The following is a 57,671-nucleotide window of genomic DNA, read 5'->3' as shown; positions in this document are numbered from 1 at the left end:
TTCCTCGATATCACAACGCGTCAATTACCAAAAAATCCTGATGCCGTCGTGATTGTAGCGACCATTCGTGCCCTGAAAATGCACGGAGGAGTTGGTAAAAAAGAATTAACAACTGAAAATCTCCCCGCGCTTGAAGCAGGGTTTGCCAATCTCAAACGGCATATCGAAAATATGCAATCTTATGGATTGCCTGTGATTGTGGCACTCAATCAATTCGCCAGCGATACAGTAGCCGAGATAGAAAAACTGATAGCATTAACCAAAGCACTGAATGTACCTGTTTCGCTAACAAATGTTTATGAAAAAGGTGGTGCTGGTGCGCAAGATTTAGCAGAAAAATTAGCAGATTTGTTAAAAGAAAAATCAGAATTTCACTATTTGTATCCACTAGAAAGTTCAATCTCAGAAAAAATTCAAGATGTCGTAACAAAAATCTATGGTGGAAAATCAGTTACTTTTACAGTAAAAGCCAAACGACAGATGAAAGAAATTGAAGCAAATGGTTGGGCAAATCTTCCCGTTTGCATGGCAAAAACACAATATTCATTTTCTGATAATGCAACATTGCTTGCTGCGCCAAAAGATTTTGAAATCACAGTACGTGAACTCGTACCAAAAATCGGAGCTGGATTTATCGTTGCCTTAACAGGAGACGTGATGACGATGCCAGGATTACCTAAGCAACCAGCTGCATTAAAGATGGATATTGATGAAGATGGAAAGATTTCTGGACTATTTTGACATTATAAAAATCGCTGAATAAGCGATTTTTATAATAGTTAAAGACATTTCGTGATAAAGAGAATAAAGTATCGTGATTAAAAAATCTTATGATAAGTAAAAAATTTTTATGATAAAATTAAGTTATCAGTTTTTGATTAAGAGATTGATAATTATGTTTATTGATAAAGAAATAGTTAGATAAAAGAGGAGATTTTTATGAAGAAATCAATAAAATTATCGCTTGCAGTTATTTCACTTGTTACTGTTGGAGCGTTGAGCGCTTGTAGTTCAAATGCAAAAACGTCAAGTAGTAAAGGAAAAACAACTATCATCGTTGCCTCAGACGGTTCAACAAAACCTTTTGAATATGGCAATAGTCAAGGAAAATTAACAGGATACGATATTGCGGTTGCTAAAGCGGTTTTTGCGAAACTTCCTCAGTACAATGTCAAATATCAAACAGTTGATTTCTCAGGAATTACACCAGGAATTACAAGTGGACGTTATCAAATGGGCGCTAATGATTTTGGTTGGACAAAAGAACGTGCAAAATCCTTTAATTTCTCAAATCCAATCTCAAAATCAAATGATGCGATTGCAGTTAGAACAGGAAAATACACAGATTTTGCTTCTTTAGCAGGAAAATCAACGATTGGTAATCCAGCTTCTAATTACAGTAAGGAAATCGAAAGTTGGAACACAGCGCATCCAGATAAAAAAATCAAGATTGATTTTGCTTCAGACCAAACATCTATCAATACAAGATTGATGCAAATTGAATCAGGAAAAATTGACTTTATGCTCTACGATAAAATTTCATTGACGCAAGCTGTGAAAGAGCAAGGATTTAATGATTTAAAAGTAGAAGATATCAATGACCAAACAGGAGATCCTGAACATGATGGTTATGAATATTTCATCTTTGGACAAGACGAACAAGGTCAAAAATTGCAAAAAGCAGTTAATGGCGAACTCAAAAAATTGCAAGCAGATGGTACTTTATCGAAAATATCTAAAAAATATTTAGGTGGTGATTTTGTTCCTAGCGCAAATATGTTTAAATAATTGATGGAACATATTGAACACAAGCAATTTATGAAAAAATTTAGTAAACTAGTATTAGATAATATAACGGAAAGAAGAAACTGTTGGTTATCAGCAGTTTTTTTGGAATTTAACGATGAAGAAAAATAAAAAAGTGGTTCTTGGACTTCTTTTACTCCTTATTTTGATATTGCTTCCGAGTATTCCATTTTTGGTAGCAAAGGGGCATTATACATTTACCCAGTTCTGGCAGTTATTCTTTAAACAAATTTTTAGTTGGAAAGCTTTTGTCAGTGCTTTTCTACCCATTATAAAAGAAATTCCAACTTCTCTCATTATCACAGTGATTGCGATGATTTTGGGATTGGTTTTGGGCTTACTTTTAGCACTTGTTCGGATTAATAAAATTCCAATTTTGAACCAATTACGTGCGTTATTTGTTAGTTTTATTCGTGGAACACCGATTATCGTTCAACTTTATTTGACTTATACGGGGATTCCTTTGATTTTAAAAGCAATCAATATGAATTATGGGACGAGTTTTAATGTCAATTCAATTCCTGCAATGCTTTTTGTTATTATTACCTTTGGTTTGAATGAAGCAGCTTATGGTTCAGAAACCATTCGTGCGGCTATTCAGTCGGTTGATAATGGACAACTTGAAGCCGCAAAATCTCTTGGAATGACAAACTTTCAGGTTTTCACACGTGTAACGTTTAAAGAAGCTTTGACAGTTGCAACAGCTCCACTGGGAAATGCTTTGATTGGCTTACTCAAATCAACTTCACTGGCTTTTATTGCAGGTGTCGTTGAAATGACAGCACAAGCACAGATTATTGGAGGTTCTAACTTCCGTCAGTTTGAAACTTATTGTGCACTTGCTCTTGTTTATTGGCCAATTTGTATTATCTTTGAACTTTTAATTCGCTTGATTGAAAGAAATCTGGAAATTAATATGAAAGATGACAATAAAAAAATACGTACGCAGATTTCTTTAAATTCAAATCCATTTGATACAGGAGTGGCGCAATGATTAAGATAACAAATTTGAGTAAAACATTTTCAGGAGTTCAAGTTTTAGATGGATTAAATTTGGAGATTCATGAGGGCGATGTCGTTGCTTTGATTGGAGCTTCTGGAGCAGGAAAATCAACTTTCTTACGTTCCATTAACTATTTGGAACAGCCAGATAGTGGTCAACTTGAGATTGATGATTTCAAAATTGATTTTGCAACAATCAATAAAAAAGAAATTTTAGAGTTGCGACGTCAAACAGGAATGGTGTTTCAGCAATTTAATCTTTTTGAACGGCGTACAGCATTGCAAAATGTTATGGAAGGCTTAATTCAGGTAAAAAAATTACCTAAAGAAGAAGCTGAAAAAATTGCAAGTGAAGAACTGGCAAAAGTTGGACTTACTGAACGGATGGATTACTATCCAAAGTTCTTATCTGGTGGTCAAAAACAACGAGTGGGGATTGCGCGTGCAATGGCGATGAAACCAACTTTACTTCTTCTTGATGAACCAACCTCTGCGCTTGATCCGGAACTTGTTGGAGAAGTACAAGAAACGATTTTAAAAGCAGCGAAAAACAAGCAAACAATGGTTCTTGTTAGTCATGAGATGGATTTTGTTTATAATGTTGCGACCAAGGTTCTCTTTCTTGAAAAGGGAAAGATTATTGAAGAAGGAACACCTGAGGATGTCTTTTACTCTCCTAAAAATAAGCGGACAGCCGAATTTTTATCACGATATGCTAAAAATCTTGAAGTAGGGAATTTTCTATAATGATGACACTTGTTTTACAATTTTATCTAAAAGGTTTGCTAATATCTGCGTTATTGGTGCTCGTTGTGAGTGCCTTTTACGCGTTTACTTACCTTGTTCGACACAGTAATCAGCCACATTCTGTAAAACGCAATCGGATATTGGATTTGATTTTGATTGATATTTTAACCATTCCAATTTTGAGTTTTGCAATGCTAGGTCTTTTAATTATTTTACGGATTCGTCATCTTTAAATATCATGTTCTGAGCTAAATGGTGGAAAAAATGAGTCGAACAATGTAAACTATTCATAGTGAATGAATTGAGTAAGGAATTTACTCTTGGAAAAGGAATAAAAAATGTCAGAAAATAAATATGATGTCGTAATTGTTGGTTCTGGTCCTGCGGGAATGACAGCAGCACTTTATAGCGCCCGTAGTGAACTAAAAACGCTTCTCTTAGAACGTGGTGTGCCAGGTGGACAAATGAATAATACGGCTGAAATTGAAAATTATCCTGGCTATGGTACGATTACTGGGCCGGAATTATCTATGAAAATGGCTGAACCGCTGGAAAATGTCGGTGTTGAAAATGGATATGGTTATGTCACTGCTATTGAAGACCACAGAAGTTTCAAACGGATTGTGACGGAAGAAGATAGTTTTGATACGAAAGCCTTAATCATCGCAACAGGTGCTAATCATCGTAAGTTGGGTGTTCCGGGGGAAGAAGAATACGGTGCACGTGGTGTGTCTTACTGTGCTGTTTGTGATGGGGCATTTTTCCGTAATCAAGATATTTTGGTTGTTGGTGGTGGAGATTCTGCAGTTGAAGAAGCACTTTATTTGACGCGTTTTGGTAAAACAGTAACGATTATGCACCGTCGTGATGAATTGCGCGCGCAAAAAATTATTCAAGAACGTGCCTTTGCAAATGATAAAATAAAGTTTATCTGGGATTCTGTAACAACGGAAATCAAAGGGGACGAACGTAAAGTGCAATCTGTTGTTTATAAAAACTTAAAAACGGGTGAAACGACAGAACAAGCCTTTGGCGGTGTTTTTATCTATGTTGGGCTTGACCCGGTTGCAGAATTTGCTAATCCTCTTGGAATAACAGATGAAGCGGGGTGGATTGTGACGGATGACCATATGAAAACGAATGTTGCTGGTATTTTTGCGGTTGGTGATGTGCGTCAAAAAGATTTTCGTCAGATTACAACGGCGGTAGGCGATGGTGCGCAAGCAGCACAAGAGGCTTATAAATATATCGTTGAGCTGGGTGAGTAATTAGGAGCTTGTTAGCTTTTCCTGATAAGTTTTGTGTAATTTTTAAAAAAATATGTTATAATTAGGTAACGTATTTTTTGAGAAGGGAAAGGCCTAGAGCCTTGTGAAGATATGGAAAAAATAATTTATGACATTTTGATTGTCGTGATGTTGGTTATTTCTGCCTTTATTGTTGTGGCGATTTTCATGCAACCATCAAAACAAGATGGTGCAGCGGATGCTTTTTCTGGTGGAACTGGTGAACTTTTTGAACGGCGGAAAGCACGTGGATTTGAAGCAATAATGCAACGTTTTACGGCAGTAATGATTGGAGCATGGTTAGTTGTTGGTTTTGCTCTAGTTGTTTTGTCAACACGATGAAAAATGCGGGCTGGAAACAGTCCGTTTCTTTATTTTTAGAGTGTTTTAGAGGTTATTAAATTTAGATAAGAGAAAAATGGATAGTAAAGAAATAATTATTGACTATTTAAAAAATAGTTCTAAAAAATCTTTGTCTGTGGAGGAGCTTTCGATTGCCCTTCATTTTAATAAGGCAAAGGATTTTAAAAATTTTGTTAAAACTTTGGCGACTTTGGAAGAAGAGCATCGTTTGCGCTTTACGGACAAGGGTAAAGTGGAGTTGGAAGAAACAAAAACGCTGGTTGATGGCGTTTTTCATGCGAATGCAAATGGTTTTGGTTTTGTTACGATTGATTCAGATGAGCCAGATGTCTTTATTCCAAAGGGGAAAACGGCTTTTGCTTTGGAGGGTGATGAGGTCAGAATTGAACTCACAAAGAATGCTAACCCACTGAAAGGAAATTCGGCTGAGGGAGTAATTGAAGAAATTGTCACTCATGCTTTGAATCAGATTGTCGGAACTTTTGTTGCTTTTGATGAGGCAGAGAAAACAGAAACTGGTTTGATTGGTTTTGTAAAGTCACGAAATAAAAAAATTCCTTATCGTTTGTATTTGACGGATGCGGGGCTTGTGCCTGCTGATAAAGATGTTGTACGTGCTGAGGTGACTCATTTTCCAGATATGGATTTTCCAGATGCTTTGCAGGGAATTGCTACTGAAATCGTAGGAAGTAATGGGGATACAGGGATTGATGTACTGGAAGTTTTGGCTTCTATGGATATTCGTTCAGAATTTCCAGCTGAGGTTTTGGCAGAAGCTGACAGTGTACCTGAAGAAGTGAGTGAAAAAGATATCATGGGACGTGTTGATTACCGTTCTGAGATTACTTTTACGATTGATGGGGCAGATGCGAAGGATTTGGATGATGCGGTTCATGCAAAGCGTTTGGCAAATGGTAATTTTGAGCTGGGAGTTCATATCGCAGATGTTTCGCATTATGTAACAGAAAATTCGGCTTTGGATAAAGAGGCGCTAGAACGTGGGACTTCTGTTTATGTGACAGATAGAGTTGTCCCAATGTTGCCTGAACGTTTGTCTAATGGGATTTGTTCGCTGAATCCACGAATTAATCGTTTGACTCAGTCTTGCGTGATGGAAATTACAGCGCAAGGTAAGATTGTCAATTATCAGATTTCGCAATCTGTGATTAAAACCACGGAGCGGATGACTTATGATGATGTCAATTTGATGTTAGCTGGCAACGAAGAAGCTTTACAGAAATTTGCGGATATTGCTGACTCTGTTCAAGTGATGGCTGAGTTGCATCCGATTTTAGAGAAAATGCGACATGAGCGCGGAGCGATTGATTTTGAAACGATGGAAGCGCGGATTATTGTTGATAAGAAAGGCTTACCTATTGAGATTGTAAAACGGACACGTGGAATAGCTGAGCGGATGATTGAGTCTTTCATGTTGGCAGCAAATGAGACTGTTGCTGGAGATTTTGAAAAGCATGGATTGCCTTTTATTTATCGGATACATGAGCAACCTAAGGCGGACCGTTTGCAACGTTTTATTGATTTTGCAAGTAGTTTTGGTTTGCAAGTTCAAGCAACAGCGAGTGCTGTGGAACAGAAAAATTTGCAGAGCTTTTTGAATAAAATCAAAGGTGAACCTGCAGAACTGGTGCTTTCGACAATGCTTTTACGCTCGATGCAACAGGCGCGTTATTCAGAAAATAATGCCGGACATTTTGGCTTGGCTGCTGAAAATTATACGCACTTTACGTCACCTATTCGGCGTTACCCAGATTTACTGGTTCATCGTTTGATTGATGAATTTGTTGTTGGAAAAGCAACGAATGAAAAGATTGATTATTGGGAAGAAAAAATTCCTGAGATTGCTCAAGAAGCCAGTCGTCTTGAGCGTCGTGCGGTGGATGCTGAGCGTGAAGTTGAGAAGATGAAAAAAGCTGAGTTCATGGAAAGTCATGTTGGCGAAGTTTTTGAGGGTGTTATATCAAGTGTGACGCGTTTTGGTTTGTTTGTCGAACTGGAAAATACAGTTGAAGGCTTGATTCATATTACGAAGCTTGAGGGAGATTATTTTACTTATCAGGAACGGATGTTGGCACTGGTTGGTGAGCGGACAGGTTTGACTTTTAAAATTGGTCAAAAGATAAAAATTCAGGTGGTAAAGGCAGATAAATTTACTGGTGATGTGGATTTTACTTATCTTCCAAGTGATTTTGATGTACTTGAAAAACCAGAGAAATCGGCAGATAAACGTAAAAAATCTGCTGGTAAATTTGATAAAAATAGAAAAAAACGTTCATTTAGTTCTGATAGAAAGAAAAAAACTTTTGACAGTTCTGTCAAAAATTCTGAGAGAACTTTTGAACATCCTGACAAGAAAAAAAATTATAAAGGACATTTTGACAGTTCTGTCAAAAATAATGAAAATAATTTTGATAAATTTGACAAAAAAATATCTGGAAAAAATTCTAAAAAACGAGTGTCAAAAGCTGGTCATGGGAAAAATAAACAGAGAAAATTTGCTGAAGGTCAGAAAAAAGTACATAAAAAATAATAATTAGTGAGTGAGAAAAAATGACAGAAACATTAGATTTAACAAAAACTGCCTTGGTTATAATTGATTTGCAAAAAGGAATTGTGGCACGCGATAATTTTGCGCCTTACAGTGCACAAGAAGTACTAGAAAAAAATGAACAGTTGTTGCAAAAGCTTGTAAATACTGAAGCCTTGATTGTATTTGTCCATGTGAAAAATTATGGCGAGGAAGCTTTACGTCCATTGACTGATGCAGTTCAGAATAGGACTGGCAAACTTCCAGAAGATTTCAGTGATTTTGTCTCACCTATTGCTTTTGACAAAACTGTCAAAAATATTATTCATGTTGAAAAACATAATTGGGGCGCTTTTTATGGCACAGATTTGGACGTGCAACTTCGTCGCAGAGGAATTGAAAATGTTGTCCTCACAGGAATTGCGACAACGATTGGCGTTGATACAACGGCGCGTGAAGCTTATCAACACAGCTATAATGTACTCACAGTTGAAGATGCAATGACGGATTTTGATGGAGAATTTCATAATGAGACAGTTAAGCATATCTTTAAACGCTTAGGACGCGTGCGTACAACAGCCGAAGTATTAGAGATGTTCAATTAATTTTACTAAAAAGAGAATATAAAAATCTATTCTCTTTTTTATATACCAACGAAAACGACTTATTAATTTATAATAGTAACCTTATAATTGTATTTATGGTTACTATTTAGTATAATGTTAATACAATAAAGCTTTTTATTGAATTAAATATTATTTAGGAGTATTATTATGATTAATAATCAAAGAATTAAAGTATTAACTTTTACAGCAATGATGACGACAATCATTATTGTGTTAGGTCTATTTCCAGGAATTCCCTTAGGATTTATCCCAGTGCCTATTGTCCTTCAAGACATGGGGATTATCATGGCTGGAGAATTATTAGGAAAAAAATATGGAACAATCTCGGTTGCTTTATTTTTATTATTGGTATTTTTAGGACTTCCTTTTTTATCAGGAGGAAATGGCGGAGCAGCAAGATTTATGGGACCGACAGGAGGTTATTTGTTTGCATGGCTATTTATCCCAGTATTGATAGGACTTTCACTCGAAAAATTTAAGAGTTTAGGATTGACTCAGTGGTGGTGGGAACTATTAGTGGTTATTCTTGCAGGCGTTTTATTTCAAGATGTTATTGGAGCTTTGTGGCTTTCTTGGCAATCGCATATGCCCCTTTTTGCAGCATTAAGTTCAAGCCTAATCTTTGTTCCGGGAGATGTGACTAAAGCAATATTATCAGTAGTGATTATCCGACGTCTTAGAAAAAGTATAGGCTTTGATGATATTTTTGAAAGGTAAGTAATGATGGAATCGACGAAGCAGTATGTATTATTTGAACTCCTTAAAGGTCAAGGAGAATGGATTTCGGGAGATAGTTTAGCCAGTCAGCTAAAAATCAGTAGAGAAAGTATTTGGAAAGCCATCAATACTTTGAAAAAGAATGGCAATCAAATTATTAGTCGTAAAAATTTAGGCTATAAATATATAGGAAATTCATCCTTAGATTCAGATATTATTAATTTTTACAGCCATCAACAATTTGCAAATAATATTTATGTTTTTAAAGAAACAAGTTCTACTCAAGATTTAGCCAAACAATTTTTAAGTAAGCATCCCGTTGATAAACCCGTTATTTTTATTGCTAATCAGCAAAGTCAAGGATATGGCAGACGAGGACGTTTATTTTATTCACCAGCAGAAACAGGACTTTATTTTAGCGTTATTTTACCCAATCCAACGAATGATTTGTTTCAAGCAGGACTTTTAACAACAAGTATGTCTGTCGTCATTTCCAGAGTGCTTGAAGAGTTCTATCCTGAGAAGGATTTTCAATTAAAATGGGTCAATGATATTTATTTAGAAACACGCAAAGTAGCTGGAATAATCACTGAAGCTGTATTAGACCTTGAATCAAATTCTGCAACGAGCTTTATAATGGGCGTAGGAATAAATTTGGCGACCAAACATTTCCCACAAAATTTACTGGCTAAAGCGAGTGGAATTTCTCCTGATAAAGAGATTAATCGTAATCAACTAGCCGCTCGAATGATTGAAGAAGTTATCAAAAATTCTCAAAATTATACAAATCCAGAATTATTAGTAGAATATCGACGTCGTTCCAATATCTTAGAAAAGCAAGTAACATTACAGCTTGGAACCCAAGTGATTAAAGGAAAAGCAGAAGAAATCAAAGAAGACGGAGGTCTCCTCATCAGGCAAGAAAATGGAGAATTAAAAAAAGTCAGAAGTGGTGAAGTGATAAAAGTTGACTGGGATGAATGAATGCTAGAAGAAAAACATATTTATGGAAAAGAAGTAGATGAAAAAGGACGTTGCGCTCATTACCATCAGTCAAATGACATAGCCGGACTAAAATGTGAAAGCTGTCAAAAGTATTTTGCTTGCTATCAGTGTCATGACGAATTGATGGAACACCTTTTTGAACCCTGCTCTAAAAATGATTCTCCTGTTATTTGTGGAGAATGTAAAAATCAACTCAATTTTGACAATTATGCACGTGGCTATTGTCCCTATTGCCAAACAGCTTTTAACCCTAATTGTCACTTACATTGGAATCTTTATTTTAAATAATATATAAACAAACTCTAAGGTTTGTTTTTTCAGTTCACAATAACATTAACAAATAATAAAAAAGATGAGCAAGTGCTCACCTCCAAAAGATTTAATTCAAATTATTTACTCGTAATCTTTTAATACCCATTCATTGATAGCGTAAGCAACGCCACTTTCATCGTTTGATTTGGTTACATACTTGGCAATCTTTTTCAATTCTTCTTTTCCATTTTCCATGACGACAGGATTTCCTGCAACTTCTAGCATGGAGCGGTCGTTTTCTTCGTCGCCGATTGCCATTACTTCGTCAAGGTCAAGGAAAAGTTTTTTAGCTAAATGTTTGACAGCATTGCCTTTACTGGCTTTTTTGTTGACAAACTCGAGATAAAAAGGTGTTGATTTTATCATCGTATAATTCTCAAAAAATTCAAATGGCAGATAGGCAATCCCATTATCAAGCACTTCCTGCTCATCTACCATCATCACTTTGACGACTTCCAGCTGAGCAATTTCCTCAGGTTGACGAAAATATAAGGGCATCTGAACGAGATAAGCCTCGTGAACACTATATTTTCCAATGTTCCGGTTGGTCGTGTAAATACCGTCGAGCGTGTGTGCATGGATATGCAAGCCAGCTTTGCGAGCAGCAGCATCAATATCAAGAAAATCATCGCCAGTCAGCGTTTCTTTGATAAATTCTTCGCCTGTCGCGCGCTGAACGAGTGCGCCATTATAAGTAATGACATAATCACTCGACTCTGTCAATTCCAGTTCCTCAAGAATATCTTTGACACCCATCAACGGACGTCCTGTACAGATAACGATTTTTACGCCTTTTTTCTTCGCTTCAGCGACAGCTTGTTTGACAGCTGGCGTGATTTTGCGCTCAGGGTTGAGTAATGTGCCATCAAGGTCGATTGCAACTAATTTTATCATGATTTTGACTTTCTAAATTTTTGACAGAACTGTCAAAAAATATTGATTTAAAATTGAATATTATTTTGATTGATGATACTGATAAATTCCTCATTTTCCAACATTATTTTTGGAAAATAGAAACGTCGATTGCCATGAATAGTCCCTGCAAGAGAGGCAACAATCGGAGACAGTTTTGACAGTTCTGTCAAAACACCATTTTTCTGTAAAATCTCAATTTGTGTTCGTGGTTTCTCAGAATTTGGCCGATAAAAATCATAAGGCAAATCGAAATTATCATGAATACCAGTATAATAATCAGGGATAAAACCGCTCTCTGCAACAAGTTTACGCAAACTATCAACTTTATCTTCATTCTCATTTGCAATCTGAACAGATTTCAAGACATGACGATTGATATATGCCTTAGCCAAATCAGATAAAATAGTGTCCTCGTGTCTCATCCAAGTTTGAAAATAAGTATTCATCACACCATCGTCCAGAGCCAAATAATCTTGTAAATTATTTTTATATTCAAAGAATGGCACTAAACAAGGACTTGTTTGTAGAAAATAGGCTTGATTTTCCGGATAAAGTATTTTCGCCCGTGCAAGCAATTTCTGTAAAATCACCTCCATTGCTCGACTCGCCGGATGAAAATAAACCTGCATATACATCTGATAGCGGCTGACAATATAATCCTCAACAGCGTGCATACCACTAATTTTAAAAGCAATTCCATCCGGTACAGGAACAATACTCGTCAAAATTCTGTCAATATCAAATTTCCCATAAACTGCTCCAGTATAATAAGTATCACGTAGCAAATAATCCATTCTATCTGTATCAATTTGACTAGAAATCAACTGTACTACCTGCGGATTTGGATAATCATGACTAATCACCGCCGCCACTTTTTCAGGAAAATCAGGCGACACACGGCGTAAAATAGTATTCACTTCAGTATCTGCTGAGGTTATAATTTCGCGTGTCACAGCTTCATGGTCTGTATCAAACAATCCTTCAAAAGTATGAGAATAAGCACCGTGCCCCACATCATGGAGTAAAGCAGCACATTGAGTAACGAGATTTTCATCAGGGTTCCATTCTAATGGATAAGTATTACTAAAATATTCTGTAATCGTCTTGGCAATATGATAAACACCCATACAATGTGAAAAACGACTATGTTCCGCTCCATGAAAAGTAAAACTAGAGGTTCCAAGCTGTTTTATTCGTCGCAGTCGTTGAAATTCAGCTGTATTGATTAAATCATAAATAATCGGATTATTTACATGAATATAATTATGAACAGGGTCACGAAAAACTTTCTCCATACAAAACCTCTCTCAAAAAATTTTAAACCAAAAAACTCCAAAATTTGGCTCTATCTATCTTCAATTATACTAGAAAATGTAGTAAAATAAAAGTTATGATAAAAATAAACATTCACAGTCATATAAAAATAGAAAGACAAGAAGAAGCTATCCACGAAGAATACAAAGGAGAGCTTAAAGAAATTGCAGGAAAAATCTGTCTGATATATACAAATTCTCAAGATGAAAAAGTTCTGATAAAGTTTGACGAACAGGAATTATCAATGACCAGATATACTGACAATCCTATCAGTATGCACTTTCACAAGGAATTTCCAACAAAAGCAGATTATGCAGGGCTTGGAAAACTTTCGATTTTGACAAAAGATTTATCTGTAAATTCAGCTCAACAGATAGTAGAACTTTACTATCACCTTGCTCAAAATGAATTGAAAATAGGAGAATATCGTATGCAAATTACGTGGGAGGAAATCGGATGAAAAAAATAATTCTTCCAGAAGAACTTTACAAAAAGTTAGATTTATCTGAGACGGAAGAAGTAGAAGTCGTTGATATCGCTCAGGATAGTTTTACTATTCGCGCATTGGGAGTAAAAAGGCGAGAATATGCAGCAAGTTGGTTCTTACTTCCGACGATTATCTCAACGATTATTTTTATTGTACTTGCTTTTTCGCTAAATCATAGCCAAGTTATTCCTCTATCTGGTTCAAATTCGATAGCAACAGCAACGATTGTAGTTGCCAATGCCATTTCTATTCTTACTTTCATCATAGCTTATTTCATTAAGCGTAAAGAACTCTATCACATGATGACAAAGAAAATTTATTGGCGCACATTTTTAACTGTTATCGTTTCAATCATCATTATTACAACACTTGCCCTATCTGCTCTTTTTTGGTTTACCAACCAAATATTTTATGGTGTCAGCTTTGGACTTTTTACATCAACCCTGATATTTGCAATTTTCTCTGGGATTTTAAATTATATTCTAATTTTTGTTGTTGATACTTTTGAGATTTCCATGTTGGTTAATATGCTCATCATGGTGGCTATTGGAGGATTGATATCAAGTATGGCGACTAATGGCGACCAATACTGGTGGCAACGAAATTTTAGTCTTCTTGGTACAGAAAAATCTCATGCCAGTTTGCAATTTAATCTTACCTTGATTATTTCAGCGGCTTTGATGATTGCCCTTTTTGACTACATTTTTGTCTCTTTACGTGAAAAATATGGACGACATATTCGCTACATTGTTTTACAAACACTTCTTATGCTCTGCGCTTTGTGTATTGCTCTTGTCGGTTTTATTCCCAACAACGGTACAGGATTAGCACATCATATACACGATATATCTGCTCAACTTATTGTCCTATTTATGGCACTAGCAATTTTTGGAATTCGCTGGTTTCTCCCACGTATCAATAAAAATATTTACGTGGTTTCCTATATTATTGTCACGTTGATTGCTATTTCATTTGTTCTCTGGCATTTTGTTCATTATCTAACTCTGACAGCCTTTGAAATTCTTTCATTCAGTTTAAGTTTTGCATGGATGATGCTCTTAATCAATAATCTTCTCAGCCTACTTTGGAATAATAGAAAAGTTTATAAAGTAAGTATTTCATCAGATAACTAAAAAAATAAAATTTTTTTGTATTATCTAAAGAAGTATGATATACTATAATAGTTGTCTTTGTGGTTTCCATAAAGTGCAACCGCACGAAGTCAGGTTTTAAGCGATATTCGCACCTGCTAAGGCGAGTCTAACAGCTCATTGACTAAAAAATCAAGAGCAAAAATCTAATAAGGAGGAATCACAATGTCAAACTATGCAATCATCAAAACTGGTGGCAAACAAATTAAAGTTGAAGAAGGACAAGTTATCTACGTTGAAAAACTTAACGTTGAAGCAGGTCAAGCTGTAACTTTCGATGAAGTTATCTTTGTCGGTGGCGACACAACAAAAGTTGGTAGCCCACTTGTTAAAGGTGCAACAGTTGTAGGCGAAGTAGAAAAACATGGTAAAGAAAAGAAAGTTGTTACTTTCCAATACAAACCAAAGAAACATTCACATCGCAAACAAGGTCACCGTCAACCATACACTAAAGTTGTCATTAAATCTGTCAACGCTTAATTATGATTGAAGCTGTTATCAGGTCAAAAAGAGATAAGATTGTTTCCTATGAAATATCAGGACACGCAGAATCTGGTGAATATGGACATGATATTGTCTGTGCAGCAGTGAGTGTTCTCTCAATCACAACAGCAAATAATATCTACGAAATGGCAAACATTAAACCTGTTACGCAAACCGAAGATGGTTATTTATATGTTGAAATCCCTTTGAGTACCCCTGAAAAACAAGGAGTATTGGCTCAGGTTTTGCTTGAAGCTTTCAGTAATTCTATGAAAGCAGTTGAAAAAAATTATGGTCAATACATTACATTAAAATTTGAAAATGGAGGGCAATAAAATGCTTGAACTTAATCTGCAACTCTTCGCCCACAAAAAAGGTGGAGGTTCTACTTCCAATGGTCGTGACTCACAAGCTAAACGTCTTGGTGCTAAAGCATCTGATGGTGAACTTGTAAGTGGCGGTTCAATCCTTTTCCGTCAACGTGGTACACATATCCATCCAGGTGCAAACGTTGGACGTGGTGGTGACGATACACTCTTTGCTAAAATTGAAGGAACTGTAAAATTTGAAACAAAACGTGGTAAAAAACACGTATCAGTTTACCCAGTAGTCGTTAAATAATAAAAAAACCTATCGTAACGATAGGTTTTTTATTATCAAAAATAAGATGAAATTTATATTAAAAGCTAAAATATGCTATAATGTAAGAAATAAAATGAATCGTTTTGTGATTTTGAGTTTGAATTTGAAAAAGACAAAACAAAAATTCATAAACATAAAGGAAGTAATTGTTTGTCTAAACATTCGGTTGAATTTAAATTAAAAAACCCAGAAGATGCTGTTCTTATTTTTGGAGTACAAGACAAAAATTTAAAGCTTATTGAAAGCCAACTTGCTGTTGTCATTAACTACCGTGGTGAAACAGTTCAAATTCTCAGTGAAGAAGATGAGACTGCTCATCAAGCTCAAAAAGTTCTACAAGCTCTACTTGTTCTTGTTTCGCGTGGCCTTCCTGTTCATACATCTGATGTGATTATTGCTATAAAAATGGTTCTAAATGATACTATTGAGGATTTTACTGCTCTCTATGAAATAGAATTAACCAAAGATGCCTTAGGAAAACCAATTCGTTTGAAAAATTTGGGACAGAAAACCTATGTTGATAGTGTCAAACACCATGATATTGTTTTTGGAATTGGACCCGCAGGAACAGGGAAAACATTTTTAGCAGTAGTTATGGCTGTGCAAGCTTTACGTAACGGTGTAGTCAAACGAATTATCCTTACACGTCCTGCGGTAGAAGCAGGAGAAAATCTTGGATTTTTACCTGGAGACTTGCAAGAAAAAGTAGATCCTTATTTGCGTCCTGTTTATGATGCACTTTTTCAAATTTTAGGTAAAAATGCTGCTGAACGCATGATGGAACGAGGAATTATCGAAATTGCTCCCCTTGCTTATATGCGTGGACGTACACTTGATGATGCTTTTGTTATTCTTGATGAAGCACAAAACACAACAACAATGCAGATGAAAATGTTTTTGACTCGTCTCGGTTTTAACTCAAAAATGATTGTTAATGGGGATATCTCACAAATTGATCTTCCTATCCATGTAAAATCAGGTTTGAACGATGCAAAAGATAAATTATCGAAAGTATCCTCTATAGACTTTGTTTATTTCACAGCAAAAGACGTTGTCCGTCATCCAGTAGTCGCCGAAATTATCAAAGCGTATGAAAATGAATGAAATTCTATTAAATATAAGATAAAAAATAAAAAAGAGAGAAAAAGATGTACGTTGAATTAACAGATGAAACAGGAAAAGTTCCTAAAAAAATTATTGAGCAAACGCAAAAAGTTCTAGCTTTTGCGGCAGATTTTATTAAACTTCCTGAGAATAAAGAAATGGCGGTCACTTTTGTTGACAATGCACGTAGTCACGAACTTAATCTTCAATATCGTGATACAGATCGACCAACAGATGTTATTTCTCTTGAATATAAACCAGATGAAGAAGAATATTTTTTTGATGAAGACACAGAAATTCCAGAAGAATTATTGGAAGAACTAGATCCATTTATAGGTGAGCTTTTTATTTCAATAGATAAAGCAGCAGAGCAAGCGGCAGATTATGGACACTCGCTCGAAAGAGAATATGGCTGGTTGACTGTGCATGGCTTTTTGCACATCAATGGCTATGACCATTACACACCAGAAGAAGAAAAAGAAATGTTTGGTTTGCAAGAGGAGATTTTAAGTGCCTATGGACTCACACGATAAGGATTTAAAGATTTTCGATAAGAAGGATTTTAGTAAAGGAAAAGTACCAACTAAAAATGTTCGAGACCGTTGGAAAAATACTAATTTACTCTCAAGTCTTGAATTTGCATTGACAGGTATTTGGACAGCTTTTAAACAGGAAAGAAATATGCGAAAACACGCTATTTCTGGTGTTATTGCTATTATTGCTGGTGTTTTTTTTCATGTTTCAACTACAGATTGGCTATTTTTGTTCCTCTCTATTTTTCTTGTCTTTATGGCAGAACTTTTTAACTCTGCCATTGAAAATGTTGTAGATTTAGCAGCTGATTATAATTTCCATATGCGAGCAAAACGTGCGAAAGATATGGCAGCAGGAGCAGTACTGGTAATTTCGGGATTTGCTGTAGTGGTAGGAATTTTTGTTTTTATTCCAAAAATATGGCAATTTATCTTTCACTAAAAATAAACAAGTGACTTATTTAAAGAAGTTGCTTGTTTTCTTATGTTAACGACATAAAGAAAAGGTTTTAATATCTTCAACACCAGCATCACAAAGAACTTCGATAGCGTGCTGCAAAGTTGCTCCTGTTGTATAGATATCGTCAACAAGAATAACTTTTTTTGGTATTTTTATATTTTCCTTTAGTGAAAAGACATTTTTAGATGTTAAACGTTCTTGACGTGAGAGAGAAGATTGGGCAACACTCTCTTTTTTTAAAAGAAGTTCTTCACTGGGTAAATCAGCTAAAAAAGCCGATACTTGATTAAAACCGCGCAGTTGATAACCTTTTTCACTTAAAGGAATAGGAACGATTGTGCCATATTTTTTCAAATATTTAAAATAAGCTTGGAAGACTTGATGCAGTCGGTAATCTCCCATAAATTTGTATTGACTAAAAAATTCTTTCATCGCAGTATTATATTGAAAGATGGCATGATGTTGAATAATCTTTCCTTGTTTTTCCCATAAAATACAATCTTTACAAATTTCATCAGAACCAGACTTATAACAACGAGGACAATGTTTATCCGATATTTTTTCAAAACTTTGCTCGCAAAGACTACAAATAAAGTTTTGAGGATTTTTAAATAAAAAAAGTTCATGAAACTTAATGGTTTGCTGCGTTTCTCGTTCACAGAGTAAACATTTCATAAAAATCCTCCTGCTTTATTTATTGCTTTAATTTCTTGACAAGTTGTTATCATTGCTCTGGTTTTCCCTTCATGAAAGAAATAAACTAAACCTGTGGGGCGTTCAATAGCTCGTCCAGCGCGCCCAGCTATTTGTATCAATGTAGATTTTGTAAAGTTTTTATGTTCTGCTTTTATCACAAAAACGTCAACTTTAGGAAAAGTAACGCCTCGTTCAAGAATTGTTGTACTGATGAGAATAGTTGTTTTTCCTATTCTGAAATTTTCTACGGCCTCAAGTCGGTTTTCACTACTAGAAGCCACAAAAGCAATATTTTCATTGGGCAATTTTTTCTGTAAATCCTGTGTAAATTGCTTACCAAAGTCAATTTCAGGGATAAAAATGAGTAAAGGAAATTTACTTTTTCTTTGTTTTATGATTAACTTCATCATTTTTGTATACCAGATAAACTCAGGAAGTACAAGAGCTTGTCCGTGAAAACGATGGACAAGTTGTAATTTTTGAATGTCACCAGATTTTATTTGTTTTTCTAATTTTTCTGTTGAGGTGGCTGTGAGATATATTAAACTTGAATCAGTTTTTCGTGCATTGTTTGCTGCAAAATAGAGCATAGCATTATCATCAAAAGGAAAAGCATCAACCTCATCAATGATGAGTAAGTCAAAAGCTTCACGAAAACGTAAAAGTTGATGTGTTGTACAAATGACTATCGGAGCACGAGAATATGGTTCACTTTTACCATGAAGTAGGGAAATTTTACAGGAAAAATCACGTGAAAAACGTTTATAAAGCTCAATGCACACATCAATACGCGGAGAAGCAATGCCAATACTTTTTCCATTTTTTAAATATTCTGCTACGGCTTGATAAATCATTTCTGTTTTTCCTGCTCCAGTAACAGCTTGTACAAGTATCTGACGTGGAGAAACAATAGTTTTAACTAATTGTTCCGAAATTTCTTCTTGATAAGTTGTTAATGTCCCTTTCCATCGAAGCGCTTGTTGTCTGGGAAAGTCTTGTTGCGGGAGAAAATATAGATATTCATCAGAACGTACTCTTCCTAAGTTTATACAAGTTGGACAATAGTAAGCATGAATTGGAAGTAGAACTTGCTTTTTTTCATGAATAGTTCCACAACGATTGCATTTTATTTTGGTCAGAGAAATATTATCCATTCCTTCAATTTTAATAAAATCAGTGTCATCATCTAAAGTTGATAATTCTTTTTTGAGTAAGAAACGTCCATAAAAGTTTTCCATACTTAAATATACGTAATTTCTGGAAAAAGGTAACAAGTTATGATATAATATTTCTGTTAAAGATGCTTTGGGATATCTTCTAGTGGTAGGAAAGCGGACTCTGAATCCGTTAACGTAGGTTCGAATCCTGCTATCCCAGTCAGGAAAAGCTGAGTGCAAACTTGGCTTTTATTTTATCGAAATTGGAGATAATGATGCGCATTACAATAAAATCTGATAGTATCAACGAAGAAGAAATAAAAAAATCGCGTTTTATTTGTTATCTGAAACGTATAGAAAATGAAGAAGAAGCGCGTGAGTTTATTTCAGCAGTAAAAAAAGAACATTGGAAAGCTAATCATAACTGTTCAGCCTACACATTGGGTGAACAACAAGAAATCCAAAGAACAAGTGATGATGGAGAACCTTCTGGAACTGCTGGTGTTCCTATGTTAGAAATTTTGAAAAAGAAACAAATTATCAATACTTGCGCTGTTATAACACGTTATTTTGGTGGAGTTAAACTTGGGACAGGAGGTTTAATAAGAGCATATTCGGGTGTACTTAACCATGCCATAGAAGTGACCGGGCTGGTACAGCGCGTTGAACAGCAAGGACTTACTCTTACATTGGATTACTCTTTATTTGACTCCTTACAGCATTTCTTACTTGCAGAACATATAGAGATGGCTAATAGTAAATTTCTCACAGAAGTCAAACTGGATTTATTCATTGACAATGATAAGCTTGATGGCTTTATCAGCCGTATAAATGAAAAATTTTCGGGAAAAATAAAAATTAAAAAAACAGCAAAACAATTAGTTGAAGTAGCACTTTCATAAAAATAGAATTATCAAAAAGAATATGTGCCTTATGGCAATCACGAGGGATTTATTGGTTTTTCAGATGCAGCGCTCAATCTAGCGACTTATTCGGGTTTTGCGGTTATTGTTTTTGACTTTTTGGCGATTATTATTTTGATTATTCGACAGTTTTTTCGTACTTCAGTATCTGGCTGGACGTCAACGATTATTATGCTGTTCTGTTTTGGATTTACATTGTTGATGTTGGGAATTATTAGAAAATATCTTAGTGAAATATTTCGTGAAAGTAAAAATTGTCCAATATATGTCATTAAAGAGAAAAAGTAGATTTTTTTACTTTATATACGGATTTTTGATAAATCCGTATTTTTTATAATAGTGAGAGACTTCACTAAGGGATTTTATTGTAAAATATATTGACAAAATAGCAAATTTCGAGAAAATACTATTGAAAAAATTGTTATATCAGTGTATAATATAAAATACAAAGGTTCTTTAAAAAATTTATTTTGTATAAATGAGGAATAATTTAAAGCGAATGAAAGATAACAACATGACTAAAAAATACCATGCTAGAATTGTAACAAGCTTGCTTTTAAGTGGCTTGGTTCTTGCAAGTCTATCAGTTGTAGGAACGGCTAATAGTTCGAGTGATTTTTTAAAAATCAATAAAATTGATGCTGATACTGTTTCTTCGCTCAGTCCAGGGAATACAGTTGATACGGGCAATCATGTTTATACGACTACAGATATTGCCAATCCTAATCTGTGGAAAGTATCTGGAAATGCTTTGGATACAACAGCTACGACTGATAATTTTTCAACAACATTGGTACAGAATGTAGGAAAGAGTGCAGGATTAGGACTTTTTCAGGGTGCACTTGATATGGCTTATCCAATCAGCTTTTCAGGAGTTTTTGGTGTCACTGTTAATGGTGGAGTTGGATATAAAGGAAATGCCATGGACGCCGGAGACTCTTTGGGATTTATCTTAACTCCCGAATCTACGGATGATATTGCTTCTAATCTGGAGAATAATTCAGCAGATGCAGTAGGTCAATATTTGGGAATTGGTGGATTGGAAAATTCTATTTTTGCTGGACGAGATTTTTATTCTAATATTGGTAAAAATGGTGTAGATAATGTGATACCAGGCCAGACGATTAACAATAATATTTTTGGTGATAATCGTGGTGGTGCGGATGGAATTTCTATACGACAAACAGACGCTTCTGGGAAGTTGATTACTGGTGAAAATTATGCGGCCGCTGCAGCTCCAGACGCTGGGGAAATGATTTCTGATGGTAACTATAAAGATAATACTATTTCCGAAAATATGACATTTTCTTGGGAAAATCCTGTTGTTAATAGTGATGGAACTATTACTGGAACCTTGGTTTATTCTGTGACACCTTTGATTCCAAGTCAGGGAGAGACAACTACTATTTTTGAGAAAATAACGGTACCAGAGCGTTCATTGTCTCTTGGAGTGATTGGGGCAACGGGTGGAAACTATAGTACGATGACTTTTGCTAATAATGGAAGTACTTTTTCTGCACACAAAGGAAGTAACTCCGTAAAAGTTAATTATATTGATGAAGCCACTGGTAAGACGATTGCTGATTCTTCGACAATTGAGGCAAATGTTGGAGATACGATTACAGTTGATTCGCCAACGAGCATGACTGGTCAGACTGGAGAAAATTCATATAGTTATGCAGCAGCTAAAATTTCTGGTTATGATTACGCAGGTGGTGCTTCTGTATTAGTCGCTAATAATGCTGAGGATGCAAATCAAATCAATGTTTATTATAGTAAAATACCTGTTAATACGGTTAAAAATGTGACTATCAATAAAGAGGATAATGGCAATGTGCTTGATAGTACAACAGGTTATGTACAAGTTTCTTCAAGTTCTAGTAGCGCCACGATAGCAACTGATGATAGTGGTGATACTGAAACAACGGTTACTACAACTGTAATCTGGCATAAACCAATAACGACGACTACAAATGTTATAAAAAATGTCAATGATGCTGGCGATACTATTTCTAATACAGATGGTTATAAGTTGATTTCTACAGGAAGTCCGGTTAGAACATCTACTGTGGCTCAAAATGGCGATGTCAGTATTATGATTAGCAAAACAAATGTTTGGCATAAAATAGTTCAAAATGTGGTGGCGAAGACTGTGAATGTTGATGAAGCAGGGAATGCTCTCAGTGATATAAAGGGTTATGTACGTTCTTCAAATACGAAAAAGTCAGAGCAGTCAAGTACTACAGCAAATAATGGAGATATCACTCTGACAACGATAAACTATGTGGTTTGGAAAAAAGTTGTGGTAACACCGAAGAGTAATCATCCAATTAAGAGTTCCTCAAGTTCCTCAGGGGGAAATACTGCTGTAGCGGCTGCGAGTTCAAGTAAGGCGACTTTCAAGCCTCAAGTTGTTTCTCAGCCAGCCAAAACAAGTTCGAGCAAAGCCAGTACTACAAAGGCAAAAACAAATTCAAATACTCCGAGATCATCAACTACTGCTCAAACTACTGAGAAAACGGTCAACAGTCAGCAGAAAAAGACTAAAACAACTAAAAGTTCAGGAAAGAATATTTCAAAAAGTAGCATCGCTCATGCAAAATTTGTTCATGCGGTTGAAGTAGAAACTGCTGGAATTGGTGGAACTGCTATGGGATTTGTTATTTCTGGAATGGCATGGACTTTATTACAACGCTTTTTGCCAGCTGGATTTTTGCTTTTCATATTTGGCAAGAAAAGAAAAAAAGATGACGATGATGTTGAAAAATAGGAGCTTCTAAACATGATAGAATATTTCGTGCAACTAATGGACGCTCTCGAGAGTTTAGAGCGGAGTATCTTTAGAATTAATGATTTAAAAAGAGAATTTGAATATGGAGTAAATAAACTAATCAATCGGCAAGCGCTTATTGCTTGTTTGGTTTTGCCTGTGGTTTTACTTGTTGGTTATGTTATAGGGGGAAGTGGATTAGTTGGGTCAAGTGTGCAATCGACGCAAGCGAGTACAGCATTTATAAGAATGTTTGGTGCAGGTTTTATTACTTGGACACTTGGGATAATGCTTAATATGATATTTAAGTATTTGTGGTATCGAGATTATCTGCCTGCTGGTAAAAAAGTAAAACAAAGAAAACTTTTCCCAAAATTTGAAACACAAAAAGTACAGATTATTCAAGAGACTGAGGGGAATGTCACTACAGATATATTTGAAAAAGTTCCACTTGAGAAAGAATACTTGAAAATTCCTACTGTTGATATGTTGATGACTTATTTAAAAGAGGGGAAGGCGCACGATTTGGCAGAAGCTTTAGAGTTGTATAAATCATTGCCATCAAATGCACAATTTTCTTCTTCAGCCTCCGTTGTTGAACGTTTTGAACAGGCTAAGAAAGAAGAATTTTTATTAGAGGAATCAGAGAGTAACTAGATTTTGATTTTTGTGATATCAAGAGTAAAACTAAGAAAGTGGTCATAAGAATTTTTTGTATTTGAAATAAAGTGCCCTTGAAATTTGAAGCTAAATAAGTTATAATAAGTGTATTCTGCTAAAAGTGGAAGATTTGACCGCTTTTAAAATGCTGACAGTTCTGTCAGTAAGTAAAAAAGTTTTTGACAGAATTGTCAAAAAGTTAAAGAGCCAAGGCCAGACGGACAGCCGGGTCAAAAGCCGAAATTGGCGACTTTTCGTTGCCTTATTGATTAGTTGGAGATTTCCAACTATGAAGCCAGCTAGGCTTCACCCAAGAAAAACACGCTTGCGCGCATCAATAAGAGTATTAAAAGTTCTTCTGCTGTATAGACTCTGAACTGGATAAAAGCTGCTCTTTTGAGCGGAAAATGAAAGATTGAAATGCAACCAAGTGATACTATGCTTGGTTTTTTGTATGCTTAATTTGCTAGTAAACTGCTGAGTTGAGTTTTTGAAAATTGATTTGCAGGTCAGCTAGAGGAATAGTTTTTCTGTAAATATTTTTAGTTGATGTTTTTACATCAGCTGACATGAATTTTTTCATGAAAAGTGACAAAAAAGTTTTTGACAGAGTGAACTTATAACGTTGTTGTAAGTTCACTCTGTCCGAGAAGGCTGAGAATAAATTCTCTAGTCCCTACGGCAGTTCTGTCAAAAAAATAATAGTAAAAAGACAAAAAGGACAAATGAAAAAGTGACAAAAAATATTATCGAATTCAAAAATGTATCAAAAATTTATGAAGACAATGGACAAGTTGTTCTCAATGACGTTAATTTTGAAATTGAAGAAGGAAAATTTTATACACTACTTGGTGCTTCAGGCTCAGGAAAATCAACAATTCTTAATATGATTGCGGGTTTGCTTGATGCCACTAAAGGTGATATTTTGTTGGACGGTAAGCGAATCAACGATATTCCAGCAAATAAGAGAAATGTACACACAATCTTTCAAAGTTATGCTCTTTTTCCAAACATGAATGTTTTTGATAATGTTGCTTTTGCCTTGAAAATAAAAGGAGTTGCCAAACAAGAAATTGCTCAACGCGTTTCAGAGACATTGAAAATGGTACAGTTGGCTGGCTATGAAAAACGTCCGATTGTTAAACTCTCAGGTGGTCAAAAACAGCGTGTCGCTATTGCGCGTGCGATTATTGACCGACCAAAAGTTTTGCTCCTCGATGAATCTCTTTCAGCCCTCGATATGAAACTGCGTAAAGATATGCAGTATGAACTCCGAGAACTTCAGCAAAGTCTTGGTATCACTTTTATTTTTGTTACACATGACCAAGAAGAAGCCCTTGCTATGAGTGATTGGATTTTCATCATGAATGAAGGCGAAATCGTCCAATCAGGTACGCCGACAGATATTTATGATGAACCAATCAATCATTTTGTCGCCGATTTTATTGGAGAATCCAATATTTTGAATGGCAAGATGGTAAAAGATTATCTTGTTGAGTTCAATGAACAACAATTTGAAGCAGTTGATGGTGGAATGAGAAAAAATGAAGCAGTTGAAGTTGTTTTGCGCCCAGAAGACCTCATATTTACACGTCCAGATGAAGGAAAATTCAATGTCAAAGTGAATACGCAGCTTTTTCGTGGTGTTCATTATGAGATTGTTGCTTATGATGATTTTGGTAATGAATGGCTGATCCATTCCACTCACAAAGCGATTGTTGGAGAAACAGTTGGACTTGACTTTGAACCAGAAGCCATTCATATTATGCGACTCAATGAAAGTGAAGAAGAATTTGACGCACGAATTGAGGAATATGTTGAAGAAGATGAACAAACAATCGGACTTGTTAATGTTATAGAAGAAGAAACAGCCGAAGAAGAAGCAGAATTTGAAGAAGCTTTACACGAAGCAGTGCAAGAGGTGCTAGATTCTGATGAAAATAATAATCATGAGGAGCTAAAAGAATGAGTAAAAAAATTTATTCACTTCCCTATTTTCTGTGGATTGGGCTTTTTGTTATTATACCGCTCGCCATGTTGTTTTATCAGTCATTTTTCAATATCAATGGACAAATTACCTTTGGCAACTATGCACAGTATTTTACTTCGGGAACCTATCTGATGATGACTTGGAATTCCATACTTTATTCATTGATTATCACAGTAGCCACACTTCTCATCAGTTTTCCTGTTGCTTATGTTCTTACAAAACTTAAGAGCAAACAATTTTGGCTCATGTTGATTGTTCTTCCAACTTGGGTCAATCTTCTCCTAAAAACCTATGCTTTTATTGGAATTTTTGGGAAATACGGCTCAGTTGATGGTTTCCTACAATTTGTCGGACTAGGTCGTCCACAGATATTATTTACAGATTTTAGTTTTATCTTTGTTGCTAGTTATATTTCGATTCCCTTTATGGTTTTGCCAATTTTCAATGCTTTAGAAGAATTAGATGACAATCTGGTTGATGCCAGTTATGATTTGGGAGCCAGTCGTTTCCAAACTTTTATTCATGTGATTTGGCCACTTTCTCTCAATGGAGTCAAAGCAGGTGTTCAAGCTGTTTTTATTCCCTCATTAAGTCTTTTTATGTTGACACGATTGATTGGAGGAAATAAAGTTATTACACTTGGAACGGCAGTTGAAGAACATTTTTTAACCACTCAAAACTGGGGAATGGGTTCAACTATTGCAGTTGTTCTCGTGCTTGCGATGCTTATTATTATGACTATTACTCGTGAAAGGAGATTAGCAGATGAAAACTAAAAATTCACTTGGGAAAATCTATCTTGGGCTTATATTAGTTGTACTTTATGCGCCAATATTGTATCTTGTTTTTTATGCTTTCAATTCAGGAAGTAATATGAGCAAGTTCACAGGATTTACGTTGGCTAATTTTACGACACTTTTTCAGGATAATCGTTTGATTTTGATTGTTGTACAGACTTTTTTCCTCGCTTTTTTGAGTTCATTGATTGCAACAATCATTGGCACTTTTGGCGCGATGTACATTGAAGGGCTAAAGTCAAAAGGTCGTAATACCATTCTTAGTTTAAATAATGTTTTGATGGTATCGCCTGACGTTGTCATTGGAGCCAGTTTTTTAATTCTGTTTACTACGGTTGGAATGCAGCTTGGCTTTCTATCCGTTCTCCTCTCACATATTGCTTTTTCTATTCCAATAGTTGTATTGATGGTCATGCCTTTGTATCAGGAAATGGACAAATCACTTATTGAAGCTTCTTATGATTTGGGAGCAACACAAGCGCAAACTTTACGTGAAGTTATTTTTCCTTATCTTACACCAGGAATTATCGCTGGATTTTTTATGGCGTTTACTTATTCGTTAGATGATTTTGCTGTTACTTTTTTTGTGACAGGGAATGATTTTACGACTTTATCTGTTGAGATATATTCACGTGCGCGTGAAGGAATATCACTTGAAATCAATGCTTTATCTGCAATTGTATTTCTCTTCTCGATTTTACTAGTTATAGGGTATTATTTTATTATGAGGGATTCAGAAACGCCAGGTAAAACACCAAATCTAACTTAGGAGGAAAAATTTTGAAAAAACTTCTATACTTCTTTTTAGGGATTATCATTATTACAAGTGTTCTAGGATTTACAACACTTAAGCTTGCTTCTGCAGGTGGTGCGAAGACTAACAGTAACAGTTTGACAATTTTTAATTGGGGAGAATATATTGATCCAAGTCTGATTACAAAGTTTGAAAAAGAAACGGGCTATAAAGTGAATTATATGACTTTTGATAGTAATGAAGCGATGTATGAAAAAGTCAAACAAGGCGGTACAGCTTACGATATTATCGTCCCTTCAGATTATATGGTACAAAAGATGGCAAAAGAAGGTTTGCTTTTAAAGTTCAATAAATCGAAAATAAAAAATCTGAACGATGATGATTCAAAACTTCTCAATCCCGAATTTGATCCAAATAATCATTATTCTGTTCCCTACTTTTGGGGAACTTTGGGAATTGTCTATAATGATATGTTTATCAAAAATCCACCTCAAACGTGGAATGATTTGTGGAATCCTACTTACAAAAATTCAATTTTGCTCACAGATGACACGCGAGATGTGATGGGGATGGGCTTGATTGCGACAGGTTCATCGGTAAATTCGACAAACAAAGTACAAGTTACAAAAGCTTACCAGTATCTTCTCAAACTTTCACCTAATATCAAGGCAATTCTCGGAGATGAAATCATGAATTATATGGTTGATAATGAAACGCCGATGGCAGTTGTTTATAGTGGACAAGCAGAAGAAATGACCACAACAAATAGTCATTTGCATTATGTCATTCCTAAAAAGACCAATATCTGGTATGACAATCTAGCAATTCCTAAGACATGTAAAAATATCAAAGCAGCTTATGCTTTTATCAACTTTATGCAAGAACCACAAAATGCGGCTAAAAATGCAGAGTATGTCGGATATTCAACACCAAATGATAAAGCAAAAGCTTTACTACCAAAAGCAGTACGAGAAGATAAAGAATATTATCCAAATGAATCAATCATCAAAGACGATGAAGCTTACACAAATATCAGCCCCTATTGGACAGGCGTTTATAATGATTTATATTTACAAATTAAGATGAACAAATAAAAAAGTGAAGATTAAATCTTTTCTTTTTTATTTATAATAAAAATTAAAAAAATGGTAAACGCTTACTTATATGTTACACTACCTGTGACATAGTTTTATCTTTATTGACATAAAGATAAAACATTTACAAGCAAATACATATAAAATCAATATTTATCTTGCTATGTCACAAGATAAATAGAAGGAGCAAACCATGCAAAAGAAAACTTATCTTATCGGTGCACGACGCAGACCAACTTCTCATTTACGAGAGAAGGAGCATTTCCGAACATGGAAGCAGGGCAAACATTGGTTGTATGCTTCAAGCACCTTACTTATTTTGGGCGGAAGCGTTCTTCCTGCAATGGATGCGGTTGCGGAGACGGTAGAAGCACAATATCTTGCAAGCAATGCTAGTACAACTACGTCATCATCTGATTTATCAGGAACTTCAAGTGGAAGCGGTACTAGTGATTTATCTGATGCAAGCTCAGTGCCATCATCAAGTGACAACTCTTTATCGGCATCTTCTGATAGTAAGGTAGCAGTAACGGCTTCTAGTACAGCAGCTCATCTTGCTAAAAGTTCAACACCAAGAGTTATGGTGGCAGCAGCAGCTGATACGGTAACGGGAACATGGGGAGGCGCAACATGGACATTTGATTCAGATACTGGAACTCTTTCTATTCAGGGGAATATTGGAGATACTGAAACTGCGAGTACTTTATTTGATGCCCTATCAGATGGTGGAGTTGAAGCATCAAATCTTCTTAGTATTGTATTTACTGGTCCGACAAGTGGAAGTGGTGATGCTGCCTTTAAATCACTTCAAAATGTGACAACGATTACTGGGTTAAATAATTTAACTTGGTCTGGGTCAGCCTCTGAAATGTTTGCTTATGATTATGCTTTGACTTCTGCAGATTTATCTGGTGCGGATTTTTCTGGTGTAACGGATATGTCGTATCTGTTCATTTATAATTCGAATTTGCAGAGTGTTAATCTTTCGTGGTTAGATACTGCTTTAAATACAAGGACATCTTATATGTTTTTTGGGGATTCGAGTTTAACGACAGTTGATTTATCTGGTTTTGATACAAGTAGTGTTTTCAATATGGATTCTATGTTTAATGGGGATAGTAGTATAATCAGTCTTGACGTTTCTGATTTTGACACAAGTCATGTGGGGACAATGCCTTATATGTTTCAGGATATGTCAAGTTTAAAGACAATTATCGGTTTAGAGAATTTTGATACTTCTAATGTTACCTATATGCTTGGTGTTTTTTCAGGAGATACTAGTCTGACAAGCTTAGATTTATCAAGTTTTACAGTAACGCCACTCATGTTTACGCAGGATTTTCTCAATATAACTGAAAATCAGGGGCCCCTTGGAGATTTAAAGTCGCTTGTTTTGGGACCAAATGTTAAAATGAATCCTAATATGACCTTGCCGGATATTACGCCTAACGCACAATACACGGGATATTGGCAAAATATTGGGGATGGAACAGCAGATGCACCAAAAGGAAGTAATATCTGGACTTCTCAAGAATTGATGACAAATTACACAGGGGCAGCTGACCAAGTAGATACTTATGTGTGGCAACCGGCATTACAAACACCAACAATCACAACTCAAGATATAACAATAGATGCAGGAAGTGCGTGGACTCCGGAAGATAATTTTGTTAGTGCTACAGATGAATATGGAAATCCTCTTACTTTGGATGACTTAGTCATTACCAGTACGGTTGATACAGCTGCTCCAGGCACTTATAACGTGACATATAGTTATACAGATGTAGAGGGCGACACGGTGAGTCAAACAGCGACTATCACAGTAGTAAAAGTTCCAGAAAGTTCAGCTACAAGTAGTACAACAAGTTCATCAGCTAGTTCGGCTAGTAGCGTTTCAAGTGCTTCGTCAGCAGGAGCATCAAGTTCGGCTACTGCAATAAGTAGCTCAGCTTCTGGTTCAAGTGTAAGTTCTAAAATGACTTCAGTAACTTCTCTAGCTAGTGGCGCTTCATCAGTAGCAACAAGCTCAGCTGGTAATTCAGAAAGTTCTTCTAATACAGCTTTGCCTAAAACTGGAGAAACGGAAACGATGGCTCTTGGTTTACTTGGATTAGGGCTAATAGAGGGAGTTCTTGGTTTTGAGTTTGCTCGTAGAAAATCAAATAAATAATTGAATGTGGATGGTTCTTCTTATATTAGGAAGAACTTTTTTTGAAAAAAATATCTCTTTGAAGTAATCTGAATAATTGAATATAAAACAATAAAAAATTCAGATGATTTTAATTATCAGTAAATTCTTGACAAGTCTAAATTTATATAGTATCATATAGAAAAAGTATTAAAGAAAGAGGTCTAAGAAATGACTTACGTAAACAGCACATTGTTGTTGCTCAAGGTGGACTCGCGCTAGCTATTTGGCTAAGATGTGTGAGTCCTCTTTGGCGTTTGTCATTTACGAGGACTGAAAAGACGTCCTTGGGACGTCTTTTTTTGATAATAAATATTTTTGACAGAATTGTCAAAAATTAAATAAGAATATAGGAGAGTTTTTATGCGACAAATTGAATTTTTTGACACGAGCTTACGTGATGGTGAGCAAACACCTGGTGTGAGTTTTTCCGTCAAGGAAAAGGTTGCTATTGCTAAGCAATTAGAAAAATGGGGAATTACGGTTATTGAAGCGGGATTTCCTGCGGCTTCACCTGACTCATTTGAAGCGGTACGTGAGATTGCAGCAGCGATGACAACAACGAGTGTGACCGGATTGGCACGTTGTGTGCTGTCAGATATTGATGCAGCGGTTGAAGCGGTTAAAGATGCGAAGAAACCACAAATTCACGTTTTTATTGCAACATCGCCTATTCACATGGAATATAAACTCAAAATGACGCCAGAGCAAGTGTTGGCACAGATTGATAAGTGTGTACGCTATGCGCGTGAACGAATTGAAGTTGTTGAATTTTCACCGGAAGATGCGACACGAACAGATAGAGATTTCTTATTAAAAGCTGTTCAGACTGCTGTGGATGCAGGTGCTACTTATATCAATATTCCTGATACAGTGGGTTACACGACACCTGCGGAATATACAAAGATTTTTGAATTTTTGATTGCGAATGTCAAATCTGAGCGTGAAATTATTTTCAGTCCACATTGTCATGATGATTTGGGAATGGCTGTGGCAAATTCATTAGCTGCGATTAAGGCTGGTGCTGGTCGTGTTGAAGGTACAGTGAATGGCATTGGGGAGCGTGCAGGCAATGCAGCGCTGGAAGAAATTGCTGTGGCACTTCATATCAGAAAAGACTTTTATCAAGCTGAGAGTCCACTGAAATTGGATGAAACAGTCAATACAGCTACGATGATTTCGCAATTTTCAGGAATTGCGATTCCGAAAAATAAGGCGGTTGTTGGTGGCAATGCTTTTGCGCATGAATCAGGCATTCATCAAGATGGAGTGTTAAAAAATGCTCAAACTTATGAGATTATCACGCCAGAGCTTGTGGGTGTCAAACATAATTCTTTGCCACTTGGTAAATTGTCCGGTCGTCATGCTTTTACTGATAAACTTCAAGAGTTGGAAATTGCTTATGAAGAAGCAGATATTGTCCCACTCTTTGAAAAATTTAAGAAACTTGCGGATAAGAAAAAAGATATCACAGATGCGGATATTCGCGCACTGGTCGCCGGAGATACAGTTAAAAATCTTGAAGGATTTATCTTTGATAGCGTTAAAATTGACGGGCATACAGCGGTTATCACACTGAAAAATCAAGAGGGTGAGATTTTTGAAAGTACAGGTTCTGGTTCTGGCTCGATTGATGCGATTTTCAAGGCGATTGACAAAGCGTTTAATCAGGAAGTTAATCTTATTAGTTATTCTGTTGATGCAGTGACGGATGGGATTGATGCACAGGCTACAACTATCATTTCTGTGGAAAATCTGGCAACGGGTACGATTTTCAATGCGAAAGGTTCTGATTATGATGTACTCAAAGGTGGCGCGATTGCTTATATGAATGCAAATGTTCTTGTTCAAAAGGAAAATACAAATGGGAAGCAGGATAAAATTTCTGCACATGACGGGATTTAAAAAATATGATGTGAAATGTGCTCGTTCAGAAGCGTAGAAATTTGCCTTTTTGTCAGTCACTTTAGTGACTAGAGAAAACGGACAGCGTAGCAGCAAAGCTGCGAAGATAGGAAAATGTGATTCTGCACGAAGTGCAGGTTCCATTTTATCTAATTTCCTAGCTTCCCTAGCACGTTGAACTCAAATATAGGGAGAAGATATGACTAAAAAAATTGTGACTTTATCAGGCGATGGGATTGGACCTGAGATTATGGAAGCAGGGCTTGAAGTGCTTGCTGCGGTGGCTGAAAAAATTGGCTTTGATTATGTGCTGGAAGCAAAGGATTTTGGTGGCGTAGCGATTGATAAGCAGGGCTTGCCATTGCCAGCTGAAACCTTGGTAGCGGCGAAAAATGCAGATGCGATTTTGCTGGCGGCGATTGGTCACCCGAAATACAATAGTGCAAAAGTGCGTCCTGAGCAAGGTTTGCTTGCCATTCGTAAGGCGCTTGGGCTTTATGCGAATGTCCGTCCTTTGAAAATTTACAGTGAGTTGAAAGGCTTATCGCCCATTCGTAATGTCGAAAATGTTGACTTTGTAGTCATTCGTGAATTGACGGGCGGTGTTTATTTTGGCGAGCATACGCTTGAGGAAGATAAAGCACGTGACGTCAATGATTATACGGCAGATGAAATTCGCAGAATTTTGCGTTTTGCCTTTGAAACGGCGCGCAAACGTCCACGAAAATTGGTCACTTCTGTTGACAAGCAAAATGTGCTGGCGACGTCGAAATTGTGGCGCAAGATTGCTGATGAAGTGGCGCTTGATTATCCCGATGTGACCCTTGAACATCAGCTCGTTGATAGTTGCGCGATGCTTTTGATTACTAATCCGCAGAAGTTTGATGTGATTGTGACGGAAAATCTTTTCGGTGATATTTTGACGGATGAAGCGAGCTCTCTTGCAGGAACGCTGGGGGTGATGCCTTCGAGTTCACATGGTGTTGGTGGGCTGGCGCTTTATGAGCCGATTCATGGTTCAGCGCCTGATATTGCAGGTCAAGGGATTGCGAATCCTGTCAGCATGATTTTGTCGGTCGCCATGATGTTGCGTGAGAGCTTTGAGTTGGAAAATGGGGCGACGTTGATTGAAAATGCGGTTGAAAAGACTTTTACAGATGGTGTTTTGACACAGGATTTGGGCGGTCGTGCGACGACGAAAGAAATGACGGATGCGATTTTGGCGAGATTATAAATTATCTGTAAGGAGAGGTTATGTTTGGGAAAATCAAAGATGAAAAGAAATTGATTGGGAAAAATCAAGTATGGACGATTTTAAGCGATGAGGAATACAAAATAGTATGGGATAAAATTTATTCAGACTTTCATTTTTCTCCTAGCATTAAAATTTCGATGAAAACTTTTGATTTTCCTTTTCAAGCAGACTGTTATGAGGTTGATTATCAGAAGTATTCTCAAAATAAAAGTTTTAATGATGTGATGCGATCTATTTTTATCAGTGCTATGGGCGATGATGACTGGATGTATGTTTTAGATTGGCAGCATACTTGCTTTCACTGGAATCCTAGGATTGAAGATAAATATGATTATCCTGTTTTTCATAAAGATAAACGCTATGCTGGTAATGGTTATAATATTTATTTTCCTGAATTTTATCCAAATGGCGATTATTATTTTTTCATCGCAAAAGATTTTCGTTGGGGTTACTTGGGACATCCATGGAAAAAGAAAATTTGGGTTTATGGGACAGAACTCCGAAAAATGATAAAAGAAAATCAGCAAATTTTGAATTTTCAAAGTTGAAAAGCTAGTGGAAGAAAGAGAGATAAAAGTGGCTGAGGATTGGGATTTTACGGTTGCTAATGAGATGTGTGCGCTGCGCGCGAGTGGCATTGTATTGCGTGGTGATAAGATTTTGCTCGACCATGTGCTTGATACGGGTGAGTATTGGTTGCCTGGTGGACACGTTAAAATTGGTGAGACAACTGAAAATGCACTAAAGCGTGAGTTTCAAGAAGAAGTCCAGCTTGAACTTTCTGAGCTTCGGTTAGTGGCTGTGACGGAAAATTTTCGTCATTGGCAGGACTTTAAGACAAATTTCATTGAATTTATTTATTCTGTCAAATTTGATGAAGGTTCTTACGCTGATTTGACAGGTTTGACAGCTGATGATGACAATGTGGAAAAACGCTGGGTCGCGATTTCAGAGCTGTCAAATCTGACAATTTGTCCGACGGAGCTTCCAAAATTTTTGACAGACTTGTCAAAAAATGTACAGCACTTTGTCAGTAAAGATTTTTGACAAAACTGTCAAAAAATTTTTAAGCCGAAAGAAAGGATGGAAAATGAATAACGACATTGGATTTAGCCGTGAAAACAACTGGTTTCGCTATCGTGCGGGTGCGATTATCGTTGAGGATGGTAAAGTGCTGATGGCGCATAACAATCACGATGATTATTTTTACAGCGTCGGCGGTGCGGTGCAATTTGGAGAAACGGCCGAGGAAGCCTGTCAGCGCGAAGTTTTCGAGGAAACAGGCTTGCACTTTGAGATTGAACGACTTGCCTTTATTCATGAAAATTTCTTTGTGGGGCAGGAAATAGATGAAATGTATGGGAAACATTGCCACGAGCTGACTTTTTACTTTTTGATGAAACCAATAGTAAATCCAGAATTTCACATAAGTGAAACACATTTGGGCTGGCAAGAGAAGATGGTTTGGCTACCGCTTGAAACTTACAGCACGCTCAAAGCTTTCCCGACATTCTTTGCGGATGAATTACCACATCTGACAGAAAACCTCAAACATATCATTACTTATGAAAATTGGGAAAAATAATTTTTGACAAGGGTATAAACTTACAACTTCGTTATAAGTTCACCCTATCCGAGAAGGCTGAGAATAAATGGCAGTTCTGTCAAAAAAATTATAAGAAAGAAGACGACAATGCAGACATTCACACTTAACAACGGTGTAAAAATTCCAGTTTTGGGTTTCGGCGTTTTCCAAATTCCAAACGGGGAAACGACGCAAGCGGTACTTGACGCACTTTTGATTGGCTATCGTCACATTGATACGGCACAGAGCTATGGCAATGAAAGCGAAGTCGGAGAAGCACTACATCTGACAGAAATTCCGTGTGAAGAAATATTTGTCACGACGAAAATCTGGCTCAGCAACTATGGCTATGAAAAGACAACTGAGTCAGTTGAGACGTCTCTCAAAAAGTTGCAGACAGATTATATTGACCTTGTCCTCTTACATCAGCCCTTTGGTGATGTTTTTGGAAGTTTTAGAGCGCTTGCTGATTTGTAGAAAGCGGGTAAAATCCGTGCGATTGGTGTGTCAAATTTCAATCCCGAACGGCTCGCCGACATGATTGCCTTTCAGGATGCGCAAGTGCAGGTCAATCAAATTGAAATCAATCCTTTTCACCAGCGAGAAGCAGATTTAGAAAACGCAACTGCGCGGGGAAATGCCCTGCTTGAAGCTTGGGCGCCCTTCGCAGAGGGGAAAAACGGTATTTTTACAAATCCTATTTTGACGGAAATTGGTGTAAAATATGGCAAATCAGCAGCACAAGTGATTTTGCGTTGGAACTTTGAACGAGGTATAGTCAGCCTTGCCAAATCCGTTAAAAAAGAACGGATGGCACAAAATATTGATATCTTTGATTTTGAGCTGACAACTGACGACAAAGCAAAAATTGCAAGTCTTGAAAGCTCAACGAGTCAATTTTTTGACCATGATGACCCAGCAAGCGTGGATCGCTTTGTTACATTCGTCAAGACGCGAAATATTTAAAAAAATTAAAAAAACGAAAGAAGAAGATTATGACAGCAAAAACAATTTTTGACAAACTCTGGGACCGCCACGTGGTCGCAGGAAATGAGGGAGAGCCACAGCTCCTCTACATCGACCTTCACGTAATTCACGAGGTAACCTCGCCGCAAGCCTTTCAAGGTCTTCGTGACGCGGGGCGCAAAGTGCGCCGACCTGATTTGACTTACGGCACGCTTGACCACAATGTGCCAACGAAAGACATTTTTGACATCCGCGATTTGATTTCCAAAAAGCAGATTGATACTTTTACAGCGAATGTCAAAGAATTTGGTATTCCAGCGGAGCTTCATGGCTCAGAAGGACAAGGAATTGTCCACATGGTCGCACCTGAGTCAGGACGCACGCAACCGGGCAAAACCGTTGTCTGCGGTGATAGCCACACGGCGACAAATGGCGCTTTCGGTGCAATGGCATTCGGCATTGGGACGAGCGAAGTGGAACACGTCTTAGCTACCCAAACTCTCTGGCAAGTCAAGCCCAAACGTATGAAAATTGAATTTACTGGGAAACCTCAAAAAGGCATTTACTCAAAAGATTATATTTTAGCCCTGATTGCCAAGTACGGTGTCGATGCAGGTGTCGGCTATGCCGTTGAATACACGGGCGAAGCGATTTCTGACCTCTCCATGGAAGCCCGCATGACGATTTGCAATATGTCCATCGAATTTGGCGCAAAATTGGGACTGATGAACCCTGACGAAAAAACTTATGAATACGTCAAAGGCCGTCCGAACGCACCAAAACAATTTGACGAAGCTGTCAAAGACTGGCAAACGCTTGTCAGCGACCCTGATGCTACATATGACAAGGTGCTGACGATTGACGTGTCACAGCTCAAACCAATGGTTACATGGGGGACGAATCCAGGCATGGGACTGGAATTTGGTGAAAAATTCCCTGAGATTGACGGCAATATCAACTATGAACGTGCTTACACTTACATGGACATGAAACCCGGTATGACGGCAGAAGACATCAACCTCGGCTACGTTTTCCTTGGTAGCTGTACTAATGCTCGACTTGAAGACCTCCGCGAAGCCGCTGAAATTGTCAAAGGAAAGCACATCGCAGAGAATATCGTGGCGGTTGTTGTTCCAGGCTCTCGTCCTGTCAAAACAGCAGCAGAAGCTGAAGGCTTAGATGAAATTTTCAAAGCGGCAGGTTTTGAATGGCGCGACCCCGGCTGCTCGGCTTGTCTAGGCATGAATCCCGACCAAATCCCTGAATACGTTCATTGTGCCTCATCAAGCAACCGTAACTTTGAAGGCCGCCAAGGTCCACATGCGCGGACGCACCTTGCAAGCCCAGCGATGGTTGCAGCTGCAGCGATTGCTGGGAAATTTGTGGATGTCAGAGAGCTTGTTGGCGCTTAAAAATTTTTGACAGAACTGTCAAAAAACAATGAGCTGTCAAATCATAAAATAAAAATCTGGGAAATTATTCCAGCATCACCGTCATCCAATTTTATGGAAACAGAAAGGAAAATTGAGCTTTCTTCACTGAAAATTGGGCGTACAAACACGAAAACGTCCAGCAAGCTCAACGCTTAAAAACACATGGAAAAACTCACAACTTACACCGGCACAACCGTGCCACTGATGAACGACAATATCGACACCGACCAAATCATTCCAAAACAATTCCTAAAAGCAATTGACAAAAAAGGCTTCGGGAAAAATCTCTTTTTTGAGTGGCGCTACGCAGATAAAGACTACAATGAAAATCCTGATTTCGTGCTGAATCAGCCCGAATATCGTCAGGCAAGCATTCTCATTTCCGGCGACAATTTCGGCTCAGGAAGTTCACGCGAACACGCCGCTTGGGCGATTGCAGATTACGGTTTTCGCATTGTCATTGCTGGCTCTTTCAGCGATATTTTCTATAATAACTCTCTGAAAAATGGACTTTTGCCTATTGTGCAGCCACGTGACGTTTTGGCAGAACTGTCAAAAATCTCAAGCACAGAAAACATTACCGTTGACCTGCCAAATCAAACCATCATAGCCTCCACAGGCACTTACCATTTCGATATTGATGCCACATGGAAACACAAACTTGAAAATGGCCTGGACGACATCGGAATTACCCTCCAATATGAAGACGCAATCTCTACTTACGAGTCGAAACGTCCAAGTTACTGGCAAGACTAAGAAAGCGAGCCGTAAAGCTCGTTTTTTTAATGCAATTCATTGTAAAGCATCAAGACTTTTGATAAAATAAAAGATGAACAGATGAAAGTTATTTACAAAAAAGATAATATTATTTGACAAAAAATTTCCATCAACTTTAACAGAATTAAGGAGAATGAATGACAGATATAAAATATGGAGCTGATTTAATCATTGACAGCTTGATAAATCATAATGTAAAATACGTTTTCGGCATACCAGGAGCAAAAATTGACCGAGTCTTTGACAGATTAGAAAATGATGAAAAAGCGCCTCAACTTGTTGTGACACGTCACGAACAAGGAGCTACATTTATGGCACAAGCTGTAGGACGTATTACAGGAGAACCCGGCATTGTTGTTGCTACGTCTGGTCCAGGAGTCTCAAACCTTGCGACAGGTCTTCTAACAGCGACAGCAGAAGGCGATGCAGTGCTTGCCATCGGAGGACAGGTCAAACGCGCCGACCAACTCAAACGCGCCCACCAATCAATGAATAATGCAGCACTATTAAGTCCTGTCACGAAATATTCTGCCGAAATTCAAGAAGCATCAACAATTTCTGAAACACTCGCTAACGCCTATCGCCTTGCAAAATCAGGTAAAGCAGGAGCAAGTTTTCTATCAATCCCACAAGATATCACAGATGCAGAAGTTTCAGTCAATGCAATCAAACCCTTGTCAGACCCAAAACTTGGCAATGCCTCTATTGATGACATCAATTATCTCGCTCAAGCCATAAAAAATGCAGTTCTGCCAGTTATTTTAGTCGGTGCAGGCGCTTCAAATAAAAAAGTTTCAAAAGCTCTGAGAAATCTTCTCACTCATGTAGCAATTCCAGTCGTAGAAACTTTCCAAGGTGCAGGAGTTATTTCTCATGACCTAGAACATACATTCTTTGGACGTGTAGGACTTTTCCGTAATCAACCAGGTGATATGCTCCTCAAACGTTCAGACCTCGTAATTGCCGTCGGTTACGACCCGATTGAATATGAAGCACGCAATTGGAACGCTGAAATTGACAGTCGCGTTGTTGTTATTGACAACTCAATCGCTGAAATTGATACTTATTTCCAACCAGAACGTGAACTCATTGGTGACATAGCTCAAACCCTTGATAGTCTCCTGCCAGCTGTACGTGGCTACAAACTATCGCAAGGCTCTGTCGAATACCTCACAGATTTACGCGAAATCATGAACCATCGCGAACTAGAAATCAAGACAACTTCTGGTAAAATTCATCCCCTAGACTTAGTTGACACTTTCCAAACGATTGTAAAAGATGATGAAACAGTGACCGTTGATGTTGGTTCACTCTATATTTGGATGGCGCGCTATTTCAAGAGTTATGAACCTCGTCATCTCCTTTTCTCAAACGGAATGCAAACATTAGGAGTTGCCTTACCTTGGGCAATTACGGCAGCATTACTCAGACCAGGAAAAAAAGTTTATTCTCATTCAGGTGACGGAGGATTTCTCTTTACAGGCCAAGAATTAGAAACAGCCGTTCGCTTAAACTTACCAATTATCCAGATTATCTGGAGCGATGGACATTATGATATGGTGAAATTCCAAGAAGAAAAAAAATATGGACGTTCAGCTGGTGTTAATTTTGGTTATGTAGATTATGTAAAATATGCAGAAGCAATGGGAGCAAAAGGTTACCGTGCAACATGCAAAGAAGATTTTGAAAATATTCTAAAAGAAATACCAGACACAACAGGTCCAGTAATTATCGACGTTCCGATAGACTATTCCGATAACATCAAACTCGCCGAAACAATTCTCCCAGATGAGTTTTACTGATAAAAAAACAAGCAAATTGTGAAATAACAAAAATAAAAGAAGAAGTCCTTGACCCCCTAAGTGTTCAGGGACTTTTTTTGTGAAAAGGCCTCCTATTTTTAAGACTAAGTTTAAAGCTTGAGTGAAGAAAACAAAATAAATAAATGATTGATTTAAAAAAGCACTCTATTTTATAGAACACTTTCTAAAAGTCTTGTTATTTCGAAATATTAAAATTGAAATATGTTTAATAAAAAACAAATAAATGTTGAATTAAACTAAAACGAGTGATATAATTGATTTGTAATTAAAAGAAAGGAAATGATTATGGAAAAATCAAATTTCACTCGTCTGTTAAAGATGAAAAAAATCATGTCATGTTCGGCAGTTTTACTTGCAAGTTTAGGTGCAGTAGGAATATTGTCGAATTCAATTATTCCGCAATCTACAACAACTGTGGCGGCTAGTACCGTTACTTCGGGAACATGGGGTGGCGCAACATGGACAATTAATGGAGGAACTCTTACCTTATCTGGTGGCGATATCGGCACTCCTTCAGGAGCAGGGCTAACTACTCAAGGATTAGCTGGAACTTTAAGTCTTGCTGGAGTTGATCCATCAACGATAACTAGCATTAATATTGCTAATAATATGAGTGCTAACAATGTTGGTTGGGCTTTTGCTTACTTTAGTAATCTAAAATCTATCACAGGACTTGGTAATCTTTCTTATTCTGGAAGCGCTTATTGTATGTTTGAAAGCGATAGCGCCCTCACTTCCTTAGATATCTCAAATTTTAATACAAAAAACATCACTAATATGGGCTTTATGTTTGTTTTTGATTCTTCTTTAACTAACCTTGATGTTTCAAATTTTGATACAAGCAAGGTTAGCAATATGTATGGTATGTTTGATGGAATGTCTCATTTAACAAGTTTGGATGTCTCCTCTTTTAATACGAATAATGTCACTGATATGACCTATATGTTTGTCTCTGATCCTTCTTTAACCAGTCTTAATCTTTCAAATTTTGATACGAGTAAAGTGAGCGGAATGGCTGGAATGTTTGATGGAGATAGTGCTTTGACAAATCTCAATATTTCAAATTTTGACACGAGCAAAGTGAGCGATATGTCTTATATGTTCTTTGGAGATTCTTCTCTTCCAAACGTAGATGTTTCGCATTTTGATACCAGTAATGTCAGTGATATGAAAGGTATGTTCGCAGGAGATAGCGCACTTACTGCTCTTGATTTATCCAGTTTTACCATTCAGAATAATCAAAATCAGACGAATATGCTTGGTGGATTAACAAATATGAGCCAACTAACGCTGGGCAAAGATGTCAATTCATTGAATAATGATGTTAATCTTCCTGACGTACCAAATACAGGTTATACTGGAAATTGGCAAGATATTGGCGAAAATGGTACTGCTACTCAGCCGACAGGAAATATTGTTTGGACTTCTAGTGAGCTTACTAATCAGTTTAATGGCGGAACATACGGTCAAAGAACATTTGTTTGGCAACCTAAAGCTGTAAATGTTGTTCCTTCAGACGTTACGATTTCTTCAATCGGAAATCAGCAAACCTATGCTACTGCATGGCCATATGCGAGCTATGCTTTTAGTTCTTATGGACTTTCACCTACAACACCCTTAAATGCTTATCAATATAATGTAGTTATTAATAGCAACTACACCTATTATTCTGACCTTGTACAAGGAGCTTCTCTTGCATCATTAGCAGTTGACCTGCCTAATACAGATGCAACGACTGTTTACAATCGTGCCACAGAAACAATGACTGATTCTACGGGAGCAACGGCAACTTATGATAATATCAGTTTTGGAGATGGAAATTGGTATTGGGTTGATGCAAGAGCATTAAATACGGGAGCAGCAAATACAGGTTCTGTTGTTACACAATCTTCTCAATATACATCAGGAAATATTAGTTTTCCAATTTATTATGTTGTAAATAGTTTTAATGCGTCGGGACAAATTGTTTGGAACTTAAATGGTTCAAAATATGGTGATGAGATGCGAGCAGCTGCTGATGCTTGGAATCAAGTGTTAGGTAGAACAGTTTTTGTTGAAGATACTGGACAATATACAGACGCACAAGTCACTTTGAAACTCAAAGATAGTGCAATGGGAGCGACTAATCCAAGTATTGCGGCTTATGAATTGGGCGGAGATTTAGAGATTAATACTGATGAAACCAATACCCAAAGTTCCAATGATATCAAGCTTATTATTGAACATGAATTGGGACATTCTATGGGATTAGACCATACTTTTAATTACTTTGGTACTAATTTCACTTCAGATATTATGACAGGTCACCAAACTGGAGTAGAGCAAGCTCCGACTGCCAATGAAATTCAAACGGTGAAAATGATTATCGCAAATCATGATTTTGCTGTTCCTAATCCAATGACAAATCCATATATGTAATAAAAAGTTGTTATCATATTAAAGTATAAAAGAAGTTAAATCTATGTGTTTAACTTCTTTTAATTATTCTGTTTTGAAGACAAAGAGACTTGATATGAGTGCTAATAACAGAAAAATGTGCTTAAAAATGATATAATCAAAAACTAATTATCTTGATAATTGTGAGTGAAACATTTCAAGATAATTGGATAATTTATGGAGTGAGGAAAAATTGGATGACTAAAACACGTTTAGAAGCATTTACAGATGCTGTGATTGCAATTATTATGACTATTTTGGTATTAGAATTGTCTGGGCCGAAATCTGATACTTTAGAGAGCTTGATTGAATTGTTGCCTCATCTGGGAGTTTATTTTATTAGTTTTATCATATTGGCGATTTATTGGGTGAACCATCATCATCTTTTTCAAAGTATCAAGAAAATTAGTGGAGATGTTTTATGGATAAATATCTTATTTCTTTTTATTTTATCGCTTGTTCCTGTATTTTCAAATTGGGTTTCTCATTATCCTAATTCTTTTATTCCAGAGTTAGGATATGTCTTGGTATTCTTTTTTGCTAATTTTATGTATTTTATTTTAACAAAGCAACTTTTGAAGGTAAATGGACATTTACATAGTTCAGATTCAACACTTAAAAAAAATATTTTGAGTGTTGTTATGAATATTATCAGTATTGCTTTAGGGTATTTTATTGCTCCTGTCATTATGTTATTTGGTTCAGCTTTAGTGTTTTCAATGTGGATTATTCCTGATAAAAAAGTAGAAGCAATGTTTAAGTGAATTTTATGATTTTTTTATCCTTAAAACTTTTTGACAGTTCTGTCAAAAAGTTTTTTTCTGTCAAATGTGACATTTTTGGAAAAATTACGTATAAATATATGAGGAGGTAAAATGTACGAAGTAAGAGAAAATCCTTATCCATTATTGCCAAGAGAGCGTTTAGAATTATTGGGGGCGGAACGCTTGTCAGAACAAGAATTACTTGCAATTTTGCTTCGGACGGGGACAATAAAAAGCTCTGTTTTAGAAATTGCCACAACGCTTTTAAAACATTTCGGAACATTAGAAAATTTTAGACGCGCTTCGATTAAAGAACTCAAAGAAATAGAAGGTATTGGACCAGCAAAAGCAGTAGAAATCCGCGCAATGATTGAGTTAGGGAAGCGTATCCAAACCACAGAACGTAAACGTTATGGGCAGATTTTGACTTCTCACGAATTAGGAATGAGCTTAGTAGATGAAATGCAAGATTTTGAACAGGAACATCTTGTGGCACTTTATCTTGATGGGCAAAATCACATTATTGAAAAACGCACAATTTTTATTGGTGCTGTCAATCGCTCGATTGCTAATCCTCGTGAAATTCTTTATCATGCAGTCAAAAATATGACTGTTGGATTGATAGTGGTACATAATCATCCTTCTGGAAAAATTTCTCCTAGTGATGCAGACCAATTATTTACCCAAAAAATTCGAGAAGCAAGTGAAAGTTTGGGAATTAATTTTGTTGACCATATAATTGTCGGGCGCGGAAATTATTTTAGTTTTCAAGAAAAAAATTAAGAGTACAAAAAAACGGCTTATTTCAGCCGTTTGGAGTTTTGCTTTGTGATTATTTTCTAGTTTTATCATTCATGAAAAAGAGGAGGGTTTGAAGTTCTTTTGTTAAATCAATAGACTGAACGACAACATCTTCTGGGACTTGAAGGCGAATTGGAGCAAAGTTGAGAATGCCTTTAATTCCTGAAGCAATCAAGATATCAGTAACTTCCTGTGCGTCTTCTTTTTTGACGGATAGAATAGCTGTTTTAATCTCAGATTTTTTTACATTTTTTTCAAAATCTGAGATATTATAAATCGGAATACCATCATCTGTTTGAGTGCCTACCAGCGGATTTCCTGAGACATCGTAGGCTTGTGTGATACGCATTTTATTGCGCTCTTGAAACTGATAGTGAATAAGCGCACGTCCAAGATTTCCCACACCAACAAGTGCGAGCGGTGTTTCTTGATCTTGTCCAAGAAGTTCTGCAAAGAAATCGCGTAAAGTCAATGTTTCGTAGCCATAACCACGACGACCAAGTTCTCCAAAAAGAGAGAAATCTCGACGAATTGTAGCTGCATCAACACCGATCTTTTCGGAAATTGTTTGAGAATTAGTACGTGTCACTTTTTCCTCAACAAGGATTTTGAATAAGCGATAATACTGTGGAAGCCTTTTTGCGGTGGCTTTGGGGAGTTTTTTGTTTAATTTGTTTTCAGACATTTTATTTTCCTCTTTTATTTAAGTAAGTATGGTGAAAATTTTAGACTTGTTCTTGTGATTATTTTATCAAAACTTTGTGAAATTTTCAAGTAGTACAGTAAAAATACTTTGTTTTTGCAAAAAATTGCATGATTTGTGTTAAAATAAGAACAGAATATATAGAGTTACACAGTATTAGAAAAAGGTTAATGATGATTTTAATGCAGGGAAATGGCATTGCTCGTAGTTTTGCAGGTGATGTTTTATTTGAAAATATTAGTTTTAGTTTACAAGAACATTCACGCACAGCGCTTGTTGGGCGCAATGGTGCAGGAAAATCGACATTGCTAAAAATTATTGCTGGTGTAGAAGCAGCAAGTGCTGGAACGATTTCTAAGGTTAAGAATTTGACTTTTAATTATTTGGCTCAAGACCAAGGCCTGACTTCTGGACGCACCATTTTTGAGGAAATGTTGGCGGTTTTTGAGAATTTGCGCCAAAAAGAGCAACAATTACGGCAAATGGAAATGCAGATGTCGGAGCTTTCGGGAGCTGAATTAAATCAGTTGATGGCGCGCTATGATAATTTATCTGAGGAATTTCGCACGGAGAACGGGTTTACATATGAGAGCGAGATTAAGTCTGTGTTGAACGGTTTTCATTTTCCTGAAGAAATGTGGGGGCAACAGATTTCAGACTTGTCTGGTGGGCAAAAAACGCGACTTGCTTTGGCAAAAATGTTATTGGAGCAGCCACAACTCTTGATTTTGGATGAGCCGACGAACCATTTGGATATTCAAACGCTCGCTTGGTTGGAAAATTATTTAAAAAATTATAAAGGTGCGTTGTTGATTGTCAGTCATGACCGCTATTTCTTGGATAAAGTTGTTACCGAAACGTTGGAACTTTCTCGTGGTGTGTTGACTCGTTTTGCAGGAAATTATTCCAAGTATATCGAGATGAAAGCGACAAAAGAGGCAACTGAGCAGAAAGAATTTGATAAGCAACAAAAAGAAATTGCCAAGTTGGAAGATTATGTTGCGCGCAATTTAGCACGTGCTTCTACAACGAAAATGGCGCAGTCCAGACGCAAACAGTTGGAAAAAATAGATAGATTGGATGCACCAAAATCGTCTGAAAAAGCAGCTAATATCATGTTTTCTCCTGAAAAAACGTCAGGAAATGTTGTTTTGACTGTGACGGATGCGGCTGTTGGCTATGATGAGACAGTTTTATCTGCTCCAATTACAATTGATGAGCGCAAAAATGAAGCGCTGGCTATTGTAGGATCGAATGGGATTGGAAAAACAACATTGATTAAGTCGATTGTTGGGCAAATTCCCTTTTTATCGGGCGAAGCAAAGCTAGGAGCAAATGTTTCTGTTGGTTACTATGATCAGGAACAAGGACGATTGACAGCCTCAAATTCTGTGTTGGATGAGTTGTGGAATGAGCATCGTTTACTACCAGAAGTTGAAATTCGTAATTTACTGGGTGCTTTTTTGTTTAGTGGCGAAGATGTGAAAAAGTCCGTTGGAATGTTGTCTGGTGGGGAAAAAGCACGTTTATTGCTGGCGAAATTAGCAATGGAACATGACAATTTTCTGGTACTGGATGAGCCGACGAATCACTTGGATATTGATTCACGAGAAGTGCTGGAAAATGCACTGATTGATTTTGAGGGAACGATTTTATTTGTCAGTCATGACCGTTATTTTATCAATCGAGTGGCAACACAGGTTTTGGAGATTTCGGCGACTGGTAGCCAGCTTTATCTGGGAGATTATGATTATTATCTTGAGAAAAAGGCACAGGAAAATTTGACAGAACTGTCAAAAAATGTGAATGAGCCAGTGGAATCTGATAGCCAGCTGGATTTTGAAGCGCAAAAAGAAGCACAGAAAATTCAGCGAAAACTGGAACGCGAAGTTGCACGGTTGGAAGAAAAGTTGGAAACTATTGAAAAAGAGAGTGCGGAAATTACGGCACAAATGCAGGATCTTTCTGACGATTTTGTCAAATTAGCTGAACTTCAAAAAAGCCTTGACAATTTAGCTGAACAGCAAGAAAACCTTGAATTAGACTTACTTGAAGCATTGGAAAATCTCGAAAATTTGTCAAAATAATTTTTGACAGTTCTGTCAAAAAAATATTTTAGAAAATAAGTTGCAATTTCTGAAAAAGTTTGTTAAACTATAAACATCAAAACTTTTAATCTAGTCCAGAGAGACTAGCAAGGTTGAAATCAAGATAACTTATTTCTATCATTTTTGACAGAAATAGTTTTAAGGATATTTGACACTTGCCTGCTCTTTGGCAAGTGTTTTTGTTTGAAAAGGAGAAATAAAATGTCTTTGTCAAAAAATATTGCAGAAGATTTACTTAAAATCAAGGCAGTAAGTTTGTCTCCAAGCGCACCATTTACTTGGGCAAGCGGAATTCATTCCCCAATTTATACGGACAATCGTGTAACGCTCGCCTATCCTGATGTGCGGATGCAAATCGAAGAAGGTTTCACTGAGCTGATTAAGGAAAAATTCCCTGAAGTAGAAGTGATTGCAGGGACAGCAACAGCAGGTATCCCACACGGGGCAATTATCGCCGACTATATGCAGTTGCCATTTGCTTATATTCGTAGCAAACCGAAAGACCATGGCGCTGGCAATCAAGTTGAAGGACGCATTCATCAAGGACAAAAAATGGTTGTTGTTGAAGACTTGATTTCGACTGGAGGTTCAGTACTAGAAGCAGTCAAAGCAGCAGAGCGTGAAGGTGCTGAAGTCCTTGGTGTTGTTGCAATTTTCACTTACGAATTAGAAAAAGCAACGAAAAATTTTACTGACAATTCTGTCAAACTTTTCACTTTGACAAATTACTCAGAATTGATTGAAATTGCTCAAGAAACAGGCTATGTCACTAGCGATGAATTAACTTTACTCAAAAAATTTAAAGAAAATCAAGAAACTTGGCAAAATTAATTTTTGACAGGGTGAGAATAAATTTTCTAGCCCCTTCGGCAGTTCTGTCAAAAAATTATAATCAAAAACGGAATTTACAGAAATAAAATTATGTTAAATAAACAAATTCTAATAAAATATGGTAGAGTTATTGACCCAAAAACACATAAAGATGAGCTCTCAGATATTTTGATAAAAGATAAAAAAATTGTCAAAATTGCTCAAAATATCTCAGCTAAAAATGCTGAAATCATTGATGCTACTGGTCTCATTGTTGCTCCTGGTCTCATTGATATTCATGTCCATTTTCGTGAGCCTGGTCAAACGCAAAAAGAAACAATTCATACAGGAGCTTTATCGGCTGCTGCAGGTGGCTTTACAACAGTTGTCATGATGGCAAATACAAAACCAATAGTATCAACAGTGCGACAAGTGACAGCAAGCTTAAAAATTTCTCAAGCAGAAGCAGTCCACATCGAAACAATAGCTTCAATTACAGAGAATTTTGATGGGAAAAATTTGACAGATTTTGAAGCTTTATTAAAAGCAGGTGCAGTTGGATTTTCTGATGATGGAATTCCCCTCACGAATGCTGCCGTATTGCGTAAAGCTCTGCAAAATTCCCTGAAAACAGACAGTTTAATCTCTATTCACGAAGAAGACCCAATGCTGATTGGACAGCTCGGTGTCAATGACGGAGAAGTTGCTCACAAGTGCGGTTTCACCGGTGCACCAACCGTTTCAGAATATAGCATGATTGCACGGGATGTAATGCTAGCATACGAAACACAAGCGCGTCTGCATATCCAACACCTTTCAGCAGGAGAAAGTGTTGAAATCGTCCGTTTCGCAAAATCACTTGGAGCGAAAGTGACAGCTGAAGTCACACCACAGCATTTTTCAATTACAGAGCAAGCAGTTCTGGAAAAAGGTTCAAATGCCAAACTCAATCCACCCCTCAGACGTGAAAAAGATATTAAAAGGATTATTGAAGGCTTAAAAGATGGAACGATTGATGTGATTGCAACAGACCATGCACCGCATACTATCGCTGAAAAAGCGGTCGAACTTCGTCAAGCACCGTCAGGAATGATTGGACTTGAAACTTCTTTACAACTTGGCTTGACACATCTCGTCGCTTCTGGACATCTTACACTTTCAGAACTTTTGGAAAAAATGACCATCAACCCTGCTCAGCTCTATCATTTTGACCGCGGATATTTAGCAGAAAATGGCCCAGCAGATATTACAATATTTGATGCCAATCACAACTTCATAGTACCCGAGCATTTTGATTCAAAGGCAGAAAATTCGCCTTTCATCAATCAAAAAGTCCAAGGACAAGTGAAATACACAATTTGCGATGGAAAAATTATTTATCAAAATTAAGAGTACAGTCGTACTCTTTTTTACTTACAAATCTCAAAAAATAGTCAGGCAAGTCGCACAATTTTCTGCTATAAAAAGCACTACCCATTAGCCACAAGTACCAATAGATAGACGAAAAGCGCTATGGCGCATTTTCCAGCTTTCTTATTAACATTCCGTGAAGCGAAACATCGTCGCTTTGCGGAATGTGTTATAATAGAGTTATGAACTACTACGAAGATTTTACGTTAGGACACTTAGTGTTACCAAGCGCCATGATGACAAATTTTGCTCAACTTTTCCCAACTGCAGACGATTTTCTTGTTTGGCTTTATTTCTATGAAAATAGGGACACAGCGCCAAGCGAAATTGCCAAAAAAATAGGAAAATCGCTTTCCGATGTCAATCATAGCATCACAGCGCTTCAAAGTTTCGGCTCACTCAAAGTAACTCTGCTTGAGGTAAACGGTGATGTTGAAACAATTTTTGATATCGGTCCTGCTTTTAAAAAGTTAGATGATATATACAAATCCACTTCACCAACAAGCATCAAAAAACGCAAAGATACAAGTGAAGACGAAAGCCAACTCAAGACGCTTGTCAATATATTTGAAGCAGAACTTGGAGTAATTAGTCCGATGCAAGTAGATGAGTTGCGTTCGCTCCTTTTTGAAGACAAATACGATTTAGAAGTCATAAAATTAGCACTCAGAGAAGCTGTCCTTAATCACAAACTTTCTTTAAAATATATTAAAGCAATCCTGCGAAATTGGCGCAATGATGGATTAAATAATAGTCAAGCCGTTGAAAATCAGCAAGCAGAACGCAAAGATACTCAAACAATAAGCACTGCAAATAACATTTACATTCCACTTGATGGTCCATGGAATAATTAAAAGGAATACATAAATAAAATTATGTTAAATAAGAAAGATTTTTTAAAAGCACTCAACCTCATTGAACAAATGTTCCCAGAGGCACATGGAGAATTAAATTGGCAAACACCGTTCCAATTACTAATTGCAACAATTTTATCCGCACAAGCGACTGATAAAGGAGTGAACAAAGCAACACCAGCTCTTTTTGCTAACTATCCAGATGCTAAAAGTATGGCAAGAGCAGATATTTTAGAGGTAGAAGGTTACATAAAAACTATTGGTCTTTATCACATGAAAGCCAAAAATATTGTTCGTACCGCCCAAATGTTGCTTGAAAAGTTTGATGGTGAATTACCAAAAGACAAAAAACTTATGCAAACCTTGCCAGGAGTAGGACGAAAAACAGCAAATGTAGTATTAGCTGAAGCTTACGGAATTCCCGGAATAGCTGTCGATACTCATGTTGAGCGAATTTCCAAACGCTTGAATATTGTAGAAGAAAATGCAAGTGTTTTAGATGTTGAAAGAAAATTAATGGCATATATTCCAGAAGAAAAATGGGTAAAAAGTCATCACCATCTCATTTTTTTTGGACGTTACCATTGCACAGCAAAAAATCCTGATTGTGAAAGTTGCCCTGTATTAAAATATTGTAAATTTGGACAAGAAAGGTTAGGAGTTTAATGGAAAAAATAAAATTATCACAAAGGTTACAAGCCGTTGCGGACCTTGTTCCTAAAGGAGCTAGAGTTGCAGATATTGGAAGCGATCATGCTTTTTTGCCCACTTATTTAGTTCAAAACGAAATTATTGATTTTTCTGTTGCTGGAGAAGTGATTGAAGGACCTTTTCAAATCGCTCAAAATCATGTAAATGAGTTTAATTTACATAATAATATTTATGTAAGATTAGCGAATGGCTTGCTTGCGATAAAAAAAGAAGACCAGATTGATACAGTTGTGATTGCTGGAATGGGAGGTATTTTGATTTCGGAAATTTTAGAAGCTGGCAAAGATAATTTGAGTACTGTTAAGCAAATTATTTTGCAACCAAACAAACACGAAGAAGTCTTGCGCCTTTGGCTTTCTAAAAATAATTTCAAAATTATAACTGAAAAAATTTTACTTGAAAACGAAAAATTTTATGAAATTATTCTTTGTGAAATAGCTCAAGGAAATTTGACAGTTCTGTCAAAAAAAGAACAAATCTTTGGTCCATTTTTATCAACAGAAAAATCAGAAATTTTTCGTAAAAAATGGGAAAAGGAACTAGACACGATAGATAAAATTTTAACAAGATTACCAGAAAAACGTACAGAAAAATATAAAGAAATTGTAGAAAAACGTCAACAAATTATGGAGGCTTTAGCATGAAAATTTCTGAATTTATCAGCTATTATGAAGCATTTTGTCCCAAAGAATTATCATTAGAAAACGATCCTGTGGGTTTGCAAATCGGCTCTCCTGATGCAATACTTGAAAAAGTTTTAGTCACCTTAGATATTCGTGAACAAACTGTAGAAGAGGCTATTGAAAAAGGAGTGCAGCTCATTTTGGCTAAACATCCAATTATTTTTCACCCTTTAACCTCTATAACAACCTCTGATAGTCAAGAAAAACTATTATTAAAGTTAATCTCAGCAGGTATCAGCGTCTATACAAGCCACACGAATATTGATATCGTTCAAAATGGACTCAATGACTGGTTTTGTGAATTACTTGATATAACTAATACTAAAATATTGGATACAAAAACAGGCCTTGGGCGTATCGGAAGTATTCCTACGACTCGTTTATCAGATTTTTCAGAAAAAGTGAGGACAGCTTTCGGCTTGGAACATCTACGTATTGTTGCATATAATCATGATTTAAATCAAGAAATTCACCGCGTCGCCATTTGTGGAGGTTCTGGCGGTAAATTCTGGCAACAAGCTAAAGAAAAAGATGCTGATTTATATATCACTGGAGATATCTACTACCATACAGCACACGATTTATTAAGTTCAGGTATGGTAGCACTAGATCCAGGACATTATATTGAACATTTATTTGTCCCTAAAATTGCTGAAAAACTACGACAATTCACCCCAGAAATCCAAATTATAGAAAGCCAACAAAGCACCAATCCTTTTTATGATATTTAATTTAATTTATTTTAACTAATGTATAAAAAACTCAAGTAAAATTTTACTTGAGTTTTTCCCACAAATTCTCGACCATGGAGGTGTACCTTTATTATACCATATTTAGAAAGAAGTAAATAGGAAAATATTGTTATAAGGAAAAAGATGATGTACTATCAGTTCTACAAGTGGTGCCACTTTCATTAACCCTAAAAAATAAGAAAGAGGAGTAAGATATAAAATGGTAAATGAACAAATACTGCGCTTAGTTAAGAGACTAGGCGCAGTATTTGTACTAGTAATGGTTCTATTAAAAGGAAAACACCTACTCGTTAATAATATCCAAAATGTTGTACTTTCCATCCCCCTTGATTCAGGGAATACAAATGATTATGCTGAAAGTACAACAGCAAGTTCGTCAACAAATAGTTTGGTCACAAAGCCTACTGACAATGTTGTGATTACAGGTAGCGGTTTGACATCAAGCTCTACCACGAAACAAAAAACGGGAGGTACTAATTAAATGTCAAAAGCAAAATTGGAAGAATTAGAAAAAAAGCGTTTAAAAAAAGAGCAAGAATATCAAGCGCTTAAAGAAAAAGCACAAGAAGCTTCTGTTAAGGCTACACGAAAAAAAGAAGAATTAGAAGCAGTAAATTCATCTTATATTGCGGAAATTTTGGTAACAAATAAAATTACGATGTCGGAGTTTTTGCAAAATATGCCTGAGATGTTAGAATTGGTTAAGGGAGAGTCCTTTCCAAAAGACAATACTCATAAAACTCAAACCGAGACAGATGAAAGTAAAGGAGAATTTTAATGGGAATTTTCAGAAAAACAACGTATCGTTTTGATTTTGAAAATGTAGTCAATTTTCATATCAGTGAGATAGCTGATGCGTATGAACTCGTCAATCTGGTTATTATGGAAAATAAACGGCTATTAGAGCTAAAAGTAAACGGATCCGTAACAATCACAAAAGTTGAAGAAACAAACAAAGGGGATGTAGAAATTTATTCAGATACTTTGCACTTGCCTGTTAAACTTGATGATGAGGGAAAATATGATGAGTGGCTAAATTTCTTTTATGAAAGTAAGCCTGTCAAGGATAAAACTCTACAAAAATACCGCAAATTACAACCTGAGATTGTTGAATTTGCGCCTATTCAAAAGAAAGAAGCTATAAACAATGTTCAAGCTTCGACTCCTAGTGCTTATGCGCCTGAGCCTGATTTATCTGTCATGGAAGAAGATGAGTCTGAGGTTAATATTAACCCTAACCCTAAAAAGCAAGTAGAACAAGTTAACTCAGAGTTTGAGAATCAGTTATCCGCTAAAGATGCAGAAATTGAAAAGTTAAAACAACAGATTGAGCAGCAAAAGAAGCAAGGTGAGATAACTCCTAAAGAGAAAAAGCTGGAATCAATTCCTACACCAGTTGCTCAACCTATAATTGTAGAAGAAGAGACTGAAAAAGAAGAGAAAGCCCCCGTTTCCAAGCCTTCTGTTTCAACAACTTCTGATGATGGACTCATTAGTGATGTTATTCCTTTAATTGGGAATAATAATCCTAATATGACGAAAGCTATCTTAGATCAGCTTGATTTACAAGATAGTAAAACGATTGCGCACCAAGTCCAGGAGAGTTTTTCAGTCGTTCAAGCTCAAGAATTAGAAAAAATACAGGCTGAAATTACAAAGCATAAAGAAGAAGAAATTCAATTAGCAAAAAAAGCCTTTGAAGAAAAAGAAAATCAACTTCAGATTGAAGCACAATTTGCTTTGACTTCTCAAGAAAGTGAATTAAAGAAAAAGTATGACACTTTAATTCTCGAGGAATATAACAAGCGGTTGGAAGCTCAAAAAGTCCGTGCTAAAGAATATTCTAATAAATTACTTGCTACTCTCCTCTCTAGTATGGGGTTGGAGAGAATTTGATAATGAAGATTATGATATAATAGAATGAGATTAGCACGAAAAAATAAAGGAACCAAATTATGAGTCTAAATGAAAGATTAGAACAATTAACCAAAAAGCTTGATGAAATGCAAAGTTATCGTCCTTTGGATATGCAGCAACTAGCTGTTCTCGATAAATCTAAAAAGTTTGAGCATATTTGGTCATCTACTAAATTAGAAGGTGGGACACTAGAATATAGTGAAACAGAAGCAATTTTAGATGCTGGTGTTACGTTGCATGGGGTTCCTGTAAAAGATATCCTTGAAACTTTAGATTTGAGTGAGGCTTACGACTATATGAAAGCCTTAGTAACTGGCGAGCAGGCAATCAATGAACGTGTCATTCAACAGCTGAATCGTTTTGCGACGTTGCAGTCGATGAAGGGAGAAGGGATACCTGGTGCTTATCGTGTTGTTCCTGTACGTCCGAGAGGAGCCGAATTTAATCCTTATCCTCAACCACACTTGATTCGTAAACAAATGGAGGATTTAATTTTTTGGAACGAAAAGGCTCAATATGAGCTACATCCTGTTCAATATGCGGCAGAACTCCATCAACGCTTTGTGACCATTCACCCATTCTTGGATGGAAATGGACGTACGGCACGTTTGTTAATGGAATTTGCTTTAACCAGGAATGGCTATCCTATTACGATTATACAGCCTGATATTCAAAGTAGAATTAAGTATATGAATGTGCTTGCTGAAACTCAAAAGACGGGTAATCGAACGCCTTTTACGGCATTAGTTGCGGATTATGTGGATAAAGAATTGGATGAACGCATAGAAGTTTTGAAACTCTATGAAGAAAATATCAAACAAACGGAACATCAGAAAAATTCTACATCAGTAAACGTAGAGAATAATAGTTCCAAGTTTTATGAAAAACTGGCCTCTGCTAAAAAACATCAGGAAAAAGCACTTAATTCATCAGATAATCAGGAAACAAAATCAAACGATATTTCTCCCAAATTATAACAATTGATAAGAAGTCCCAAAAATGCTGCGTTATGATAAAAAAATTTATTAAAGTAAGGAAAGGAGTCACACATGGATTTTGACGAAAGACCTTATCAGGTTGAAAAGACAGAGTATAGCAGTAAGTATAAGTTAGAACTCTGGGAAACCGCCTTTGGACTTCAAAAAACGGACGGACTAGTCCCATCGGAATATATGGTAGAGCAGGCTCAAGCGCATATTGATGGTAAAACAAGCTATCAAGAAATTGAAAAGAACGTCAAAGCCTATTACTCTACTAATGAATCGGAAGAACAAAAACGTTTTGAAGAGGCTGATATTTCATCACTTAGAATTTCTCAAATTTTAGCAGAAGAAGGCTTTAGTTTAAGTCCTGTTACCTTGCTCAATTATCATAAGCGCCTTTTTTATGGTATTGAGAGTTTTCGTTATCCTGTGGGGCAATATCGTAAAGAGAATATAACCAAGGCTGAGCCTGTATTAAATGGCAAGAGTGTTGAGTATGCAAATGCAACAATGATTGCGGATAATTTAGCTTATGATTTTGATATCGAAAAAAATAGAGATTATTCAGGAATGAATAAGCACGATATTGCAAATCAAGTGATGAAATTTGTATCAGGGATATGGCAAACGTACCCTTTTCGTGAAGGAAATACACGTACCTCAGCGGTCTTCTTAATTAAATATTTAAGGCATATGGGATTTGAGGTTAATAACAAACCTTTTAAGAATAATTCCAAGTTCTTTAGAGATGCACTGGTCTTGTCAAATGCAGCAACAACCTCAAAGTATCGTACAGATGAATATTTAAACAAATTTGTAGATAATCTTTTATTTGATGGAAAACACGAGTTAGTCATCAAAATTTTCAAAGATAAAAAAGATTAGCAGAAGGAAAGGAGCGAAATCCTCCAAAAATTCTCAAAATTTTTCTTCTTCTCAATCTTCAAAGTTATAAATGTAAAAACCAATCTCAAATTAGAGATTGGTTTTTTGCTAGAAAGGAATTTCATGGAACAAAAAGAAGTAATTGATAAATTCTTCATCAATGGAACCAATACGTTGCGAACACTTCTTCAGGTGCTTGAAAATCTCTCACGAGACGGATTACACGTTTGGCTAGAACATCGTGGCCAACCTACTACAGGAGAAAACAAGCTTCATCGCCTGCTACAATCTCAAGATTCGGTTACTTCAAAATTTTTAGATCAGAAAGTAGATTTAAACAAGGTCAGAAATTATTTTAATGACCAAGGGTTACCTTTCGCTTTTAAAAAAGTGGAGGGTGGAACAAATCTGTTTTTTAAAGTAAAAGATGAGAAGCTGGCTCAAAAAGCATTGCAAGGGATTTTTGAACAGCTTACGACACGCCCTGGAGAGACAGCTAGTCAGTTACTTAAAAATCCCAAGCAACAATCCTTTGAAGAAAAACTTCAAACGTCACAAGTCGAACAAAAAGAAAAATTAGCTCAAGTAAGCAAACAGGTAGGGGAAAACGTAACACAGAGTACACTACAAAAAAGTAAAGGAGTAGGATAATATGAAAAATAGTGCTGATTTAAAGGTTAAAAATCCCATGATTGTGATTGATAAAAAAGATACAACTATATTCAAACTAAAAATTCTAAAAGCTTTTAAGGATAAAGATACACAAATTATAATTCTTGATCCCTTTGGGGATACTGGCCCGTTGTTGCTTGAAACGGTGGAGGAAAACTATGGCAAAAGATAGCCACCCTTATCAAAAGAAACTCAAGTCCTACCTGGCACTTTCAGGAGGGCTTTTTATTTTAGGTTTTTGGCTCGGAAATTTACTTTCAGATTTGCCTGGTGAAACTGTCATCGAGCAATTCAATTTTCTTTTTTCTAATCATCTTTTGTCTCATTTGCTTCAACAAAATCTTCGTTTTCTTTATTGGCCGACAGCTTTAGGCTTTTTATTGGCAGTCATTGGTGGGTTTATTGGACTTGTAGCCTATGTTCGTGGTAATGACCACGGTGTTTATAGGAATAATGAAGAACATGGTTCTGCACGTTTAGCAACGCTTGAAGAAATCAACCATTTCGCAGATCCAGGAGGCGACATATGAGAGAAGCAACTATTGAAAGAAAAATCCCTGTTGATTACAATATTATTTTCACAAAACGTGCAAGAATGGGGCTTTATAATAAACGCATCCCTTTTGCTTATCAAAAGAATAAAAATATTTGTGTCTTAGGAGGCCCAGGTTCTGGAAAAACTTATACTTTTGTTAAACCAAACCTCATGCAGTTATTGGGAAGTTATATTGTAACAGATCCTAAAGGTTTATTAGTTCGAGAATGTGGAAAGATGCTAGAAGAAGCTGGGTATCAAGTCAAAATTTTCGATCTTTCTACTTTTGTTAATAGTGATCGTTTTAACGTTTTTAAGTATGTCGAAGAAGAAATGGACATTGACCGTATTTTTGGTGCTATTTCAGAAGCAACTA

General features: G+C 36.5%; 59 protein-coding genes, 1 tRNA gene, 2 pseudogenes and 1 other annotated feature (2 of these 63 cut by a window edge). Of the genes and pseudogenes, 57 read left to right on the top strand and 5 right to left on the bottom strand.

What is annotated here, in order from left to right; all coding sequences use genetic code 11:
* From KJS36_RS04925 to KJS36_RS04870, 12 genes are all read left to right on the top strand, one after another.
* On the top strand, nucleotides 1–741 hold the 3' end of the coding sequence (locus KJS36_RS04925) for a formate--tetrahydrofolate ligase (RefSeq protein WP_213534933.1). It extends 927 nt beyond the left edge of the window; the window shows 741 of its 1,668 coding nt (coding positions 928–1,668); its start codon lies off the left edge, out of view; the stop codon is at nucleotides 739–741.
* A 198-nt stretch (nucleotides 742–939) separates the two neighbouring features.
* Nucleotides 940–1,788, top strand: a complete 849-nt coding sequence (locus tag KJS36_RS04920) for a transporter substrate-binding domain-containing protein (protein WP_213534931.1) — start codon at nucleotides 940–942, stop codon at nucleotides 1,786–1,788.
* A gap of 115 nt (nucleotides 1,789–1,903) precedes the next feature.
* The gene (locus tag KJS36_RS04915) at nucleotides 1,904–2,800 is read left to right on the top strand and encodes an amino acid ABC transporter permease (RefSeq protein ID WP_213534930.1); all 897 of its coding nucleotides are present in this window, start codon (nucleotides 1,904–1,906) and stop codon (nucleotides 2,798–2,800) included.
* The gene (locus KJS36_RS04910) at nucleotides 2,797–3,555 is read left to right on the top strand and encodes an amino acid ABC transporter ATP-binding protein (RefSeq protein WP_213534929.1); all 759 of its coding nucleotides are present in this window, start codon (nucleotides 2,797–2,799) and stop codon (nucleotides 3,553–3,555) included. Before KJS36_RS04915 ends, KJS36_RS04910 begins: the two co-directional genes overlap by 4 nt.
* The gene (locus tag KJS36_RS04905) at nucleotides 3,555–3,788 is read left to right on the top strand and encodes a DUF4059 family protein (protein WP_213534928.1); all 234 of its coding nucleotides are present in this window, start codon (nucleotides 3,555–3,557) and stop codon (nucleotides 3,786–3,788) included. The genes KJS36_RS04910 and KJS36_RS04905 overlap by 1 nt, the downstream gene beginning before the upstream one ends.
* A gap of 105 nt (nucleotides 3,789–3,893) precedes the next feature.
* The gene (trxB, locus tag KJS36_RS04900; RefSeq protein WP_213534927.1) at nucleotides 3,894–4,823 is read left to right on the top strand and encodes a thioredoxin-disulfide reductase; all 930 of its coding nucleotides are present in this window, start codon (nucleotides 3,894–3,896) and stop codon (nucleotides 4,821–4,823) included.
* Nucleotides 4,824–4,934: 111 nt separating this feature from the next.
* On the top strand, nucleotides 4,935–5,183 hold the full coding sequence (gene secG, locus KJS36_RS04895) for a preprotein translocase subunit SecG (RefSeq protein WP_213534926.1): 249 nt from the start codon (nucleotides 4,935–4,937) through the stop codon (nucleotides 5,181–5,183).
* 76 nt (nucleotides 5,184–5,259) lie between these two features.
* Nucleotides 5,260–7,752 (top strand): ribonuclease R, encoded by a 2,493-nt coding sequence (gene rnr, locus KJS36_RS04890; protein ID WP_213534923.1) that lies wholly within the window; start codon nucleotides 5,260–5,262, stop codon nucleotides 7,750–7,752.
* Nucleotides 7,753–7,772: 20 nt separating this feature from the next.
* The gene (locus KJS36_RS04885) at nucleotides 7,773–8,354 is read left to right on the top strand and encodes an isochorismatase family protein (protein ID WP_213534921.1); all 582 of its coding nucleotides are present in this window, start codon (nucleotides 7,773–7,775) and stop codon (nucleotides 8,352–8,354) included.
* Between the two features lie 168 nt (nucleotides 8,355–8,522).
* Entirely contained in the window at nucleotides 8,523–9,092 is a 570-nt protein-coding gene (locus KJS36_RS04880; RefSeq protein WP_213534918.1) for a biotin transporter BioY, read from the top strand.
* A 6-nt stretch (nucleotides 9,093–9,098) separates the two neighbouring features.
* Nucleotides 9,099–10,076 (top strand): biotin--[acetyl-CoA-carboxylase] ligase, encoded by a 978-nt coding sequence (locus KJS36_RS04875; RefSeq protein ID WP_213535560.1) that lies wholly within the window; start codon nucleotides 9,099–9,101, stop codon nucleotides 10,074–10,076.
* A complete protein-coding gene (locus KJS36_RS04870) occupies nucleotides 10,077–10,385 on the top strand; it encodes a CHY zinc finger protein (RefSeq protein WP_213534916.1) in 309 nt (102 codons plus the stop codon).
* Between the two features lie 105 nt (nucleotides 10,386–10,490).
* Here the strand turns inward: KJS36_RS04870 and yidA are convergent, their stop codons facing one another.
* Both yidA and KJS36_RS04860 read right to left on the bottom strand, forming a co-directional pair.
* Nucleotides 10,491–11,303: a sugar-phosphatase gene (gene yidA, locus KJS36_RS04865; protein WP_213534914.1), complete on the bottom strand. Its 813-nt coding sequence runs from the start codon at nucleotides 11,301–11,303 to the stop codon at nucleotides 10,491–10,493.
* A gap of 47 nt (nucleotides 11,304–11,350) precedes the next feature.
* On the bottom strand, nucleotides 11,351–12,619 hold the full coding sequence (locus KJS36_RS04860; RefSeq protein ID WP_213534912.1) for an HD domain-containing protein: 1,269 nt from the start codon (nucleotides 12,617–12,619) through the stop codon (nucleotides 11,351–11,353).
* A 95-nt stretch (nucleotides 12,620–12,714) separates the two neighbouring features.
* On the opposite strand from KJS36_RS04860, the gene KJS36_RS04855 reads away from it, so the two are divergent.
* From KJS36_RS04855 to KJS36_RS04820, 8 genes are all read left to right on the top strand, one after another.
* Entirely contained in the window at nucleotides 12,715–13,098 is a 384-nt protein-coding gene (locus KJS36_RS04855) for a YwiB family protein (protein ID WP_244842659.1), read from the top strand.
* A complete protein-coding gene (locus tag KJS36_RS04850; protein ID WP_213534910.1) occupies nucleotides 13,095–14,258 on the top strand; it encodes a DUF998 domain-containing protein in 1,164 nt (387 codons plus the stop codon). Before KJS36_RS04855 ends, KJS36_RS04850 begins: the two co-directional genes overlap by 4 nt.
* Nucleotides 14,259–14,325: 67 nt before the next feature.
* Nucleotides 14,326–14,397: a sequence feature (ribosomal protein L21 leader region), on the top strand.
* Between the two features lie 44 nt (nucleotides 14,398–14,441).
* Nucleotides 14,442–14,756: a 50S ribosomal protein L21 gene (gene rplU, locus KJS36_RS04845; RefSeq protein ID WP_213534908.1), complete on the top strand. Its 315-nt coding sequence runs from the start codon at nucleotides 14,442–14,444 to the stop codon at nucleotides 14,754–14,756.
* Between the two features lie 2 nt (nucleotides 14,757–14,758).
* Nucleotides 14,759–15,094, top strand: coding sequence for a ribosomal-processing cysteine protease Prp (locus tag KJS36_RS04840; RefSeq protein ID WP_213534906.1), 336 nt, complete (start codon nucleotides 14,759–14,761; stop codon nucleotides 15,092–15,094).
* A 1-nt stretch (nucleotide 15,095) separates the two neighbouring features.
* Nucleotides 15,096–15,380 carry a 50S ribosomal protein L27 gene (rpmA, locus tag KJS36_RS04835; RefSeq protein WP_213534904.1) on the top strand — a complete coding sequence of 95 codons (285 nt, stop codon included), beginning with the start codon at nucleotides 15,096–15,098 and terminating at the stop codon, nucleotides 15,378–15,380.
* A 171-nt stretch (nucleotides 15,381–15,551) separates the two neighbouring features.
* A complete protein-coding gene (locus KJS36_RS04830) occupies nucleotides 15,552–16,505 on the top strand; it encodes a PhoH family protein (protein WP_213534902.1) in 954 nt (317 codons plus the stop codon).
* 44 nt (nucleotides 16,506–16,549) lie between these two features.
* Nucleotides 16,550–17,038 (top strand): rRNA maturation RNase YbeY, encoded by a 489-nt coding sequence (gene ybeY / locus KJS36_RS04825; RefSeq protein WP_213534901.1) that lies wholly within the window; start codon nucleotides 16,550–16,552, stop codon nucleotides 17,036–17,038.
* A complete protein-coding gene (locus tag KJS36_RS04820) occupies nucleotides 17,022–17,480 on the top strand; it encodes a diacylglycerol kinase family protein (RefSeq protein ID WP_213534900.1) in 459 nt (152 codons plus the stop codon). The genes ybeY and KJS36_RS04820 overlap by 17 nt, the downstream gene beginning before the upstream one ends.
* Nucleotides 17,481–17,525: 45 nt before the next feature.
* Here the strand turns inward: KJS36_RS04820 and KJS36_RS04815 are convergent, their stop codons facing one another.
* Entirely contained in the window at nucleotides 17,526–18,173 is a 648-nt protein-coding gene (locus KJS36_RS04815; RefSeq protein ID WP_213534899.1) for a ComF family protein, read from the bottom strand.
* Nucleotides 18,170–19,432 (bottom strand): ATP-dependent helicase ComFA, encoded by a 1,263-nt coding sequence (locus KJS36_RS04810; protein WP_213535538.1) that lies wholly within the window; start codon nucleotides 19,430–19,432, stop codon nucleotides 18,170–18,172. Before KJS36_RS04810 ends, KJS36_RS04815 begins: the two co-directional genes overlap by 4 nt.
* A 68-nt stretch (nucleotides 19,433–19,500) precedes the next feature.
* On the opposite strand from KJS36_RS04810, the gene KJS36_RS04805 reads away from it, so the two are divergent.
* The 22 genes and pseudogenes from KJS36_RS04805 (at nucleotide 19,501) to radC (ending at nucleotide 44,254) form a co-directional block, all read left to right on the top strand.
* Nucleotides 19,501–19,571 (top strand) — tRNA-Gln (locus tag KJS36_RS04805).
* A 55-nt stretch (nucleotides 19,572–19,626) separates the two neighbouring features.
* Nucleotides 19,627–20,253 carry a YigZ family protein gene (locus KJS36_RS04800; protein ID WP_213534898.1) on the top strand — a complete coding sequence of 209 codons (627 nt, stop codon included), beginning with the start codon at nucleotides 19,627–19,629 and terminating at the stop codon, nucleotides 20,251–20,253.
* A gap of 24 nt (nucleotides 20,254–20,277) precedes the next feature.
* Nucleotides 20,278–20,562, top strand: a complete 285-nt coding sequence (locus tag KJS36_RS04795) for a hypothetical protein (RefSeq protein ID WP_213534897.1) — start codon at nucleotides 20,278–20,280, stop codon at nucleotides 20,560–20,562.
* A gap of 211 nt (nucleotides 20,563–20,773) precedes the next feature.
* Entirely contained in the window at nucleotides 20,774–23,044 is a 2,271-nt protein-coding gene (locus tag KJS36_RS04790) for a MucBP domain-containing protein (RefSeq protein ID WP_213534896.1), read from the top strand.
* 12 nt (nucleotides 23,045–23,056) lie between these two features.
* Nucleotides 23,057–23,701 carry a hypothetical protein gene (locus tag KJS36_RS04785; protein ID WP_213534895.1) on the top strand — a complete coding sequence of 215 codons (645 nt, stop codon included), beginning with the start codon at nucleotides 23,057–23,059 and terminating at the stop codon, nucleotides 23,699–23,701.
* Between the two features lie 736 nt (nucleotides 23,702–24,437).
* Complete coding sequence (locus KJS36_RS04780) at nucleotides 24,438–25,673, top strand: ABC transporter ATP-binding protein (RefSeq protein WP_213534892.1); 1,236 nt, start codon at nucleotides 24,438–24,440, stop codon at nucleotides 25,671–25,673.
* The gene (locus tag KJS36_RS04775) at nucleotides 25,670–26,470 is read left to right on the top strand and encodes an ABC transporter permease (RefSeq protein ID WP_213534890.1); all 801 of its coding nucleotides are present in this window, start codon (nucleotides 25,670–25,672) and stop codon (nucleotides 26,468–26,470) included. The genes KJS36_RS04780 and KJS36_RS04775 overlap by 4 nt, the downstream gene beginning before the upstream one ends.
* Entirely contained in the window at nucleotides 26,460–27,260 is an 801-nt protein-coding gene (locus KJS36_RS04770) for an ABC transporter permease (RefSeq protein ID WP_213534888.1), read from the top strand. The genes KJS36_RS04775 and KJS36_RS04770 overlap by 11 nt, the downstream gene beginning before the upstream one ends.
* 11 nt (nucleotides 27,261–27,271) lie before the next feature.
* On the top strand, nucleotides 27,272–28,339 hold the full coding sequence (locus KJS36_RS04765) for an ABC transporter substrate-binding protein (RefSeq protein WP_213534886.1): 1,068 nt from the start codon (nucleotides 27,272–27,274) through the stop codon (nucleotides 28,337–28,339).
* Nucleotides 28,340–28,532: 193 nt separating this feature from the next.
* Nucleotides 28,533–30,509, top strand: a complete 1,977-nt coding sequence (locus KJS36_RS04760) for a BspA family leucine-rich repeat surface protein (RefSeq protein WP_213534884.1) — start codon at nucleotides 28,533–28,535, stop codon at nucleotides 30,507–30,509.
* Nucleotides 30,510–30,890: 381 nt separating this feature from the next.
* The gene (locus KJS36_RS04755) at nucleotides 30,891–32,432 is read left to right on the top strand and encodes a 2-isopropylmalate synthase (RefSeq protein ID WP_213534882.1); all 1,542 of its coding nucleotides are present in this window, start codon (nucleotides 30,891–30,893) and stop codon (nucleotides 32,430–32,432) included.
* 199 nt (nucleotides 32,433–32,631) lie between these two features.
* Nucleotides 32,632–33,666, top strand: a complete 1,035-nt coding sequence (gene leuB, locus KJS36_RS04750; RefSeq protein WP_213534880.1) for a 3-isopropylmalate dehydrogenase — start codon at nucleotides 32,632–32,634, stop codon at nucleotides 33,664–33,666.
* Nucleotides 33,667–33,686: 20 nt separating this feature from the next.
* Complete coding sequence (locus tag KJS36_RS04745; protein ID WP_213534878.1) at nucleotides 33,687–34,235, top strand: DUF2716 domain-containing protein; 549 nt, start codon at nucleotides 33,687–33,689, stop codon at nucleotides 34,233–34,235.
* A 7-nt stretch (nucleotides 34,236–34,242) separates the two neighbouring features.
* Entirely contained in the window at nucleotides 34,243–34,734 is a 492-nt protein-coding gene (locus tag KJS36_RS04740) for an NUDIX hydrolase (protein ID WP_244842657.1), read from the top strand.
* Between the two features lie 43 nt (nucleotides 34,735–34,777).
* Nucleotides 34,778–35,272 carry an NUDIX hydrolase gene (locus KJS36_RS04735; RefSeq protein WP_213534876.1) on the top strand — a complete coding sequence of 165 codons (495 nt, stop codon included), beginning with the start codon at nucleotides 34,778–34,780 and terminating at the stop codon, nucleotides 35,270–35,272.
* 108 nt (nucleotides 35,273–35,380) lie between these two features.
* Nucleotides 35,381–36,238: pseudogene (locus KJS36_RS04730) on the top strand (aldo/keto reductase).
* A gap of 29 nt (nucleotides 36,239–36,267) precedes the next feature.
* Nucleotides 36,268–37,650 (top strand): 3-isopropylmalate dehydratase large subunit, encoded by a 1,383-nt coding sequence (leuC, locus tag KJS36_RS04725; RefSeq protein WP_213534875.1) that lies wholly within the window; start codon nucleotides 36,268–36,270, stop codon nucleotides 37,648–37,650.
* Between the two features lie 183 nt (nucleotides 37,651–37,833).
* The gene (gene leuD / locus KJS36_RS04720) at nucleotides 37,834–38,427 is read left to right on the top strand and encodes a 3-isopropylmalate dehydratase small subunit (protein WP_213534874.1); all 594 of its coding nucleotides are present in this window, start codon (nucleotides 37,834–37,836) and stop codon (nucleotides 38,425–38,427) included.
* Nucleotides 38,428–38,585: 158 nt separating this feature from the next.
* Nucleotides 38,586–40,250, top strand: coding sequence for an acetolactate synthase AlsS (gene alsS, locus KJS36_RS04715; protein WP_213534873.1), 1,665 nt, complete (start codon nucleotides 38,586–38,588; stop codon nucleotides 40,248–40,250).
* A 306-nt stretch (nucleotides 40,251–40,556) separates the two neighbouring features.
* On the top strand, nucleotides 40,557–42,689 hold the full coding sequence (locus KJS36_RS04710; protein WP_213534871.1) for a BspA family leucine-rich repeat surface protein: 2,133 nt from the start codon (nucleotides 40,557–40,559) through the stop codon (nucleotides 42,687–42,689).
* Between the two features lie 215 nt (nucleotides 42,690–42,904).
* Nucleotides 42,905–43,471, top strand: coding sequence for a TMEM175 family protein (locus KJS36_RS04705; protein ID WP_213534869.1), 567 nt, complete (start codon nucleotides 42,905–42,907; stop codon nucleotides 43,469–43,471).
* Between the two features lie 111 nt (nucleotides 43,472–43,582).
* Nucleotides 43,583–44,254 carry a RadC family protein gene (radC, locus tag KJS36_RS04700; protein ID WP_213534867.1) on the top strand — a complete coding sequence of 224 codons (672 nt, stop codon included), beginning with the start codon at nucleotides 43,583–43,585 and terminating at the stop codon, nucleotides 44,252–44,254.
* A 49-nt stretch (nucleotides 44,255–44,303) separates the two neighbouring features.
* Here the strand turns inward: radC and KJS36_RS04695 are convergent, their stop codons facing one another.
* Entirely contained in the window at nucleotides 44,304–44,957 is a 654-nt protein-coding gene (locus KJS36_RS04695) for a redox-sensing transcriptional repressor Rex (RefSeq protein WP_213534865.1), read from the bottom strand.
* A gap of 191 nt (nucleotides 44,958–45,148) precedes the next feature.
* Here KJS36_RS04695 and KJS36_RS04690 point away from each other — a divergent pair, with 191 nt between their 5' ends.
* The 15 genes and pseudogenes from KJS36_RS04690 to KJS36_RS04620 form a co-directional block, all read left to right on the top strand.
* The gene (locus KJS36_RS04690; protein WP_213535525.1) at nucleotides 45,149–47,062 is read left to right on the top strand and encodes an ABC-F family ATP-binding cassette domain-containing protein; all 1,914 of its coding nucleotides are present in this window, start codon (nucleotides 45,149–45,151) and stop codon (nucleotides 47,060–47,062) included.
* 222 nt (nucleotides 47,063–47,284) lie between these two features.
* Complete coding sequence (gene pyrE / locus KJS36_RS04685) at nucleotides 47,285–47,914, top strand: orotate phosphoribosyltransferase (RefSeq protein ID WP_213534863.1); 630 nt, start codon at nucleotides 47,285–47,287, stop codon at nucleotides 47,912–47,914.
* Between the two features lie 90 nt (nucleotides 47,915–48,004).
* A complete protein-coding gene (locus KJS36_RS04680; protein WP_213534860.1) occupies nucleotides 48,005–49,282 on the top strand; it encodes a dihydroorotase in 1,278 nt (425 codons plus the stop codon).
* Nucleotides 49,283–49,485: 203 nt separating this feature from the next.
* Nucleotides 49,486–50,157 carry a DnaD domain-containing protein gene (locus tag KJS36_RS04675; protein ID WP_213534858.1) on the top strand — a complete coding sequence of 224 codons (672 nt, stop codon included), beginning with the start codon at nucleotides 49,486–49,488 and terminating at the stop codon, nucleotides 50,155–50,157.
* A gap of 21 nt (nucleotides 50,158–50,178) precedes the next feature.
* Nucleotides 50,179–50,823: an endonuclease III gene (gene nth / locus KJS36_RS04670; protein ID WP_213534856.1), complete on the top strand. Its 645-nt coding sequence runs from the start codon at nucleotides 50,179–50,181 to the stop codon at nucleotides 50,821–50,823.
* Nucleotides 50,823–51,512 carry a tRNA (adenine(22)-N(1))-methyltransferase gene (locus KJS36_RS04665; protein ID WP_213534854.1) on the top strand — a complete coding sequence of 230 codons (690 nt, stop codon included), beginning with the start codon at nucleotides 50,823–50,825 and terminating at the stop codon, nucleotides 51,510–51,512. Before nth ends, KJS36_RS04665 begins: the two co-directional genes overlap by 1 nt.
* The gene (locus KJS36_RS04660) at nucleotides 51,509–52,282 is read left to right on the top strand and encodes a Nif3-like dinuclear metal center hexameric protein (RefSeq protein ID WP_213534852.1); all 774 of its coding nucleotides are present in this window, start codon (nucleotides 51,509–51,511) and stop codon (nucleotides 52,280–52,282) included. The genes KJS36_RS04665 and KJS36_RS04660 overlap by 4 nt, the downstream gene beginning before the upstream one ends.
* A gap of 280 nt (nucleotides 52,283–52,562) precedes the next feature.
* Nucleotides 52,563–52,784 carry a hypothetical protein gene (locus KJS36_RS04655; RefSeq protein ID WP_213534849.1) on the top strand — a complete coding sequence of 74 codons (222 nt, stop codon included), beginning with the start codon at nucleotides 52,563–52,565 and terminating at the stop codon, nucleotides 52,782–52,784.
* On the top strand, nucleotides 52,785–53,081 hold the full coding sequence (locus KJS36_RS04650) for a hypothetical protein (protein WP_213534847.1): 297 nt from the start codon (nucleotides 52,785–52,787) through the stop codon (nucleotides 53,079–53,081).
* On the top strand, nucleotides 53,081–54,199 hold the full coding sequence (locus KJS36_RS04645; protein ID WP_213534845.1) for a hypothetical protein: 1,119 nt from the start codon (nucleotides 53,081–53,083) through the stop codon (nucleotides 54,197–54,199). Before KJS36_RS04650 ends, KJS36_RS04645 begins: the two co-directional genes overlap by 1 nt.
* Before the next feature lie 59 nt (nucleotides 54,200–54,258).
* A complete protein-coding gene (locus KJS36_RS04640; protein WP_213534843.1) occupies nucleotides 54,259–55,197 on the top strand; it encodes a Fic family protein in 939 nt (312 codons plus the stop codon).
* A 72-nt stretch (nucleotides 55,198–55,269) separates the two neighbouring features.
* Nucleotides 55,270–56,088, top strand: coding sequence for a Fic family protein (locus KJS36_RS04635; RefSeq protein WP_213534842.1), 819 nt, complete (start codon nucleotides 55,270–55,272; stop codon nucleotides 56,086–56,088).
* 123 nt (nucleotides 56,089–56,211) lie between these two features.
* Complete coding sequence (locus tag KJS36_RS04630) at nucleotides 56,212–56,739, top strand: DUF3801 domain-containing protein (protein ID WP_213534841.1); 528 nt, start codon at nucleotides 56,212–56,214, stop codon at nucleotides 56,737–56,739.
* 1 nt (nucleotide 56,740) lies between these two features.
* Nucleotides 56,741–56,932, top strand: coding sequence for a hypothetical protein (locus KJS36_RS04625; protein WP_213534840.1), 192 nt, complete (start codon nucleotides 56,741–56,743; stop codon nucleotides 56,930–56,932).
* Nucleotides 56,919–57,671, top strand: a pseudogene (locus tag KJS36_RS04620) (VirD4-like conjugal transfer protein, CD1115 family); it runs 1,109 nt beyond the window's last position. The gene KJS36_RS04625 and the pseudogene KJS36_RS04620 overlap by 14 nt, the downstream one beginning before the upstream one ends.

This window comes from Lactococcus nasutitermitis, assembly GCF_018403765.1.
Lineage (GTDB): Bacteria > Bacillota > Bacilli > Lactobacillales > Streptococcaceae > Lactococcus > Lactococcus nasutitermitis.
The sequence above is the reverse complement of the archived record's forward strand: the minus strand, read 5'-3'. Positions and strand labels throughout refer to the sequence as shown.

What these genes read in the sequence shown, in the direction of transcription:
- KJS36_RS04915 (WP_213534930.1), top strand. Translation starts at nt 1,904, where the DNA reads ATGAAGAAAAATAAAAAAGTGGTTCTTGGACTTCTTTTACTCCTTATT.
- alsS (WP_213534873.1), top strand. Translation starts at nt 38,586, where the DNA reads ATGACAGATATAAAATATGGAGCTGATTTAATCATTGACAGCTTGATA.
- KJS36_RS04680 (WP_213534860.1), top strand. Translation starts at nt 48,005, where the DNA reads ATGTTAAATAAACAAATTCTAATAAAATATGGTAGAGTTATTGACCCA.
- KJS36_RS04665 (WP_213534854.1), top strand. Translation starts at nt 50,823, where the DNA reads ATGGAAAAAATAAAATTATCACAAAGGTTACAAGCCGTTGCGGACCTT.
- KJS36_RS04645 (WP_213534845.1), top strand. Translation starts at nt 53,081, where the DNA reads ATGGGAATTTTCAGAAAAACAACGTATCGTTTTGATTTTGAAAATGTA.
- KJS36_RS04675 (WP_213534858.1), top strand. Translation starts at nt 49,486, where the DNA reads ATGAACTACTACGAAGATTTTACGTTAGGACACTTAGTGTTACCAAGC.
- KJS36_RS04875 (WP_213535560.1), top strand. Translation starts at nt 9,099, where the DNA reads ATGGAATCGACGAAGCAGTATGTATTATTTGAACTCCTTAAAGGTCAA.
- KJS36_RS04745 (WP_213534878.1), top strand. Translation starts at nt 33,687, where the DNA reads ATGTTTGGGAAAATCAAAGATGAAAAGAAATTGATTGGGAAAAATCAA.
- KJS36_RS04905 (WP_213534928.1), top strand. Translation starts at nt 3,555, where the DNA reads ATGATGACACTTGTTTTACAATTTTATCTAAAAGGTTTGCTAATATCT.
- KJS36_RS04760 (WP_213534884.1), top strand. Translation starts at nt 28,533, where the DNA reads ATGCAAAAGAAAACTTATCTTATCGGTGCACGACGCAGACCAACTTCT.
- secG (WP_213534926.1), top strand. Translation starts at nt 4,935, where the DNA reads ATGGAAAAAATAATTTATGACATTTTGATTGTCGTGATGTTGGTTATT.
- KJS36_RS04650 (WP_213534847.1), top strand. Translation starts at nt 52,785, where the DNA reads ATGTCAAAAGCAAAATTGGAAGAATTAGAAAAAAAGCGTTTAAAAAAA.
- ybeY (WP_213534901.1), top strand. Translation starts at nt 16,550, where the DNA reads ATGTACGTTGAATTAACAGATGAAACAGGAAAAGTTCCTAAAAAAATT.
- KJS36_RS04850 (WP_213534910.1), top strand. Translation starts at nt 13,095, where the DNA reads ATGAAAAAAATAATTCTTCCAGAAGAACTTTACAAAAAGTTAGATTTA.
- KJS36_RS04815 (WP_213534899.1), bottom strand. Translation starts at nt 18,173, where the DNA reads ATGAAATGTTTACTCTGTGAACGAGAAACGCAGCAAACCATTAAGTTT.
- KJS36_RS04920 (WP_213534931.1), top strand. Translation starts at nt 940, where the DNA reads ATGAAGAAATCAATAAAATTATCGCTTGCAGTTATTTCACTTGTTACT.
- pyrE (WP_213534863.1), top strand. Translation starts at nt 47,285, where the DNA reads ATGTCTTTGTCAAAAAATATTGCAGAAGATTTACTTAAAATCAAGGCA.
- KJS36_RS04625 (WP_213534840.1), top strand. Translation starts at nt 56,741, where the DNA reads ATGAAAAATAGTGCTGATTTAAAGGTTAAAAATCCCATGATTGTGATT.
- KJS36_RS04840 (WP_213534906.1), top strand. Translation starts at nt 14,759, where the DNA reads ATGATTGAAGCTGTTATCAGGTCAAAAAGAGATAAGATTGTTTCCTAT.
- trxB (WP_213534927.1), top strand. Translation starts at nt 3,894, where the DNA reads ATGTCAGAAAATAAATATGATGTCGTAATTGTTGGTTCTGGTCCTGCG.
- radC (WP_213534867.1), top strand. Translation starts at nt 43,583, where the DNA reads ATGTACGAAGTAAGAGAAAATCCTTATCCATTATTGCCAAGAGAGCGT.
- KJS36_RS04885 (WP_213534921.1), top strand. Translation starts at nt 7,773, where the DNA reads ATGACAGAAACATTAGATTTAACAAAAACTGCCTTGGTTATAATTGAT.
- KJS36_RS04880 (WP_213534918.1), top strand. Translation starts at nt 8,523, where the DNA reads ATGATTAATAATCAAAGAATTAAAGTATTAACTTTTACAGCAATGATG.
- KJS36_RS04860 (WP_213534912.1), bottom strand. Translation starts at nt 12,619, where the DNA reads ATGGAGAAAGTTTTTCGTGACCCTGTTCATAATTATATTCATGTAAAT.
- KJS36_RS04660 (WP_213534852.1), top strand. Translation starts at nt 51,509, where the DNA reads ATGAAAATTTCTGAATTTATCAGCTATTATGAAGCATTTTGTCCCAAA.
- KJS36_RS04705 (WP_213534869.1), top strand. Translation starts at nt 42,905, where the DNA reads ATGACTAAAACACGTTTAGAAGCATTTACAGATGCTGTGATTGCAATT.
- KJS36_RS04790 (WP_213534896.1), top strand. Translation starts at nt 20,774, where the DNA reads ATGAAAGATAACAACATGACTAAAAAATACCATGCTAGAATTGTAACA.
- rnr (WP_213534923.1), top strand. Translation starts at nt 5,260, where the DNA reads ATGGATAGTAAAGAAATAATTATTGACTATTTAAAAAATAGTTCTAAA.
- KJS36_RS04775 (WP_213534890.1), top strand. Translation starts at nt 25,670, where the DNA reads ATGAGTAAAAAAATTTATTCACTTCCCTATTTTCTGTGGATTGGGCTT.
- leuD (WP_213534874.1), top strand. Translation starts at nt 37,834, where the DNA reads ATGGAAAAACTCACAACTTACACCGGCACAACCGTGCCACTGATGAAC.
- KJS36_RS04695 (WP_213534865.1), bottom strand. Translation starts at nt 44,957, where the DNA reads ATGTCTGAAAACAAATTAAACAAAAAACTCCCCAAAGCCACCGCAAAA.
- KJS36_RS04810 (WP_213535538.1), bottom strand. Translation starts at nt 19,432, where the DNA reads ATGGAAAACTTTTATGGACGTTTCTTACTCAAAAAAGAATTATCAACT.
- KJS36_RS04655 (WP_213534849.1), top strand. Translation starts at nt 52,563, where the DNA reads ATGGTTCTATTAAAAGGAAAACACCTACTCGTTAATAATATCCAAAAT.
- KJS36_RS04910 (WP_213534929.1), top strand. Translation starts at nt 2,797, where the DNA reads ATGATTAAGATAACAAATTTGAGTAAAACATTTTCAGGAGTTCAAGTT.
- rpmA (WP_213534904.1), top strand. Translation starts at nt 15,096, where the DNA reads ATGCTTGAACTTAATCTGCAACTCTTCGCCCACAAAAAAGGTGGAGGT.
- rplU (WP_213534908.1), top strand. Translation starts at nt 14,442, where the DNA reads ATGTCAAACTATGCAATCATCAAAACTGGTGGCAAACAAATTAAAGTT.
- KJS36_RS04755 (WP_213534882.1), top strand. Translation starts at nt 30,891, where the DNA reads ATGCGACAAATTGAATTTTTTGACACGAGCTTACGTGATGGTGAGCAA.
- KJS36_RS04690 (WP_213535525.1), top strand. Translation starts at nt 45,149, where the DNA reads ATGATTTTAATGCAGGGAAATGGCATTGCTCGTAGTTTTGCAGGTGAT.
- KJS36_RS04770 (WP_213534888.1), top strand. Translation starts at nt 26,460, where the DNA reads ATGAAAACTAAAAATTCACTTGGGAAAATCTATCTTGGGCTTATATTA.
- KJS36_RS04870 (WP_213534916.1), top strand. Translation starts at nt 10,077, where the DNA reads ATGCTAGAAGAAAAACATATTTATGGAAAAGAAGTAGATGAAAAAGGA.
- KJS36_RS04640 (WP_213534843.1), top strand. Translation starts at nt 54,259, where the DNA reads ATGAGTCTAAATGAAAGATTAGAACAATTAACCAAAAAGCTTGATGAA.
- KJS36_RS04635 (WP_213534842.1), top strand. Translation starts at nt 55,270, where the DNA reads ATGGATTTTGACGAAAGACCTTATCAGGTTGAAAAGACAGAGTATAGC.
- KJS36_RS04820 (WP_213534900.1), top strand. Translation starts at nt 17,022, where the DNA reads ATGGACTCACACGATAAGGATTTAAAGATTTTCGATAAGAAGGATTTT.
- nth (WP_213534856.1), top strand. Translation starts at nt 50,179, where the DNA reads ATGTTAAATAAGAAAGATTTTTTAAAAGCACTCAACCTCATTGAACAA.
- KJS36_RS04800 (WP_213534898.1), top strand. Translation starts at nt 19,627, where the DNA reads ATGCGCATTACAATAAAATCTGATAGTATCAACGAAGAAGAAATAAAA.
- KJS36_RS04710 (WP_213534871.1), top strand. Translation starts at nt 40,557, where the DNA reads ATGGAAAAATCAAATTTCACTCGTCTGTTAAAGATGAAAAAAATCATG.
- KJS36_RS04785 (WP_213534895.1), top strand. Translation starts at nt 23,057, where the DNA reads ATGATAGAATATTTCGTGCAACTAATGGACGCTCTCGAGAGTTTAGAG.
- KJS36_RS04855 (WP_244842659.1), top strand. Translation starts at nt 12,715, where the DNA reads ATGATAAAAATAAACATTCACAGTCATATAAAAATAGAAAGACAAGAA.
- leuC (WP_213534875.1), top strand. Translation starts at nt 36,268, where the DNA reads ATGACAGCAAAAACAATTTTTGACAAACTCTGGGACCGCCACGTGGTC.
- KJS36_RS04735 (WP_213534876.1), top strand. Translation starts at nt 34,778, where the DNA reads ATGAATAACGACATTGGATTTAGCCGTGAAAACAACTGGTTTCGCTAT.
- leuB (WP_213534880.1), top strand. Translation starts at nt 32,632, where the DNA reads ATGACTAAAAAAATTGTGACTTTATCAGGCGATGGGATTGGACCTGAG.
- KJS36_RS04630 (WP_213534841.1), top strand. Translation starts at nt 56,212, where the DNA reads ATGGAACAAAAAGAAGTAATTGATAAATTCTTCATCAATGGAACCAAT.
- yidA (WP_213534914.1), bottom strand. Translation starts at nt 11,303, where the DNA reads ATGATAAAATTAGTTGCAATCGACCTTGATGGCACATTACTCAACCCT.